The organism is Paenibacillus albicereus (assembly GCF_012676905.1).
GTDB classification, from domain to species: Bacteria; Bacillota; Bacilli; order Paenibacillales; family Paenibacillaceae; genus Paenibacillus_O; species Paenibacillus_O albicereus.
In genome coordinates, this window is record NZ_CP051428.1 from 3,156,237 (window position 1) to 3,213,907 (window position 57,671).

At 61.4% G+C, this 57,671-nt stretch carries 48 protein-coding genes (2 of these 48 cut by a window edge); 7 read left to right on the forward strand and 41 right to left on the reverse strand.

Annotation, left to right across the window (positions count from 1 at the left end; genetic code table 11):
- From HGI30_RS14055 to HGI30_RS14135, 17 genes are all read right to left on the reverse strand, one after another.
- Positions 1 to 2,770: the beginning of a polymorphic toxin-type HINT domain-containing protein gene (locus HGI30_RS14055; RefSeq protein WP_168908131.1), read on the reverse strand. 3,539 nt of this gene lie to the left of the window's left edge; 2,770 of the gene's 6,309 nt are visible here — the first part of the coding sequence; it begins with the start codon at positions 2,768 to 2,770; its stop codon lies off the left edge, out of view.
- A 78-nt stretch (positions 2,771 to 2,848) separates the two neighbouring features.
- Complete coding sequence (locus HGI30_RS14060) at positions 2,849 to 8,278, reverse strand: IPT/TIG domain-containing protein (RefSeq protein ID WP_168908132.1); 5,430 nt, start codon at positions 8,276 to 8,278, stop codon at positions 2,849 to 2,851.
- Positions 8,279 to 8,710: 432 nt separating this feature from the next.
- Positions 8,711 to 9,649, reverse strand: coding sequence for a ribokinase (gene rbsK, locus HGI30_RS14065; protein ID WP_168908133.1), 939 nt, complete (start codon positions 9,647 to 9,649; stop codon positions 8,711 to 8,713).
- On the reverse strand, positions 9,646 to 11,772 hold the full coding sequence (locus HGI30_RS14070; RefSeq protein WP_168908134.1) for an ADP-ribosylglycohydrolase family protein: 2,127 nt from the start codon (positions 11,770 to 11,772) through the stop codon (positions 9,646 to 9,648). The genes rbsK and HGI30_RS14070 overlap by 4 nt, the downstream gene beginning before the upstream one ends.
- Positions 11,769 to 12,953, reverse strand: a complete 1,185-nt coding sequence (locus HGI30_RS14075) for an ADP-ribosylglycohydrolase family protein (RefSeq protein WP_168908135.1) — start codon at positions 12,951 to 12,953, stop codon at positions 11,769 to 11,771. The genes HGI30_RS14070 and HGI30_RS14075 overlap by 4 nt, the downstream gene beginning before the upstream one ends.
- Positions 12,954 to 12,965: 12 nt before the next feature.
- Positions 12,966 to 14,459, reverse strand: a complete 1,494-nt coding sequence (locus tag HGI30_RS14080; protein WP_168908136.1) for an extracellular solute-binding protein — start codon at positions 14,457 to 14,459, stop codon at positions 12,966 to 12,968.
- Between the two features lie 76 nt (positions 14,460 to 14,535).
- Positions 14,536 to 15,408: a carbohydrate ABC transporter permease gene (locus HGI30_RS14085; RefSeq protein WP_168908137.1), complete on the reverse strand. Its 873-nt coding sequence runs from the start codon at positions 15,406 to 15,408 to the stop codon at positions 14,536 to 14,538.
- Between the two features lie 15 nt (positions 15,409 to 15,423).
- Complete coding sequence (locus tag HGI30_RS14090) at positions 15,424 to 16,317, reverse strand: ABC transporter permease (RefSeq protein ID WP_168908138.1); 894 nt, start codon at positions 16,315 to 16,317, stop codon at positions 15,424 to 15,426.
- Positions 16,318 to 16,320: 3 nt separating this feature from the next.
- Positions 16,321 to 16,647: a DUF4387 domain-containing protein gene (locus HGI30_RS14095; protein WP_168908139.1), complete on the reverse strand. Its 327-nt coding sequence runs from the start codon at positions 16,645 to 16,647 to the stop codon at positions 16,321 to 16,323.
- Entirely contained in the window at positions 16,644 to 18,011 is a 1,368-nt protein-coding gene (locus HGI30_RS14100; RefSeq protein ID WP_168908140.1) for an acyclic terpene utilization AtuA family protein, read from the reverse strand. Before HGI30_RS14100 ends, HGI30_RS14095 begins: the two co-directional genes overlap by 4 nt.
- 127 nt (positions 18,012 to 18,138) lie before the next feature.
- A complete protein-coding gene (locus tag HGI30_RS14105; RefSeq protein ID WP_168908141.1) occupies positions 18,139 to 18,834 on the reverse strand; it encodes a FadR/GntR family transcriptional regulator in 696 nt (231 codons plus the stop codon).
- Between the two features lie 216 nt (positions 18,835 to 19,050).
- On the reverse strand, positions 19,051 to 20,175 hold the full coding sequence (gene dnaJ / locus HGI30_RS14110; RefSeq protein WP_168908142.1) for a molecular chaperone DnaJ: 1,125 nt from the start codon (positions 20,173 to 20,175) through the stop codon (positions 19,051 to 19,053).
- 138 nt (positions 20,176 to 20,313) lie between these two features.
- On the reverse strand, positions 20,314 to 22,158 hold the full coding sequence (dnaK, locus tag HGI30_RS14115) for a molecular chaperone DnaK (protein ID WP_168908143.1): 1,845 nt from the start codon (positions 22,156 to 22,158) through the stop codon (positions 20,314 to 20,316).
- A 91-nt stretch (positions 22,159 to 22,249) separates the two neighbouring features.
- Positions 22,250 to 22,858 carry a nucleotide exchange factor GrpE gene (gene grpE, locus HGI30_RS14120; RefSeq protein ID WP_328805125.1) on the reverse strand — a complete coding sequence of 203 codons (609 nt, stop codon included), beginning with the start codon at positions 22,856 to 22,858 and terminating at the stop codon, positions 22,250 to 22,252.
- 98 nt (positions 22,859 to 22,956) lie between these two features.
- Positions 22,957 to 23,976, reverse strand: a complete 1,020-nt coding sequence (gene hrcA, locus HGI30_RS14125) for a heat-inducible transcriptional repressor HrcA (RefSeq protein ID WP_168908144.1) — start codon at positions 23,974 to 23,976, stop codon at positions 22,957 to 22,959.
- A gap of 207 nt (positions 23,977 to 24,183) precedes the next feature.
- Positions 24,184 to 25,455: an RICIN domain-containing protein gene (locus HGI30_RS14130; RefSeq protein WP_235680132.1), complete on the reverse strand. Its 1,272-nt coding sequence runs from the start codon at positions 25,453 to 25,455 to the stop codon at positions 24,184 to 24,186.
- 222 nt (positions 25,456 to 25,677) lie between these two features.
- A complete protein-coding gene (locus tag HGI30_RS14135; RefSeq protein WP_168908145.1) occupies positions 25,678 to 26,145 on the reverse strand; it encodes an N-acetyltransferase in 468 nt (155 codons plus the stop codon).
- 125 nt (positions 26,146 to 26,270) lie between these two features.
- Between HGI30_RS14135 and HGI30_RS14140 the strand changes: the two genes are divergently transcribed.
- Positions 26,271 to 26,846 (forward strand): DUF1572 family protein, encoded by a 576-nt coding sequence (locus HGI30_RS14140; protein ID WP_168908146.1) that lies wholly within the window; start codon positions 26,271 to 26,273, stop codon positions 26,844 to 26,846.
- On the forward strand, positions 26,821 to 27,138 hold the full coding sequence (locus tag HGI30_RS14145; RefSeq protein ID WP_168908147.1) for a hypothetical protein: 318 nt from the start codon (positions 26,821 to 26,823) through the stop codon (positions 27,136 to 27,138). The genes HGI30_RS14140 and HGI30_RS14145 overlap by 26 nt, the downstream gene beginning before the upstream one ends.
- A 90-nt stretch (positions 27,139 to 27,228) precedes the next feature.
- Here HGI30_RS14145 and HGI30_RS14150 read toward each other — a convergent pair whose 3' ends face one another.
- The 7 genes from HGI30_RS14150 to HGI30_RS14180 form a co-directional block, all read right to left on the reverse strand.
- Positions 27,229 to 27,834 (reverse strand): DUF4352 domain-containing protein, encoded by a 606-nt coding sequence (locus HGI30_RS14150; protein ID WP_168908148.1) that lies wholly within the window; start codon positions 27,832 to 27,834, stop codon positions 27,229 to 27,231.
- Between the two features lie 199 nt (positions 27,835 to 28,033).
- Entirely contained in the window at positions 28,034 to 28,507 is a 474-nt protein-coding gene (locus HGI30_RS14155) for a HEAT repeat domain-containing protein (protein WP_235680133.1), read from the reverse strand.
- A 21-nt stretch (positions 28,508 to 28,528) separates the two neighbouring features.
- The gene (gene hemW, locus HGI30_RS14160; protein WP_168908149.1) at positions 28,529 to 29,746 is read right to left on the reverse strand and encodes a radical SAM family heme chaperone HemW; all 1,218 of its coding nucleotides are present in this window, start codon (positions 29,744 to 29,746) and stop codon (positions 28,529 to 28,531) included.
- A gap of 128 nt (positions 29,747 to 29,874) precedes the next feature.
- Positions 29,875 to 31,692: a translation elongation factor 4 gene (lepA, locus tag HGI30_RS14165; RefSeq protein ID WP_168908150.1), complete on the reverse strand. Its 1,818-nt coding sequence runs from the start codon at positions 31,690 to 31,692 to the stop codon at positions 29,875 to 29,877.
- Between the two features lie 91 nt (positions 31,693 to 31,783).
- Positions 31,784 to 32,281, reverse strand: a complete 498-nt coding sequence (locus HGI30_RS14170; protein ID WP_168908151.1) for a hypothetical protein — start codon at positions 32,279 to 32,281, stop codon at positions 31,784 to 31,786.
- Between the two features lie 45 nt (positions 32,282 to 32,326).
- Entirely contained in the window at positions 32,327 to 33,547 is a 1,221-nt protein-coding gene (locus HGI30_RS14175; protein WP_168908152.1) for a stage II sporulation protein P, read from the reverse strand.
- A 183-nt stretch (positions 33,548 to 33,730) separates the two neighbouring features.
- The gene (locus tag HGI30_RS14180) at positions 33,731 to 34,495 is read right to left on the reverse strand and encodes an SDR family NAD(P)-dependent oxidoreductase (protein WP_168908153.1); all 765 of its coding nucleotides are present in this window, start codon (positions 34,493 to 34,495) and stop codon (positions 33,731 to 33,733) included.
- Between the two features lie 271 nt (positions 34,496 to 34,766).
- On the opposite strand from HGI30_RS14180, the gene HGI30_RS14185 reads away from it, so the two are divergent.
- Positions 34,767 to 35,369, forward strand: coding sequence for a TetR/AcrR family transcriptional regulator (locus tag HGI30_RS14185; RefSeq protein WP_168908154.1), 603 nt, complete (start codon positions 34,767 to 34,769; stop codon positions 35,367 to 35,369).
- A gap of 21 nt (positions 35,370 to 35,390) precedes the next feature.
- On the opposite strand, the gene gpr is transcribed toward HGI30_RS14185, so the two are convergent.
- The gene (gene gpr / locus HGI30_RS14190) at positions 35,391 to 36,395 is read right to left on the reverse strand and encodes a GPR endopeptidase (protein WP_168908155.1); all 1,005 of its coding nucleotides are present in this window, start codon (positions 36,393 to 36,395) and stop codon (positions 35,391 to 35,393) included.
- A gap of 174 nt (positions 36,396 to 36,569) precedes the next feature.
- On the opposite strand from gpr, the gene rpsT reads away from it, so the two are divergent.
- The gene (gene rpsT, locus HGI30_RS14195; protein ID WP_028597113.1) at positions 36,570 to 36,842 is read left to right on the forward strand and encodes a 30S ribosomal protein S20; all 273 of its coding nucleotides are present in this window, start codon (positions 36,570 to 36,572) and stop codon (positions 36,840 to 36,842) included.
- A gap of 97 nt (positions 36,843 to 36,939) precedes the next feature.
- Here rpsT and holA read toward each other — a convergent pair whose 3' ends face one another.
- From holA to HGI30_RS14230, 7 genes are all read right to left on the reverse strand, one after another.
- Positions 36,940 to 37,986, reverse strand: coding sequence for a DNA polymerase III subunit delta (gene holA / locus HGI30_RS14200; RefSeq protein ID WP_168908156.1), 1,047 nt, complete (start codon positions 37,984 to 37,986; stop codon positions 36,940 to 36,942).
- A 262-nt stretch (positions 37,987 to 38,248) separates the two neighbouring features.
- Entirely contained in the window at positions 38,249 to 39,328 is a 1,080-nt protein-coding gene (locus HGI30_RS14205; protein ID WP_328805127.1) for a zf-HC2 domain-containing protein, read from the reverse strand.
- The gene (locus HGI30_RS14210; protein ID WP_028597116.1) at positions 39,325 to 39,873 is read right to left on the reverse strand and encodes an RNA polymerase sigma factor; all 549 of its coding nucleotides are present in this window, start codon (positions 39,871 to 39,873) and stop codon (positions 39,325 to 39,327) included. The genes HGI30_RS14205 and HGI30_RS14210 overlap by 4 nt, the downstream gene beginning before the upstream one ends.
- Before the next feature lie 221 nt (positions 39,874 to 40,094).
- Positions 40,095 to 41,309, reverse strand: a complete 1,215-nt coding sequence (locus HGI30_RS14215; protein ID WP_168908158.1) for a response regulator transcription factor — start codon at positions 41,307 to 41,309, stop codon at positions 40,095 to 40,097.
- Positions 41,306 to 43,159: a sensor histidine kinase gene (locus HGI30_RS14220; protein WP_168908159.1), complete on the reverse strand. Its 1,854-nt coding sequence runs from the start codon at positions 43,157 to 43,159 to the stop codon at positions 41,306 to 41,308. Before HGI30_RS14220 ends, HGI30_RS14215 begins: the two co-directional genes overlap by 4 nt.
- On the reverse strand, positions 43,159 to 44,742 hold the full coding sequence (locus tag HGI30_RS14225) for an ABC transporter substrate-binding protein (protein WP_168908160.1): 1,584 nt from the start codon (positions 44,740 to 44,742) through the stop codon (positions 43,159 to 43,161). Before HGI30_RS14225 ends, HGI30_RS14220 begins: the two co-directional genes overlap by 1 nt.
- A gap of 328 nt (positions 44,743 to 45,070) precedes the next feature.
- Positions 45,071 to 45,907, reverse strand: coding sequence for an AraC family transcriptional regulator (locus HGI30_RS14230; protein WP_168908161.1), 837 nt, complete (start codon positions 45,905 to 45,907; stop codon positions 45,071 to 45,073).
- Positions 45,908 to 46,024: 117 nt separating this feature from the next.
- On the opposite strand from HGI30_RS14230, the gene HGI30_RS14235 reads away from it, so the two are divergent.
- From HGI30_RS14235 to HGI30_RS14245, 3 genes are all read left to right on the forward strand, one after another.
- Positions 46,025 to 47,146 carry a Gfo/Idh/MocA family protein gene (locus HGI30_RS14235; RefSeq protein ID WP_168908162.1) on the forward strand — a complete coding sequence of 374 codons (1,122 nt, stop codon included), beginning with the start codon at positions 46,025 to 46,027 and terminating at the stop codon, positions 47,144 to 47,146.
- The gene (locus HGI30_RS14240; RefSeq protein ID WP_168909892.1) at positions 47,146 to 48,084 is read left to right on the forward strand and encodes an aldo/keto reductase; all 939 of its coding nucleotides are present in this window, start codon (positions 47,146 to 47,148) and stop codon (positions 48,082 to 48,084) included. The genes HGI30_RS14235 and HGI30_RS14240 overlap by 1 nt, the downstream gene beginning before the upstream one ends.
- A 125-nt stretch (positions 48,085 to 48,209) precedes the next feature.
- On the forward strand, positions 48,210 to 48,893 hold the full coding sequence (locus HGI30_RS14245; RefSeq protein WP_168908163.1) for a hypothetical protein: 684 nt from the start codon (positions 48,210 to 48,212) through the stop codon (positions 48,891 to 48,893).
- 661 nt (positions 48,894 to 49,554) lie between these two features.
- Here HGI30_RS14245 and HGI30_RS14250 read toward each other — a convergent pair.
- From HGI30_RS14250 to HGI30_RS14290, 9 genes are all read right to left on the reverse strand, one after another.
- Positions 49,555 to 50,190: a VanZ family protein gene (locus HGI30_RS14250; protein WP_168908164.1), complete on the reverse strand. Its 636-nt coding sequence runs from the start codon at positions 50,188 to 50,190 to the stop codon at positions 49,555 to 49,557.
- Positions 50,187 to 51,197, reverse strand: a complete 1,011-nt coding sequence (locus HGI30_RS14255; RefSeq protein WP_168908165.1) for a M15 family metallopeptidase — start codon at positions 51,195 to 51,197, stop codon at positions 50,187 to 50,189. Before HGI30_RS14255 ends, HGI30_RS14250 begins: the two co-directional genes overlap by 4 nt.
- A gap of 74 nt (positions 51,198 to 51,271) precedes the next feature.
- Positions 51,272 to 52,399, reverse strand: coding sequence for a sensor histidine kinase (locus HGI30_RS14260; RefSeq protein ID WP_168908166.1), 1,128 nt, complete (start codon positions 52,397 to 52,399; stop codon positions 51,272 to 51,274).
- Positions 52,392 to 53,084 carry a response regulator transcription factor gene (locus HGI30_RS14265; RefSeq protein WP_168908167.1) on the reverse strand — a complete coding sequence of 231 codons (693 nt, stop codon included), beginning with the start codon at positions 53,082 to 53,084 and terminating at the stop codon, positions 52,392 to 52,394. The genes HGI30_RS14260 and HGI30_RS14265 overlap by 8 nt, the downstream gene beginning before the upstream one ends.
- A gap of 389 nt (positions 53,085 to 53,473) precedes the next feature.
- Positions 53,474 to 54,145, reverse strand: coding sequence for an N-acetylmannosamine-6-phosphate 2-epimerase (locus tag HGI30_RS14270; protein WP_168909893.1), 672 nt, complete (start codon positions 54,143 to 54,145; stop codon positions 53,474 to 53,476).
- Between the two features lie 79 nt (positions 54,146 to 54,224).
- Positions 54,225 to 55,157 carry a dihydrodipicolinate synthase family protein gene (locus tag HGI30_RS14275; protein WP_168908168.1) on the reverse strand — a complete coding sequence of 311 codons (933 nt, stop codon included), beginning with the start codon at positions 55,155 to 55,157 and terminating at the stop codon, positions 54,225 to 54,227.
- Complete coding sequence (locus HGI30_RS14280; protein ID WP_168908169.1) at positions 55,154 to 56,089, reverse strand: ROK family protein; 936 nt, start codon at positions 56,087 to 56,089, stop codon at positions 55,154 to 55,156. Before HGI30_RS14280 ends, HGI30_RS14275 begins: the two co-directional genes overlap by 4 nt.
- Entirely contained in the window at positions 56,086 to 56,928 is an 843-nt protein-coding gene (locus tag HGI30_RS14285; RefSeq protein WP_168908170.1) for a carbohydrate ABC transporter permease, read from the reverse strand. Before HGI30_RS14285 ends, HGI30_RS14280 begins: the two co-directional genes overlap by 4 nt.
- 9 nt (positions 56,929 to 56,937) lie before the next feature.
- On the reverse strand, positions 56,938 to 57,671 hold the 3' portion of the coding sequence (locus HGI30_RS14290; RefSeq protein ID WP_168908171.1) for a carbohydrate ABC transporter permease. 142 nt of this gene lie beyond the right edge of the window; 734 of the gene's 876 nt are visible here — the last part of the coding sequence; its start codon lies off the right edge, out of view — the gene reads right to left on this strand; the stop codon is at positions 56,938 to 56,940.

Sequence of the window (57,671 nt, forward strand, 5' to 3'; positions counted from 1 at the left end):
TACTTATTAAACCGTTCGGTTCCGTAACACTCTGTAAATGGCCAAGAGCATCATAATCAAATTCTCTAATATTCCCCAGTGCATCTTTGATGCTATTCACTTTATCAAATTCGTAAGTCATGGTTGTTTTTGCACCTGACGCATCTTCGTACTCAACAAGATTGCTGTCTTTATCATAAGAGTACGTTGTGGTATTGCCCAATTCATCTATAATTTTCTTAATTCGATCACGTGGATCATATTCAAATTTCTTTTTCAGATTTAGAGAGTCCATTTGTTCAACAACTCGGTGCAAGCCATCTCGAAGGATGGTTTGTCCAAAATTTCCCGCATCAGTCAAAACACTTACAAAACCGTACTCATCAAGAGTAAAGCTCGATTTTTCCCCTTCCGCGTTAATGATATCTGTAACAACACCCTCACTGTTGTAAATGAATTGCGTCTTTTCTCCGAGGGCATTTTTTGTAGAGGAAAGGTTGCCGTGAGAATCATAATTAAATTCGCTCACATAGCCTCTTGAATCTGTTATCGTAAGCGGCTGACGACGTTCGTTATACGTCATTTTAACCGAGTAGCCCAAAGGATCCGTTACCAGTGTCATGTTTCCTTCTGGATCATACCCGTACTTCCATTGCGCTCCATTTCGATCAGTCCATAAAGTCCGATTATCGTTGCTGTCAAAAACAAAACGCTCAAATGTTCCATCCGCATAATCAATTCCGGTCTGACGAAGCCTTGAATCATAATAAAACGTTTTTTTGTTTCCGAGAGGATCGGTAGCGATTGTTTTTCCGTTGGCTGGATCGTATTCAATCGTCCCTTTTCTACCGTTAAAGTCCGTCTGTTCTACGACTCGACCCTGACCATCATAGACGTTAACCAAGGTCGATGTCTTTTCTGGGTTGGTTATAGTAAGCATTCGATGATTAGAATCGTAAGTGAAGCTAATCGTAGCTCCATCCGCTAACTCCATCGATGTTAGGTCGTGGGTAAGCTCGTTATAGCGATACTTGACTTCACGTCCCGAATGATCGGAGACTGTAGAAATTTTTCCGCCCGAACCGTAAGAAAGTGTGAGCAACGCTCCTTTCGTTTCAATGCTTTTGAGAACCGATCCATAATAGCGAAGATAGACCGAAGATTTATTCGCGTCTCTAATTTCAACCAACTTTCCATCTTCACGGAATAAATAGACCCAGCTTTCTGGCGTCTCCATTTGATACATGCCGTTCGAAAGCTTTTCCAATGAATTATAGGTTCCAAGAGGAGCGATGAACCCCCCATCTGAACGGGGCTCGTACGGGTAAACTCCGCCATCTGGAGAAGTGACATGAATAATTCCCTTATCACGACGTTCCAATCTCCACTCCCAAGAATGGCGCCACCCTACACCAACAGCACCATCGTACGTATCTCGGCTATGATAAGAGAGTCCGAATTCAATGGGGAAAGCGGCTTGCAAAGATAAATTTGTGTGCTTAAAATCGAAATCACCTGTCGCCATATTAATCGGATCCCACCAAGACGGCTTAGGAAAATGTTCCCGATTGGCAATTTTCTCTGCAGTTAAATCTTCCAACTCTTCCGGCAAAATATTGCCTGCCAGCTGCAAATCACGGTTTCGGTCCTGTAGAATCAGGTTCCATCCCTTATCAATCAAACCCGCACAACGGTTTCCGTCGCTGCAAGTTTGTCCAGGTATTCCATTATCCGATGCAATAAGCTGCGCTTTTTCAGCCATCATTACAACGTCCGTTGCGCGATAGTAGTAACCGGCAAGCGCTTCCCAGTTTACATTCCAATCCGGAGCCGTATAGCGAAGGACTCGAACCATTTCAGAGTCCGGCGATTTGTTGTCGCTATCCTTTGAGTTGAAATAAGGATTGCTCCCTAAACGCTCAACCTTGGCCGTCATGTTAGCAATCTCATATTTGTTAAGCTCAACGGGCAACTGCCATTCCCGGACATACTTGGCAGGCTGGTTATCCGAACTGATTGGAAACTGCGAATCAAAGTAAGACGAATAGTTAAAGCCTTTCGCCCAAGTAAGGTGAGATCCGTCATTTTTCCCCGATTCGTCAAATGGAATGATGACTTCATATGTAACCGGAACGTCGCTTGTTACTTGTTCGTATCCGACACGCCTTTGATAATAAATTTCGAGTGTTACTTTTGTGCCCCGTTCTGCGATACCCCGCACGATGTGTTGGGAACTGTACAAATTAGGGAGAACCTGCATGTGCGCAGGTGCAGGCGGAGCTGGATTGGCAATAGAAAGTCCTTGATAGAAATTAAAGTATTGGGGAGCATCATCCGGTACGACACAAACCGTGTGGCTCCCTTCTTCGATAGCTTGACCACCGGAAGAAAGTCCGTTCCAAGCAAATGAAGCTTGTCCGGAACCTACGCTTGATATGGATTTTAGCGATGTTCGAGTATAGGGGGTAGGAGGTTCAAATACAGGAGCTCCAGGTTTAGGGGTGGGGGCTGGAGATGGCGGTGGTGTCGGAGGATTAAAGCGCACTGAACAGATTTCAAGCGATGTCGGATGCGGTCTATCCTGGTAATTCCAGCCGATCGTTGTTTTCCCGCCATATACAGGCACAAACGTCGATGGAGAAACACTCACATTTACTGTTGCAGCATCTGCTTTGGGGATGCTTCCCCCAGGCACCCAGGGAATGCCGGTTAGGGTGATACTAATTATAAGGATTAATAAACTAATCACTTTTAGTAATTTTATTTTTTTGTATTTTCCATTTGTATTCACTCAGTAGTTACTTCCCTTCGATTAATTAAAGTAGAATCAGGCACTACCTTTAAGAGGTAGTCCCTAATTCTTTATAATTTAAACATACGTATAAGATGAAATAAATACTACCTCTTGACCATCTGGATTCACAACCCTAATATCAACCTTCATAGCAGAATTTGACCTCGGAGCAGTAACTGTGATTGCATTTGCATTTAAGCCCACTACAGTCGCTTGGATATTGCCAAAGTAAACTTTAGCTCCAGCAAGGAAGTTTGCTCCATTCAGATTAAAGCTGTTACCACCAGCGACAGGACCGGATGTTGTTGTAATGCTGGTAAGGACCGGCCTTGGACTGGCTCCAGGGAATGAGTAAGTATATGCATTTACATAGACATACTCTTGCCCATCCGGATTAACAATTCGAACATCGACGTTTCCAGAATCTTGGGCTGCTGGAGCCATTACTCTGATGTATGCAGAATGGAATTCAACGATAGTGGCTTCCTTCGCTCCAAAATAAATTTTTGCGCCTTCCTTATGATTCGTTGCATAAACATGTACCGAATTGTTTCCTGAAATTGAACCGCTTGTAGCTCCTAAATAAGTAATATGTGGTCTGCTTAATTGAGGCAACGGCAAGTATTTGTACGCCAGAGGCAAAATAGCTTCTTGTCCACTAGCATTAATTACTCTTACATCTACCGAGCCTTCCAAGTTGGCAGGTACACTAACAGTAATTCTATTCCCGTGATTATAGTCCGTTACCTGGGCTAATTTTGTGCCAAAGTAAACCTTAAAATTAAGACCAAAGTTAGATCCATACAGATGAACTCCATTTCCACCAGTAACATATCCACTAGTGGTTTCAATAGAAGTTAGTACTGGTTGTGTTGGCGTAGGAACATCAGTATACTGGTATGATTTTGTCAACACATATTCTTGACCGTCTGGATTCACAAGCCTAATATCGACAAAGCCTTTTTCATGAGGCGGAGTCACAACTGCAAATTCCGTTCCATACTGTATATCGACCGGGGTTACTTGAATATTATCGATGTAGACTTTGAATCCTTGAGTATTCAGGTGGCGAGTGTAAATTCGGAATGCTTCCCCTCCCGTAACATATCCTTGATTTTTACTAATAGACGTAATAACAGGACGTTCAGTTAAATTCGGTTTTAAATAGTTATATGCAACAGGCAAAACAAATTGAGAACCATCTGGATTAATAATCTTTACGTCAGCTTTCCCCGCAAAATCAACCTTAGGCACAGTTACTGTAATTTGATTTGCAGAATGGAACGTTACTACAGTCGCTTTTGTTCCACCAAAGAAAACTTCCGCTCCAGTTACAAATTTAGATCCATTCAAAGTCGTATTGACTCCGCCAACTATTGAACTTGAGACAACTGAAAGCGAGGAAATCGTTGGTTGGTTTTTTTGTTTATCTACATAACCAGTCGCATAGCTTACCACATTTGATTGAGGGGAGGATACTTGAGCTTTATCCCACGTCTTTATTCCAAAGTAGTAGACGCTGTTTTCCGTCAACCCTGAAACCTCGTACGTTTCTTTTGTCCCGGCAGAGTTAGCTAGTGATAAGTAGACGTGTTGTGCTACCGTCCAGTTAGCTTCTGTAATCGGTGACGTGCTGTATCGGATCTCATATTTTTTCTCTGGCTTGCCTGGACGTACATCGATTGGCGCAGTCCAACTAAGCTTAATGGTAGATGCCGTAGCTGATGATGGAATCAAATCCGTAATCTTATCAATCGGGCTGATTTCCTCGAACATCTCCACGAAGCCTAATCCTGTCGAAAGCGGATGACCGTTGTTCGCCGTTACACTGATAGCGTACTTGTCAAATGCTCTTGGCGAAGATACGTAAAAATCTTTCTTAGAACCTAGTACCCAGCCGACAACATCTCGGTAGCTTTGTACCGTTACCCAATTCGCTCCATCCCAGCCCATAAGCTCAAAATGCTGCGGATTAGCTTCCAGAACTTCGGTCGGATATAGAGCAAACTTCTTCACTTTTTTCAAGGAATCAAATTCATACCAAACTCGCTGCGGCTCGAGATCAGTAGGTACATAATTTGAGATCCAGCTGTTTCCTTTTTCAGCTCCTGGCTCAAATGCTCGCCAGCCATCATAGTAAGAATTGACGCTGGTCGCTCCTGCTCTTCCAGAAGGAAATGCTACGCTCGTCATGGATGGAATAATAGAGCTGGAATACCGGGTCTCTCCATCCGATTGGTTAGGCAATGTTGAAGCATTTACAACATTGGAGAGCGAGGAGATATTCCCCGAATCATCCATCATTTTAATCGCAACGTAATAAAGCGTCCTTGTCTCTAATCCAATCAAATTAAAGGTTTGCAAAGTACCTGCAGGACCAGGGAACGGCTCACCAACAGCTTCGATGGCCAAATTCCAATTGGCTTCCGTTATAGGCGATTTGCTATAACGCACATCATAGAATTTGGCGGTTTTAATCGTTCCATCATCGCCAGGAGCCGACCAATTCAGTTGAATGCTCGTGTCTGTCGGCTGTTTAGGTATTAAGTTAGTGATGGAATAGATCTGATTTTTGATCTCAAACATCTCTACATACCCGATTCCTGCTGATTCAGAAGTTCCTACTGTCGCCGATATGCTGATGGCGTACTTTGAATAAGCGTTTAATGGTCCGTCTAGAGTAAACTCTTTTTTCGTTCCGACAACCCAACCTTTTAGTCCTGTAAAGGTTTTAATCGTGATCCAGTCCTCTCCGTTCCAGCCTTGAAGGGAGAAGTCTTTAGGGTTGGCATTTAGCTGCTCCGTCGGATAAAGAGCGATTTTGGCGACTTTTTTTGTATCTGTAAATTCATACCAAACCTTTTGCGGTTCTTCACTTGTCGGTGCATAGGCAGACAACCAGCTGTTGCCGCTCTGCGCAGAAGGCTCAAAAGCTCGCCAAGCACTGTAGTAACTTTTCACGCTTGTTGCATCCGCTTTGCCGCTAGGCAATGTCATGCTTGACATAACCGGGATGATGTTTGCCGTATAGCGAGTCAAGCCAGGATCCACAGGAACAGGGTTGGTGGAGCCAGTAGCGACATTAGACAGCAACGAAACATTTCCAGAATCATCATGTGTTTTCATTGCGAAATAATACATGGTGTCAGGCTCAAGTCCAGAAAGCACAAAAGACTCTTTTGTTCCTGCCGCATTCGGGAATGGCTCCCCTATTCCTGGCGATGAATCATCCCAGTTGCTTTCTGTAATCGGATTTTCACTGTAACGAACGTCATAATATTTCGCTGTTTTGATTGTTCCATCATCAGCGGGTGCTGTCCAACTGAGCTTAATCGAGGATTCCGAAGGTACAGAAGGCGTTAAGTCCCCGACGGTCTGGATCGCTTGCTTGAGCTCATACATTTCAATGTAGCCTATCCCGGTCTGACTCGTATTTCCATTTGTCTTTGTTATTGCAACAGCATACTTGGTGTAGGGTCTTGGAACGCTGACCGAAAACTCTTTTTTCGTCCCCAATACCCATCCCGTTACATTTGTAAAGCTTTGAACCGTTACCCACTTCACTCCATCCCAGCCTTGAAGGTCAAAATCACGAGGATTGGAAGTAAGCTCTTCTGTAGGATAAAGGGCAAACTTCGCTACTTTCTTTGTGGAGCTGAACTCGTACCAGACTCGCTGAGGTTCCGCTTCAGATGGTGCATACGCCGAAATCCAGCTGTTTCCGGATTGAACTTGCGGCTCAAACGCTTTCCAAGCAGCGTAATAAGTTTTCACACTCGTTGCATCTGCTTTACCGGATGGCAGCGTCATTGAAGTCATGGCGGGGATAACAGTTGACGTATACCGTTTAAGTCCAGGATCCTCTTTTAACGGTTCGGTTGATCCCGAAACAATATTGGAAATGGCTGATATGTTGCCGGATTCATCAAATGTTTTCGCAGCAAAATAATAAAATTTATTGGGCTGCAAACCTTCTACGACAAAGCTTTCCTGACTTCCCGCAGCAGCTAGGAAAGGTTCTCCGATAGCTTGAGCCGCACTCTGCCAGGTTGCTTCGGAAATCGGAGAAGTACTGTATCGAACATCATAAAACTTTTGCGTTTTAATCGTTCCATCATCGGCAGGAGTAGTCCACTTCAGTTTCATGGAGGTCGAACCTGGTTCTAGAGGAGTCAACGTCGTGATCGCGTTCAAAGCATTTTTTATTTCAAACATTTCAATGTATCCGATGCCGACGTAACTTGCGCTTCCGGCCGTAGCGGTAACATTAATTCCGTATTTAGAAAAGCTTTTTGGGAGTCCGTCAATGTTAAATTCTTTTTTTGAGCCGACGACCCAGTCGCTAACTCCAGAATAACTTTGAATGGTAATCCATTGGCTTCCATCCCATCCTTGAAGCTCAAAGTTCTTCGGACTTGAATCAATTGTTTCAGTTGGGTATATAGCGAATTTGGCTATTTTCTTGGCATCATTAAATTCATACCAGATCCGCTGAGGCTCAGCTATTGTAGGTCCATATTTAGACAACCAGCTGTTTCCGAGCTGAAGTTGAGGCTCGAATGCTTTCCAAGCGGCATAATAATCGCGCACGCTGGAAGCATCTGCTTTGCCAGCAGGTAGGGTCGCCCCCGTCATGAGTGGAATGACGGTCTCCGTATAGCGATTAACAAGAGGAGCGCTTTCAATGGTTGAAGCCTTGACAACATTGGAGAGTTTGGAACTGTTGTTGGCTTCATCATAGGCTTTAAGGCCAAAATAATAGGTTGTATTCGGAGTCAATTCTCGAACGCTATGAGTGTCCTGTATTCCCGAAGAGGATGGTATAGGTTCATCGGAGGTTTGGATGGCTTCGTTCCAATTGGCTTCGGTAATAACGGAAGTACTGTAGCGGATATCGTAAAACGCTGCTTTTCCCGCCATATCGTCATCACCAGGAGCTGTCCAGTTCAAACTGACAGCTGTTGTGGACGCTGAGCTCACCATCAGGTTTCCGACTTGAGAAGGAGGCACGACATCTGAAGGGGTTAAAACTGAACCGCTCCCCTGAGTTCCTCCAAATCGAATGGGATGGAGCCCATTAATCGTATCTACCCACCCAGAAGCCATAATGGAGCCTTTTGTAACAACAAGTTTACCTGAATAGATTCGGTCTTTACAGTTATTTAAATAACCTCCAAAAGACATGTGGTAGGTTTCAGTTGCACCAGGACTCATTGTAAATGGGACGCCCGGTGTAATTGTCGAATTCAGGCCGTCTACGCTTGTTCCTTGAATGCTTAAAAGACTGCCATCTGCCTTATAGAGAAGAAGCGTAGCCATGGATTGACTATCCCAGGCATTCGTAAATGTAAGCGATAAATCAATAAAGCTCGCCTTGCTGCAATAAGTATTGGAAGGTATTTGAAAGGTATTCGAAACGGTCGATGCTTGAATGGAACTCTGGTGAATGACGAGCAAATTCGCCATAATACATATGGAAATAAAGAGCTTTAATACGGTTCTCATATTCTGTCCTCCGTCATTTGGTTTAAAAGCAAATTAGCCCCGGCTCCCCCATTCCATCACAAAATTTACTGAAGAAATATTAATGCAGCGAAAAATCTACTGAACTTCATAAATATTCCTTCTTTTCGCGCCCAAGAAATTATACAGCATCATTATTCGATTCGCGCTTTTTTTTACAATTCGTTCATAATGACCAAGCTTTTTGTCGATATCAAAAAAAATATAATTCGTTAAACAAATACGGCATGCATATATATATTCCATTGTTAAATCACATAAATTTATTGAAATCTAAACCAAAGCAAAAACCCATACTCGTTTCTTGCGAGGCTTAAATCCATGAAGCTATTTATGTTGTGCAACCGTTTCTATCGCAATAAAAAAGCCAGCTCGCTGCAGAATGCAGCAAGCTGGCTTTTGGTTTGAAATTGATCATTCGCGCCCTGCCAAAAACGCCTCGATCTCGTCCCGGGACGGAATCGAGCCTTGCGCTCCCGACCGCGTGACGGCGATCGCCGCCGCTGCGGCGGCGAACCTCAGCGCCGACTCGGTATCCGTGCCGGCGGCGGAAGCGGCGGCGAACGCGCCGATGAACGTGTCCCCGGCGGCGGTCGTATCGACCGCCTCCACCGCGCAGGCCGGCACGCACAAGCGCAGGCCGGACGCATCCGCGCAGAAGCAGCCCTGCTCGCCGAGCGTGACGACGACGCGGCGAGCGCCGCGCGCCAGCAGCTCGTCAGCGGCGGCCCGGGCCGACTCCACACCGGACACCGGCAAGCCGCTGACGGCAGCCGCCTCCGTCTCGTTGACGATGAGCGTATCGAGCAGCGGCAGCAGCTCGGCCGGAACGTCGCGCGCCGGAGCCGGGTTCAGCCAGACGCGGACGCCCGCCTCGCTGGCCGCGCGGAGGAGCGCTTCGTTCGTCGCCCACGGGATTTCGTTCTGGAGCAGCACGGCATAGACGCCGCTCCAGTCCGCCTCGGCGAGCGCGTCTTCGGCCGACAGCCGGCCGTTCGCGCCTTCCGACAGGACGATATGGTTCTCTCCGGAGTCGCTCACCGTGATGATGGCGAGTCCCGACGTTCCGTCCTTGGTCAGCACCGACTGCACGCCGACGCCGGCGTCCTCCAGCGAGGCGACCAGCGCGTCGCCGAACGGATCGCTGCCGACCGCGCCGAGCATGGAGCAGGCGGCGCCGGCCCGCGCGGCGGCCGCGGCCTGATTGGCGCCTTTGCCGCCGGGATGATACGACGTGCCGCGTCCGGCCAGCGTCTCGCCCGGCACGGGAAAGCAGCCGACGCGGCTGACGATGTCCATGTTGATGCTGCCGGCGACAAGAATCCGGCCTCCGCCGGTAGCAGGCCGGCTCATGGCCGACCCTTGGCCGCTCCGGCGCGCACCGCTACGTGCCGGATCTCGCTCGCTCCGCCCTCCAGGCAGCCGAAGCCGAACATGCCGTGGCCGAACGAATCGTCCCGGCACTCCAGCACCGTCTGGCCATCGATCTGGAGCGCGAACGCATCGCCCTCGGCGATCAGCCGCATCCGATACTCGCGGCCGGGCTCCCACGCGTAAGCAGCCGTGATGAGCCGGGTCGCGCCGAAGTCCTGCTTGATGAACGAGACCGAGCCCGGACCGTCGAAGCCGGCCAGATACTGCCGCATGACGCCCTGAGCCCGGACGGCCAGCAGATGGCTCGTTCCTTCCAGCGGCCGTACGAACGCCTCGACTGCGACATCGCGTTCGTAGTAGTTGCCGGAGAGCGAGAGCGCATCCGACTCGGCCCGGTACGCCAAGGCATCTCCCTCCAGCTCCCAGCGGCCGCGATGATGCGCGAACGGCGTAACCGAGCCGAACTCCTTGGCCTGCTTGGCGAAGTCGATCGTGTAGGCCGCCGCTCCGGACACGCGGAACGACCCGAGGTACAGGCTGCCGATTGCCCGGTCCGTCAGCGGCGACGGGGACTCCAGCTTCCAGCCGATCTCGTCGATGAGCGCGCCGTCCGTGTCCGGAAGGACGAACGACAGCTCGTTCCACTCGCCGTTCTCCGGCGAGCACGGCTCCAGCAGCAGCTCCTCCTTCGTCGCCGAGTTGCGCGCATAAGGCGTAAGGACGATCGGCTCGCCTTCCCATTGATCGACATAAACGGAGGCGGACACCGTCTGCCCGCTGACGGCCAGCGGAGCGAACGTCGGCTTGTATTTCTCGTCGTTGAACTCCTCGCGGCGATAGAACGGCTTCCAATAGATGTTGCTGCTGTCTCCGGCCACAAGGCGATCGAAGACGACCTCGAGCGAGCCTCCCCCAGGCTGCAGAGCCCGGCGCGCGGAGTGGCGGACGACCGGCGTCTTGAACGGCTGGCTCGTGCGGAAGCCGTGCGTCGAGCCCGGCAGGCTGAAGTCGAACTCCACCTCGCCCGGCTTGAAGCTGTCGGCCAGTCCGGCCGGAGCCTCCTCCCCGTTCACGCGGTAGCCGAGCAGCGCGAGCTCCTTGGCGAACGTCGGGAAGTCGACGAGATTGAGGTAGCCCGACACGCTGGAGGCGACGATGAAGTCGTTGATCGGAGCGCGGTAATGCGCCGGGATGCCCTTCAGGCCGGCGAACACGCCGAGAATGGAGCCGACGTTGCCGGCGTTGCAGTCCGTGTCCCAGCCGCACATCGAGGCGATCTCCACCGTGCGCGCGAAGTCGCCGCCGCCGTAAAGCAGCGCCAGCGCGCAGACGCCGGCATTGGGGATGATATGGCAGACCCCGCCGTACTTGTCGTAGCCCCACTCGTCCTCCAGCAGCTGGCGGCAAGCCGCCCAGTCGTCCGGATGGTCGCGGTGGAACGTACGGACGGCGTTCACGACGGCGGCATACGTCGAGCTGTCCGGAATCTGGCGCAGGCCCTCGGAGACGATCTCCTCGATCGAGGAGGCCTCGAACGCCGCCGCGATGCAAGCGGCCATGAAACGGGCGCCATGCAGGCCGTTGCCGTCATGCGAGACGCTGGCGGCCTTCTCCGCCCAGTCGGCCGCTTTTTCCGGATCGCCGGGAAAGAGCAGGCCCCAGGAATCGATGAAGATCTGGCCGCCGATCTGCTCGGCCATCTCCAGCCCGTTCGTCTCGATGGAGCCGGACGCCGGCGCGGGGATGCCGTTGCGCAGGTTGACGTACGCCCGATGCTCGGTGCTGATGTCATCGCCGCCCCACCAGAACATCCCGACGCCTTCCCTCGCGTAATTGAGCCATGCCCGGCCGACGTCCTCGGCCGTCAGCTCGCGCCCGTTGGCATCGTCGTACAACGCCCGGATGAAGAATACCGGGCCGTTGGCGTCGTCGTCCGCCGCGAACGTGCGATAGGGCTTGACGTAGTCGCGGATATCGCCGTAGACGTCCCGGATGCGCTCGTACGTCCAGGCGACCGGCTCGATCGGCGCGCCGAGGCGGATGCCGACGTTCATCCCGATGAAGCTGGCATAGACCGTCTCCACATAGCGGTTCGGAATCATCGCTTCGCCTCCTCTTCCAGACAGCCGATGCCGGCGAGCATCTCCCGCCGGACCTGCGCCTCCTGCATATCCTGCCGGATGATGCGCTCGGCCGTCTCGGCGAACCGGTCGGCGATAGCGAGCAGGTCGAGCCGGTTGACCCGGTCGAGCTGCTCGATGTCGGCCGCTTCGATGACCTCCGCGCCGTGCATCGCGCCGAGGATGACGCCGGCCATGACGCCGATGGAGTCGGTATCCCGTCCTGAATTGATGCCGTCGCGGATCGTACGGTAATAGTCGCCGTCATTCAGCACGGCGTAGGCGAGGGCAAGCGGCAGCTCCTCGATCGAGCGCAGGCGGCTCGGCGTATAGTGGTCGCTCGGCACGCCGACCTTGTCGATATGCCGGCTGACGTCGTCGCCCATCGGCGAGTACTTGGCCAGGATGCGGTGGAACACGGCGACGACGGCATCGCGATCGTCCCGCTGCGCGCGCAGGCTGCGGGCCGCGGCCGTCAGCTCCTCGATCGCCGCTCTCGTGCCGTCCTTGGCTACCGACAGCGCCGTGTCGACGACGGCGTCCACCGTCGCTCCCGGCTCGAACGCCTTGGCGACGCAGGCGGCCAGCACGCCGGCCGCTTCCAGCCCGTAGCTGCTCTGATGCCCCGAGGCGAACCGGATCGCCTCGTCGTAAGCGCCCTTCGGGTTGCCGGCGTTGACGATGCCGATCGGGGCGATGTACATCGCCGCCCCGCAGTTCACCATGTTGCCGAGGCCGCCCTCGCGCGGCTCGCAGTTGGCCAGCACATGGCGCAGGAAGATCTGCTTTTCCGGGTAGAACAAGCGGTCCATGATGAACGCCTCGCGGTCCATCTCCGGCACGAACGTCTTGCGGAACGCGATCTCCTTGACGAACTCCCGGCCCATGTCATAGGCGTCGAGATGCCGCTCCTCGGCCTGATACGTCCGGATGAGCGCGATCGTCATCAGCGTATCGTCGGTGACGATGCCGTCGCCGCGCACCCGGCCGAGCCGGACGTCCTCCGGCAGATCCATCTTGTGCCATCGGGTCATCAACGACTCGACCCGGCCGTATCGGGCCTTGATCTCTCCGTACGTCAGCTTCTCGACCGGGGCTCCCATAGCGTCTCCGAGAGCGGTCGAGACGACCGCTCCCCTGACCCGGCTGCGAAATGAAGTCATGGCTGCCACTCCTTACTGGATGGTTTCGTTCGCATATGCGGTGATGTCGGCTCCGCCGGCGGCGTTCCAGGCGTCGACGAACGCGCCGAACTCGCTCAAATCCTTCTTACCGGTAATGAAGTCCGTCGAATATTCCTTGTACAGGTTGTTCATCGCATCCCAGTTGGCGACGAACTGCTCGGGAATGATAAAGGAATTGTCCTCGGTGTAGAACGTCGAAGCCAGCTCCAGCGACTTCGCTCCCGGCTCGCCGAGCAGCGGCGTCTGCAGCGGAATCTCCGACTTGATCTCGACCGGCTCCCAGAAGCGCGCGTACCAGTTGTTGTAATAGTTGTCGTTCAGCTCGATCTTGCCGTCGACGACCGCATAGTTCTCGCCCTCGTAGCCGAGGCGGTCCAGCATCTGCCCTTTCGGGCTCGCCAGGTAGTCGAACACTTGGAACGCCGCTTCTTTGTTCGCGGACTGCGAGGAGATCGCCAGGCCGCGGGATTCCTTGGTCACGTCCGTCGCGCCGAAGCCTTGGCTGACGCCCTTGGCCGGCGGCAGCACGACGAGCTTGGCGCTCTCGCCGCCGAGCTCCTGCATGCGGCCGTTGTACAGGTCGATGATCTTGCCCGCCGTACCGGTGATGACGCCTGCCTCGCCCTTGTAGAAGGCGTCCTCCTTCGTATCCCACTGCTTGGTGATGAACTGCGGATCGAGCAATCCTTCCTTGTAGAGCTTGTTGTAGAACGCCAGCTTCTCCTTCTCGCCTTCGGAGATCCGGGAGTACTCGAACGTGCCGTCGTCCTTCTTGATCCACGTCTGGTCGAGGCCGAACGCCGCGTTGAAGATCGTGTTGATCTCCGCGATGTCGCCTGCCGCCGTCAGCGCGTAGGAGGGCTTGCCCGAACCCGGCTTCTTCTCGGCCAGCTCCTTGAAGAAGGCGTAGTAGTTGTCTACGCTCGGATCCGCCGTCAGCGCCTTGGAGCTGTCCATCGCCTCGAACCAATCGGCCCGCACGACCGGCACCTTCGGCGCAAGCGGCTTGATCCACAGCAGGTACGGATAGCTGGCCATGCGCGTCTGGTTATGCGGCTCCAGGATCGTCTTCAGATGCTCGGATTTCTCGATATAAGGAGTCAGGTCCTCGAGCAGGCCTTGCTCCGCCATCTGCTGGTCCCCGCCCTGGAAGTAGATGATGTCCGGAATCGTGCCGCCGAGCAGCAGCAGGTTCAGGTTCTCCGCATAGCTGCCCTGCGCCAGGTCGACCAGCTCGAACTTGACGTCCAGCCCTTCGTCCTTGGCAAGCGCTTTCTCAAGTTCTTGGAAAAATTTGACGGATGCGGCGTTCGACGTTCCTTCGTCTTTGTATACGATCTTGAGCGTGACCGGCTGGCCGCTGCCGCCGCCGGGATCGGCCCCGGCTCCGCCTGCGTTGGCGGCGGGATTGCCGGCATTGGATGAGCAGGCGGTTACGGTTACGGCCAATGCGGCCGTGAATGCGATCGTGGTCCATTTTTTCATGTGCGTGATCTCCCCTTATGGATGATGGCGTGCAGTCATGAAGCGGCCCGGTGCGGGCGGCCGGAGCGCTCCGGCCTTAATCCTTCACGCCCCCTTCCAAAGCTCCCTTGGCGTAATACTTCAAAATGAACGGATAGAGCACGAGCAGCGGCACGATCGCGATGATGATGGTGCCCGCCTGCAGCGAAGCGAAGTCGAACGGAATCGAGCTGTCGAACAGGTTCTGGCTGCCGATCAGCGACGTGTTGTCCTTGCGCACGACGAACTGCCTCAGCACGACCTGCAGCGGCCACTTGGACGGCTCCGAGATGTAGAGCGTGGCGCGGAAGTACTCGTTCCAGTGGTAGACGCCGTAGAACAGGCCGAGCGTCGCCAGCCCCGGCTTGGACAGCGGCATCAAGATCCGCGTGTACATCCGGAAATGCCCCGCCCCGTCGATCCGCGCCGCCTCCAGGATTTCCTCCGGAATGTCCTGGAAAAAGCGCATCAGGATGAACAGGTAGTAGACGTTGACGGCCTTGTACAGGATCAGCGACGTCAGCGTGTTCATGAGGCCGATGTCCTTGACCAGCAGGTACTCGGGAATCATGCCCGGCTCGAACACCATGATGACGATGAGGAAGAACAGCACCGCCTTCTTGCCGATGAACTCGTTGCGGGCGAGCACGTAGGCCGCCATCGAGGTGAGCGCCAGATTGAGCGCCGTGCCGGCGACGGTGATCCAGACCGAGTTGAGGATGCCGCCGGTGATGAGAGGATTGGAGAAGAGCAGCTCGTAGTTGAGCGTGGAGAAGCCTTTCGGAATCAGGTCGAGGCCGCTCATCAGATAGGCCTTGCCCGGCGCCGTGAAGGATAGGGCAAGCAGGTTGAGCAGCGGCACGAGCACCGTCAAGGTGAAGGCGAACAGCAGCAGATAAATGGCGATTTTGGATCCTTCCAGTCGTCTCACGTGGTTCCCCCTCCTTTACCAGACGCCTTTGCCCGAGACGCGCTTCGAGATGAAGTGCGTGCCCAGAATGAGGACGATGCCGATGGCGCCTTTGAACAGGCTGGCCGCCGTCGCGTAGGCGAACTGGCCGCTGCCGATGCCGATCCGGTACACGTACGTATCCAGAATGTCCACGACGCTGATGACCGATGCGTTCATGAAGTTGAACACCTGGTCGAAGCCGGCGTTCATGAAAAAGCCGAGATTGAGGATGAAGACGGTTACAACCGTGCTGTAGAGATGGGGCAGCGTGATGAACCGCATCTGCTGCAGCCGCGTCGCCCCGTCGATCTTGGCCGCCTCGTACAGGCCGGGGCTGATCTTCATGATCGCGGCGAGATAGATGATGGAATCCCATCCTGCGCTGCGCCAGATCTCGGACAGGACGAGCACCCAGCGGATATGCTCCTTGCTCGTCATGTAGTCGATCGACGGCAGCTGGAAGAAGCCGGCGATCTGGTTGACGCCTCCCGTGGCCGGATCCAGCAGGCTGATCCAGACGCCCGCGATGACGACCCAGGACAGGAAATGCGGCAGATACAGTACGGACTGCACGTACTTCCGGTACCGAGAGCTGCGGACCTCGTTGATGAAGAGCGACAGCACGATCGGGATCGGAAAGACGAAGACGATCTTCATGACGCTGATGATGATCGTGTTCTGCAGCACGCTCGCGAAAGCGGGGGAGCTGAACAGCGTCTCGAAATGCTTCAGGCCGACCCAGACATGATCGCCGAGGATGCGGTAGTCCTGGAAGGCGAGCTTCATGCCGTAGAGCGGAATGAGATGAAAGACGAAGAAGTAGAGCAAAGGCAGGGCGAGCATGGCGTAAAGCACCCAGTCCTGCCGCAGCCGCTTCATGGCCCTCATGGCCTACACCTCCTGATGGCTGTCGATCTCAAGGCGCATGAGCGGGGCATGCTGCTGGGCGCCGTAGACGTCCCGATCGCCGGCGCTGCCGGAGGAGACGTCCCGGGCCATCGTGACCTTGAATCCGAGCGCCGGATCGAAAAAGACGAAATGATGGATCTGCTCCTCCGAGATTCCGTACGCCTCGCTGACGGTTTTCGGCGTGACAGCCCCGGAGCGCTTCACCCGCTCGTAGCTTTCCCTGGAGTCGAACAGGACGTCCAGCGTAATTTCGAACGGTCCTGAATTTTTGCTGCGCAGCACCTTGGCCAGATCGCCCAGCTTGGTCATCGCTTCATCCCTCCTCTTCGATGCTCGATCGCGAACGCGTCCGGAGACGATTCCATCAGATGGTACACGGAGAACGCGTAGACCGGCCCGAACTCGATGTCGCTCGGCGCGAACGGGAACGCCAGGTTGCCGGCGGTCGACTTGCGTCCCTCGTAGCCGTAGTGAAGGAAGGTCGATCGCACCGTAGCGCAGATGCTGCTGGCCAGCTCCTGGGTGCGGGCGACGACCTCGAACAGGACGCCGACCTCATGCCCGCGGAACGGCTCCGGCTCCTGGCCGCCCAGCACGCCGTTCATGCCGTAGTTGTAGAAGCGGATCGCATAGTCGGACTCCGGCACGTCCCGGTAGTACTCCCTGGCTTGCGCCCGCACCAGCTCCTCGACCTCCTCCAGCTTGCCGAGCAGGATCGGATCGCGGATGCCGGCGACGACGAACGTCCGATAGGCGGTCTGCATGGCTCCTTCCAGCTTGATGGCGTAGGTGTCGGACGGGATGAAGCGGCTGCCGCTGACGCGGACGACGCCCGGCTCCGCCTGCTCGAAGCGGCAGTGCTCCAGATCCAGCGTGAATCCCGGCCCATGCAGAAGATAAGGATGCTCCTTCTCGTAGAAGGTGTGGGCGGCGACGCTCGTCTCGCTGCACTGCCGCTGCGGATTGAGCGATTCCACCGTGAAGCTGCCGTCGCTGATCGTTCCCAGGATGCTGTCCTTGGTCGTGCCGGGCTCGGCGCACAACGCGCCGCATTCGAGAATCTTGCCCAGATGGTACGACAGCCCCGGGTCCTTGCCCTGGTGGATGCCGACGGCGGCGAACGGCGACGGGTCGTACGCCCGGCCGCAGACGATGATGTCCGCCCCCGATTCGAGCGCCGCGACGATCGGCTCATGGCCCATCTGGGCGACGATGCTGCGCGTGCCGGCGACGGCCTCCTCCGTCAGCGGAGGGATGTTCGAGCTGAGCGGAGAGGTCCGTCCCTCTCTGCGGGCGCGCTCGATCTCCTCCGGCTCGAAGTCCGCCCAGATGACCGCGAGCTTGGCCTGCTTGCCCATCTCCTGCAGCAGCTCGTCGATGATCTCGAGCGTCCAGTCGACGTGCTTCCTCGCGCCGGAGCCTCCGGCCGATCCGATCACGACCGGGATGCCCGCCTCCAGCCCGGCCGGAATCATCAGCCCGAGATCCTTCTTGACCGCCCGCTTGCTGACGATCGATACGCCGGCGCCCAGCTTATGCGGGCCGCCGTCCGTCGATCCGGCGTCGACGACGATCGCATGAGGCCGCCGTTCCATGCCGCTGCGGAACGACTCTTCCGGGAATCCGTATCCCAGCATTCCGCATGGGGACAGGATTCGAATATCTGTGCTCATTGCGTTCACTCCCTCATGGTGCGGATCGCGGCCGATGGAAATGAACCGCTTCCATATCTTGCTTCATTTGGATAAGTGGATAATTGGATCGTCCAATTTATGGCGAAAGAAAAAGGGGCTGCCCCCTTTAGACCTGAACGGCGTTTCGTTGAATGTTTTCCTTCACGTGGCTCAAGTGGTGCAGCAGCGCGAGGCGGGCCTTGACCGGATCCTTTTCCTTGATCGCCAGCAGGATGAGGCGATGCTCCTCGTACACCTCGCTCTTGCGTCCAGGGATGGCCGCCGTCTTGCGGAGCGTCCGCTGCAGCAGGTCCATGTGCAGCTCGATCAGGTTCACGAGCACGACGTTATGCGTCGCCTTGGCGATCGACAGGTGAAACGCCTGATCCGGCTTGGAGCTGTCGCCTTCCGGTCCGATGCCTCCCCAGGCCTCGAACGCCGCCTCGATCTCGGCGATGTCCTCCTCGGTCGCCCGCTTGGCGGCGAGCTCCACGATGCCCGTCTCGAACAGCTCCCTGGCCTCCAGCAGCTCGATAATCGTCGCCCGCTCGATGTTGTCGAGGATGCGGGTGCGGTCCTCGGCGATATCGAGCGCCTTGCTCAGGAATCGTCCTCCGCCCGGCCGGGCCTCGATCAGCCCCTCCCGCTCCAGGATGCGGAACGCCTCCCGCAGCGTGCCTCGGCTGATGCCGAACGACTGGGCCAGCTCGCGCTCGGTCGGCAGCACGTCTCCGGGCGCGAGGTTGCCTTCGAGGATCAGGTTTTTCAGCTGCTCGATGACATCCTCGTACACGCGATGGTATTTGATTTTTTTTATCGTCATGAGTCGGTTTCTTTCCTCTCTCATCGGTTCGTTCTCTCTGTCTTTACGATCAACCTGATAATTGGATCATCCAATTGACCACATCCCAAGGATACCTGTTCTTCTTCAGGTCTGTCAAGCGCTTTCATGGATTTTCGTGAAGCGTCCGAAAAAAAGAGGGATCTCCCCGATCGGGGAAATCCCTCTTGCTGGTCGCCGAACGAAGCGCGGAGCCGCCTAGTCGCCGCGGAAAGCCTTCTTCATCCGATCGAAGATGCTCTCATGATGCTCCTCGCCCCCTGCTGCCGCGCTGCCGCCGAAGCCGCCGAGCTGGCGCAGCAGGTCCTTTTGCTCGTCGGTGAGCGACGTCGGCGTGACGACGGTCACCTTGACGTGCTGGTCGCCGTTGCCGTAGCCCCGCAGCTTCGGCACGCCCTTGCCTTTGAGGCGGAAGTACGTGCCGGTCTGCGTGCCGGCCGGAATCTTGAGCTTGACCTTCTCCGTCAGCGTCGGGATCTCGATCTCGTCGCCGAGCGCCGCCTGCGCGAACGACAACGGCACCTCGCAGTAGATGTCGTCGTTCTCGCGGTCGAAGAACTCATGCGGCTTGACGCGCAGCACGATGTACAGGTCTCCGTTCGGGCCGCCGCGCGTGCCGCTCTCGCCCTCGCCGTTCAGGCGGATCTGCGCGCCCTCGTCTACGCCCGCCGGGATGCGGACGGTGATCTTGCGCTGCTTCTTCACCTTGCCCGCGCCGTGGCAGGTCGAGCACTTGTCCTTGATGATCTTGCCCGTGCCGCTGCAGTTCGTGCAGGCGCGGCGGTTGACCATGCGGCCGAAAGGCGTATTCTGCACGACTTCCTGCTGGCCGGTGCCGCGGCAGACGGAGCAGTTCTCCGGCTTCGTGCCCGGCTTGGCGCCGGAGCCGTGGCAGGTGTCGCAGTTCTCGGTGCGCGGGATCGTAATCTCGGTCTCCTTGCCGAACACCGCTTCCTTGAACTCGATCGTCATCGTGTATTGAAGGTCGTTGCCGCGCTGCGGCGCGTTCGGGTCGCGCCGTCCGCCTCCGCCGAAGAACATGTCGAAGATGTCGCCGAAGCCGCCTCCGCCGAAGTCCTGGCCGCCTCCGCCGAACTGGTTCGGATCGACATGCCCGTACTGGTCGTACACGGCGCGCTTCTGATCGTCGCTCAAGGTGTCGTAGGCTTCCTTGACTTCCTTGAACTTCGTCTCCGCATCGGCGCCCTTGTTGACGTCCGGATGGTACTGGCGCGCCAGCTTGCGGTAGGCTTTCTTGATCTCTTCCGCCGAGGCGTCCTTGCCGAGCTCCAGCACCTCGTAATAATCGCGCTTATCCGCCAATCCCTCTCACCCCCATGTAATGCCCGCTTGACATGCAACAACCGCCCTCTCCCTCCTGACGCCCCGGCGCTGGGGCCGGGACGCTGCTCGGAAAAAGGCGGAGCCGCTTGGTGACGCTATGAAGCTATCGTACCGTTTTTATTTCTTGTCGTCCACGACTTCGTAGTCGGCGTCGACGACGTTGTCGCGTCCTGCCGCGCCGCCTTGAGCCGCGCCGCCATCGGCGCCCGGAGCGCCTTGCTCCGCTTGCGCCGCCTGCTCATAGAGCTTGACGGACAGCTGCTGCACGATCTCGGTCAGCTCGTCGGTCGCTTTTTTGATCGCGTCCAGATCCTCGCCGCCGACGACTGCCTGTAGCGCTTCCTTGGCCTGGTTCGCCTTCTCGATCTCGCCGGCGTCGATCTTGTCGCCCAGATCCTTGACCGTCTTGTCGACGGAGTAGATCAGCTGGTCGGCGTTGTTCTTCGCCTCGACGAGCTCCTTGCGCTTGCGGTCTTCCTCGGCGTTGAGCTCGGCATCCTTCATCATGCGCTCGACTTCCTCGTCGCTCAGGCCGCTCGAAGACGTGATCGTGATCTTCTGGCTCTTGCCCGTGCCTTTGTCCAGCGCGCTGACGTTGACGATGCCGTTGGCGTCGATGTCGAACGTGACTTCGATCTGCGGCACGCCGCGCGGAGCCGGCGGGATGTCTCCCAGCATGAAGCGTCCGAGCGTCTTGTTGCCGGCGGCCATGGCGCGCTCGCCCTGCAGGACGTGGATCTCGACGCTCGTCTGGTTGTCCGCGTACGTGGAGTAGACTTGGGACTTGCTCGTCGGAATCGTCGTGTTGCGCTCGATCATCTTGGTGAACACGCCGCCCGCCGTCTCGATGCCGAGCGACAGCGGAGTGACGTCGAGCAGGACGACATCCTTCACGTCGCCGGTCAGGACGCCCGCTTGGACCGCCGCGCCGAGGGCGACGACTTCGTCCGGGTTCACGCCTTTATGCGGCTCTTTGCCGATCAGCTTCTTGATCGCTTCCTGCACGGCCGGGATGCGCGTGGAGCCGCCGACAAGGACGACCTTGTCGATCTCGCTGGCCGACAGGCCGGAGTCGCTCAGCGCCTGGCGCGTCGGCGCGAGCGTGCGCTCCACGAGCGGAGCGGCCAGCTCTTCGAACTTGGCGCGGGTCAGGTTCAGCTCCAAGTGCTGCGGCACGCCGTCGACCATCGTGATGAACGGCAGGCTGATCGTCGTCGTCAGGACGCCGGACAGCTCTTTCTTCGCCTTTTCGGCCGCATCCTTGAGACGCTGCACGGCCGCTTTGTCCTTGGACAGGTCGGAGCCATGCTCTTTCTTGAACTCCGCCACGATGTGGTCGATGATGACCTGGTCGAAGTCGTCCCCGCCGAGACGGTTGTCGCCGCTCGTCGCCTTGACTTCGAAGAAGCCGTCGCCGAGCTCGAGGATGGAGACGTCGAACGTGCCGCCGCCGAGGTCATACACGAGGATCGTCTGATCCTCGGACTTTTCCAGGCCATAAGCGAGGGCGGCCGCCGTCGGCTCGTTGACGATGCGGAGCACTTCGAGGCCCGCGATCTTGCCGGCGTCCTTGGTCGCCTGGCGCTGGGAGTCGTTGAAGTAGGCGGGAACGGTAATGACCGCTTGCGTCACCGTCTGGCCGAGGTAGGCTTCCGCATCGGATTTGAGCTTCTGCAGGATGATGGCGGAAATCTCTTGCGGCGTAAAGTCCTTGCCGTCGATCGTTTCTTTGTGGCTCGTGCCCATGTGGCGCTTGATCGAGATGATCGTGCGGTCCGGGTTCGTGATCGCCTGGCGCTTGGCCGTCTCGCCGACGATGCGCTCTCCGTCCTTCTTGAAGCCGACGACGGACGGCGTCGTGCGGTTGCCCTCCGGGTTCGGAATGACGACGGCCTCGCCGCCCTCCATGACTGCTACGCAGGAGTTGGTCGTTCCAAGGTCGATGCCGATTACTTTGCTCATCGCTGTAGTCCTCCCTTTCTTTCCATTGCTTCATTCGAATTGGTCGATCCAAGTATACCCGCTTTATCTTAAAGGCAGCTTAAAGGCCGCTCTAGCCGCTTACCTTGACCATGGCGGGACGGAGCACTTTGTCCTTGAGCATGAAGCCCTTTTGCAGCTCCTCCACGACGATGCCTTCCTCATGCTCGTCGGACTCCACGGTCATGACCGCTTGATGGAACTCCGGATTGAATGGCTGTCCGACCGCTTCCATCGCCTTCAGCCCTTCCTGCTCGAGCACGCCTTGCAGCTGCCGGAAGATCATGTCGACGCCCTTGGCCAGCGAGTCCGAGTCGCCCCCGCCGGCCGCGGCGGCGATCGCCCGGTCGAAGTTGTCGACGATCGGCAGCAGCTGCGTCAGCAGCTTCGCGGATGCGTATTGGCCGAGCTCTTCCTTTTCCTTTTGGGTGCGGCGGCGGAAGTTGTCGTAGTCCGCCTGGACGCGCAGCAGCCGCTGCTGGTGATCCTCCGCCTGGCGAGCCAGCTCCGCATAGCGGGCATCCTGCTCCGGCGCCTGCCTGTCCTCCTCCGCTGCCTGCGGCTCGGCCTCGATCGGCTCGCCGCCTGCGGCAGCGGCCGCCTGCTCCGCCGTCTCTTCGTCGGCGGTCAGGATTTCTTCCGCGCTTGTCTGTTCATCTATCGTATTCTTTTTGGATTCCAAGCATGCTCACCTCCCGTAAATGGTTCCTTGCTGCGGCCGAATCTATGTAGGGACGCTCGGTCCCGTCCCTTGGCCGCGTCCAGCCGAGGCGAAGCGCCTTAGCGCTCCGTCCCCAAGCCGCTCAGGCTGCGCCCGAACTCGCCGAGCAAGCTGATGACGCGCCCGTAATCCATCCTCGTCGGACCGAGGATGCCGATCGTGCCCATCTGCTCGCCTTCGATCGTGAACGTGGCGGTGATGAGGCTGCAGCTCGCGATAGCGGCATGGTCGTTCTCGGTCCCGATCCGCACCGACAAGCCCTGGGGCATGGAGGAGAACAGCCGCATCAGCGTCGGCGTCTCCTCGAGCAGCCCCAGGATGTTCTTGACCTTGTCGACGTCCTTGAACTCCGGCTGGGCGAGGATGCGGGTCGTGCCGGAGAGGAACAGGCGGCTGTCGTCCTCCGGGCGGACGGCCTGCTCGATCAGCTTGAGCAGCCCCTCGCACTGATCGGCATAGCGGCCCATCTCCTCGCCCGCCGCCGAGAAGAGGCGGGACTTGAGGCGGGTGAGCGGCGTCCCGCTCAGCCGCTCGTTGAGGAAGCGCACCGCCTGCTCGATGTCGTTCATGTCCAGGTCCGGCGGGATCGTCACCGTGCGGTTCTCGACGTGGCCGGTATTGGTCACGACGATCGCAACCGCCTTGTCGCCGCCGAGCGGCACGAGCTGGAACTGCTTGAGCGCCTGATTGACCGAGTCCGGCCCGAGCACGATCGACGTGTAGTTCGTCAGATTGGAAATAATCATCGCCGCCTGCTGGATGGCCTGCTCGGCCTCCGTCATGCGGCTGGCGACGAACGCGCGGATCGCCTGCAGCTCGCTCTTGGCGACCGCCTCATGTCTCATCAGATGATCCACATAGTAGCGGTAGCCTTGAATCGATGGAATGCGTCCAGCCGACGTATGCGGCTGCTCCAGGAATCCCAGCTCCTCCAAATCCGCCATTTCGTTGCGGATCGTCGCCGGGCTGAAGGCCACGTCGCCTCGCTTGGAAATGCTCCGGGAGCCTACAGGCTCGGCGGAACGGATATAATCGTCGATGATTACGCCTAGAATCAGCTGCTGCCTTTCCGTCAACATCCGTACCATCCTCCCTCTGCATGCCGCCGGCTCCACGATGTCCGGTGCGGACGAGTGATTAGCACTCCACTCTATCGAGTGCTAACATTCATAACCAAAATACCAAAACAGGCGGAGCGTTGTCAAGTAAGTCGGAAGCCGAAATAAAGGGAAAGGCGGCTCTCGGAAGAGCCGCCTTTCCCTTTTGCTTACGTCGCGAGTCGAGCTTTAAAGCTTGACCAGCCTCCACTTCTGGGCGCCGGTGCCGTTGTCCGTCCACAGCTGCACGTTCGTGCCGTCGGCCGTGCCGGAGCTGGCGACGTCCAGCGCTTTGCCGCTGTTCACGTTGACGAGCTTGAAGCTGCCGTCCGCATTCGCGGTTATTCGCCACTTCTGAGCCGCGGAGCCGTTCTGGTTGGCGATCTGCACGTTCGTCCCGTCCGCCGTCCCCGCTCCCGCGGCATCCAGCGCCTTGCCGCTCGCCGGATTGATCAGCGTGAAGCTGCCGTCGGCCTGGGCATAGGCCTGCCAGCGCTGCGCCCCGGTGCCGTTGTCCGTATAGATCTGCACGTTCGCTCCGTCCGCCGTGCTGGCCGCGTAGATGTCGAGCGCTTTGTTGCTGTTGACGTTGATCAGCTTGTAGATGGCGCCGCTTTCGACCGGCGCGGACGGCGACGTGCCTTGCGCGTATACCCGCACGTAGTCGACCGTCATCGTCTGCGGGAATACGGTCGAGGCGTTCGGATAGCCCGGCCAGTTGCCGCCGACGGCCAAGTTCAGGATCATGAAGAACGAGTGGTCGAATACCCACGTCTGTCCCGCCCCGAGCTGGCTTTTGTTGAAGGTGTGGAACAGGTTGCCGTCGACGTACCAGCGGATCTGGGACGGCTCCCACTCGACAGAGAAGATATGGAAGGAATCCGAGAAGGTGCCGCTCGGGAGCGTATACGACTTGCTGATGCCGCCCGCGCCCGAATAGCCCGGTCCGTGCACCGTGCCGTATACGGTTCTCGTATCGTGGCCGAGGTATTCCATGATGTCCAGCTCGCCTGCGCCGGGCCAGCCCGCCTGGTCGAGGTTGCTGCCGAGCATCCAGAACGCCGGCCAGATGCCTTGTCCGTAAGGCAGCTTGATGCGCGCTTCGAACTTGCCGTACGCCTGATTGAACTTGCCCTTGGTCAGCAGGCGCGCGGATGTGTACTCGCTTCCGTTGTAGGCCTCCTTGATCGCCTTGATGACAAGATTGCCGCCGCCGTCCAGATAGGAGTTGTTGCGGCGGTTCGTGTAGTTCTGGAGCTCGTTGTTGCCCCAGCCGCCCGCGCCGAGATCATAGCCCCATTTGCTGCCGTCCGGAGCGGAGCCGGAGGCGCCGTTGAATTCATCGCTCCAGGTCAGGTTCCATACCGGGGCGGCTTCGGCTTTCGGCATTCCGGCCGGCCGGCCGCCCGCCAGCAGCAGCAGGGTCGCCAGGGCGACTAGGACAAGCGTTCGCAATTTCACGTCAACATTCCTCCTTTAATAAATGAAGCGCTTCCATAACCATCGGCTTGTTTCCGCGGCTCCTCCTTTCGTTCCGGCATGATGAATCGGGGCGTGAAGCTTCCTTAGTATGCCTCCGTGCCAATATGAAGTAAATTCCCCTTTTTTTAGGTGAGGTTGCGTAATTTCAGGTCGACAAAAAAAGCCCGTCCTCGATCAGCGGACGGGCTGAGATTCAACGCTTCATATATAGCGGATGACCGCGATCTCGTCGCAGGCATGCTGCTTCGGGCAGTTGACGCAGTCGGTCCAGACCTTCTCGGGGAAGATTTCCTTGTCCACGACGGAAAAGCCGTTGCGTTCGAAAAAGCGGACCTCATAGGTGAGCGCCATGATCTTGGGAATGCCTTGAGCCTGGGCCTGCTCGATCAGCTTGGCGACGAGCTTGCTGCCGATGCCGGCTCCCTTGTGCCCTTCGCTGATGCCGAGCGAGCGGATCTCGACGAGATCCTGGCCGAGCCGGGTCAGCGATCCGCAGCCGACGACCCTGCCTGCGATCTCGGCGATGACGAACGTGCCGATCTGGCGGAGAAGCACGTCCTTGGACCGCGGCAGCATGATGCCCTTCTCCGCATAGCCTTGGATGAGCTCATAAAGCGTATCGACGTCCTCCGGCTTGGCGGCGCGGCATACGGCTTCTTGGACGAGCATCCTCTTCTCCTCCTTCCGGCATCCTCTTCGCAATATGAATAAATATACATGATAACGAATGAATGCTCAAGAGAAAAAAGAGGCCTGCCTGATGTATACTGGAAAAAAGAGGAGGTAGATGGCCCATGACTGAACCCCATGCCGTGCCCGCGAGCGAACTGGGCGCACGCATGCTCGAGGATGCCGGGAAGGTGTTCCGCAGCCAGAAGAAGCTGGGCGACCGGGCCCTCGAGCAGGCGGACGAAAAGGCGCTGTTCGCCGTTCCGGCGCCGGAGTCGAACTCGATCGCCGTCATCGTCCGGCATCTGTCCGGCAACATGAAGTCCCGCTTGACGGATTTCCTTTCGACCGACGGCGAGAAGTCCTGGCGCGACCGCGACGGAGAGTTCGAGATTCCGGCCGGCACGACTGCCGGCGAGGTGCTGCAGTGGTGGGAGGACGGCTGGGGCATCGTATTTGACACGTTGGACGGGCTGCAGCCGGAGGATCTCCTGCGCACGGTCACGATCCGCAGCGAGCCTCATCTCGTGCTGCAGACGATCCAGCGCCAGCTGTCCCATTATGGATACCATGTCGGGCAGATCGTGCAGCTGGCCAAAGCCTCGCGCGCGGAAAGCTGGCAGTCGCTGAGCATTCCGCGGAACGAGTCCCAGGCGTTCAACCGAAGGCTCGGACATGAGGGCGGCGATGCGGCGAAATAAACGGTTCTGGTCTTCCGCCTACCTGATCGGCAGCAGCAGCCTCTTGTTTTTCCTGATCCTTGCCTTCATCGACATGTGGATCGAGTACAACGTCCCGAAAACAGGACCGATCGGCAATGGTTCTCCCGAAGTGACCGCCATGGACTGGATGCTCATCCTCTCCAGATCGCTCGTCGTCATCGTCAATTTCCTGGTCTCGCTATGGCTGTACACCAAGACTGTCCGGGAGGAGTCAAGGGATGACTCCGGTACTCACCTTATCGATTCAAGCGAGGACGGAAAGTCACACTAAGAATGGCTTGGACAATTGGATTCCTTTCGATAAAAAGAAAAAGCGTTCCGCTCCTTGATTCAGGAGAGGGGACGCTTTTTTCCGTTTATTCTATTTGGCCAATTTAATTTGCCCCTGCTCCGTTCCCCAGAATCCGGTCTGAACGTTCAGAACGAAGTCTTTCAGCGTTTCGGGAATCTCGAAAGCCACATTGCCTGTTTGAGACAAGCCAGGGTTAATTCCGTCATACATGAAGAAGCCATCTGCGCCCAGAAGCGACGTAGGGGAATATTCAATTTCATCCTTGAGCAGCTTGAAGAAAGAAGAATCCGTCTGAATGGTTTCTTTCCCCTTGTTCGTAATGGTGACATTAACGACATAGTACGCGCTGCCTTCTGCATCAGGCTTGAAAACAAAGTACTCGCCATTCTTGATTTCCTTGGTCACCCGGGTCTTGTTGACTTTGAAGACGACGTCTCCGACCTGAAGTTCTTCGCCGATTTTAGCCATGACCGGCTCGGCAGGAGCTGCTTCTTCCTTTTTCGCCTCTTCCTTCTTGTCGGCTTCGCCGCCGGTATTCGCCGCCGTCTGAGCCGCCTCTCCGGATTGGTTCGCCGTGGTCGGACTGTCATCCTTGGAAGCCACCATTCCGATGATGATGATGATGACGAACAGACCTACAAACCCGAGGCAACCAAGCTTAAACACTTTTTTCATGAATCAAGACCCTCCCATATCGTACCGGGTAGGAAAATGGAATTAGGAATCAAGTCCTACCCTAGCTAGAAGTTACTATCGGAATGAAAATATGAAAAGTTTAGGGGGTTTTACCCAAAAAATGAAGAGGATCAAAAAAAAATCGTTCCTGCCTGATTTCGGCAAGAACGATTGATTGCGCACTTTCTCAGCTCTATTTCTACTTGCGCTCGAAGGAAGCCTTCCACTGCTCCTCGAGCCAGCCGTCGAACTCGGCCCCCTTGTCGCCTTCGAGCACGTCGTACACGTCGAGCCTCATCTTCCGCAGCTTCTCTTTGAAGTCGGAGAAGGCATGGCCTTCCGGCAGACTCTTGCGGACGCGCACGACAATCTTGTCCAGTCCCTTGACCGGGACGGAGCCTTTGCGGACCGGCGCCTGCGCCGGCTCGCCGAGCGAGACGAGGCCGCGGTAAGCCGCCTCGCGCACCGGATGCACCGGATCGTCCGCCAGCAGGCGGCGCAGGATCGCGGCGGATTGCGGCGCCTTGAGAGCGGCCAGCTCGGACGCCGCCTTTTGGCGGGCCCTCCAGTCGGAGGAGCGGCTCGCGGCCCGCTTCAGCTCGGCGACCGGATCGGCGGCTTCGGTCTCAAGCAGCTCGTCTTTGTTTAAGTTTGGTTTCGGTTTCGTTTCCAAGGAATTCAATCCCCTTCGCTTCTAAGAATGAATCGCATCGTCCAGGACGCCGATGAACGCCCCGAACACTTCGTTGCCGAGCAACACGCCCTGCGGCGACAGCCGGTAGCCCCGGCCCGGTCGCAACGGCGTCCCTCCCGGCAGGCTGCCGTGCTCCCCGTCCTCGAGGCGGAGCAGCAGCCCGTCCCGCAGCAGCGGCTCGAGCTGCGCTCCGAACACGTCCTCGATCGTCCGGCCGGGGAACTGCCGCTCGAAGTCGGCTCCGCGCACGCCGTCCAGCAGGCGCAGGCCGACCATCATGAAGTCCTCCATCGCTTCGCCCTCGGACACGGTCTCCCCCGACAGGCGGGGCAGGCGCTCCAGCGCGGCGTCGATGTACGGCTGCACGCCCTTGATGTTGACGTGGCGATGGCGTTCCAGATAGCCGTGCGCTCCGGCGCCGAGTCCGTAATACGGCTCGTTCCGCCAGTAGGTGGAGTTGTGCCGGGACTCGAAGCCCGGCTTGGCGAAGTTGCTGATCTCGTAATGCTCGTAGCCCGCCCCCTGGAGACGGCGGATGAGATGCAGGTACATCTCGAGATCCTCGTCCTCCGTCGGCAGCGGCAGCTGGTTCTTCTCATAGAGATGATGGAACAGCGTGTTCTCCTCGACCTTGAGGCTGTACAGCGAGTAATGCGGCAGGTCGAGCGCGAGCGCCTTGTCCACGCTGTCGGACAGCAGCTCCACCGTCTGGCCCGGCAAGCCGAACATGAGGTCGATCGACAGGTTGCGGAAGCCGGCCGCCCGCGCGTTGTCCAGGCTGCGGTACACGTCGTCCACGTCATGGATGCGTCCGATCCGCTGCAGCAGGCCGTTGTCGAACGACTGCACGCCGAAGCTCAGCCGGTTGACGCCGCCGGCGAACATGACCGCCAGCTTGTCCGGATCGGTCGTGCCGGGATTGGCCTCCATCGTGAATTCCGTGCCCTCGTGCAGCGGCCAGAGCCGGCGCACCGAAGCGAGGAAACGCTCCATCTGAGGCGGCGTCAGCACCGTCGGGGTGCCGCCTCCGACGAATACCGTGTCGATGCGTCCTGCCGGCGTCGCCGCGAGCGTCCGCTCCATCTCGCGCTCCAGCGCGGTCAGATAGTCGTCGACCGGCTGGCCTTTGAGGATGTAGGAGTTGAAGTCGCAGTAATGGCACTTGTTCGTGCAGAACGGGATATGGATGTAAAGCGCTCTAGGCGCGTGATGCAGCATAGGTGTTCCCTCCTCGGGGAGCGGGTGCGGACGAGCCGCGGTCGCCCCGTAAAACGGCGCAAGAGGAGAGCATGCGCTCTCCTCCGCCCGGTTCCGGACCTGCGCGGCCGCAAGGCCGCAGGTCCGGATCAGTCCTCGTCGATCTTGAGCACGGCCATGAACGCCTCTTGCGGAACTTCGACGTTGCCGACCTGCTTCATCCGCTTCTTGCCTTCCTTCTGCTTCTCGAGCAGCTTGCGCTTGCGGCTGATGTCGCCGCCGTAGCACTTGGCCAGGACGTTCTTGCGCATCGCCTTGACCGTCTCGCGGGCGATGACCTTCTGGCCGATCGACGCCTGCACCGGCACCTCGAACATCTGGCGCGGGATGAGCTCCTTGAGCTTCTCGCAGATGATCCGGCCGCGCTGGTAGGCGCGGTCGCGGTGCACGATGACCGACAGCGCGTCGACCGTCTCGCCGTTGAGCATGATGTCCATCTTGACGAGCTTGGACTGGCGGTAGCCGCTCAGCTCGTAGTCGAACGAGGCGTAGCCCTTGGTGCTCGACTTGAGCTGGTCGAAGAAGTCGTAGACGATCTCCGACAGCGGGATCTGGTACGTGATCGTGACGCGGTTCGTATCCAGGTACTCCATGTTGACGAACTCGCCGCGCTTGTTCTGGCACAGCTCCATGACCGTGCCGACGAAGTCGTTGGGCACGATGACGGCCGCCTTGACGTACGGCTCCTCGACATGCTCGATCTTGCCGACCTCCGGATAGTTGGACGGGTTGTCGATGTGGAGCACCTCGCCGCTCGTCAGCGTGACGTCGTAGATGACGCTCGGCGCCGTCGTGATGAGGTCGATGTTGAACTCGCGCTCGATCCGCTCCTGGATGACGTCCATGTGGAGCAGGCCCAGGAAGCCGCAGCGGAAGCCGAAGCCGAGCGCCGTCGACGACTCCGGCTCGAACGTCAGGGAAGCGTCGTTCAGCTGCAGCTTCTCGAGCGCCTCGCGCAGGTCGTTGTACTCCGTGTTGTCGATCGGATACAGGCCGCAGTACACCATCGGGTTGATCTTGCGGTAGCCCGGCAGCGGCTCCGCCGCCTGGCGCTTGGCCTCCGTGACGGTATCGCCGACGCGGGTGTCCTTGACGTTCTTGATGCCCGCGACGACGAAGCCGACGTCGCCGACGGCGAGCTCGTCCACGATCGTCATCCGCGGCTTGAACGCGCCGACCTCGATGACCTCGAACTCGGCGCCCGTCGCCATGAAGCGGATCTTCTTGCCGGCCTTGATGCTGCCGTCCACGACCCGCACGTAGACGATGACGCCTTTGTACGGATCGTAGTGGGAGTCGAAAATGAGCGCCTTGAGCGGCTCGTCCGGATCGCCGGCAGGCGCCGGCACCTTCAGCACGACCTGCTCGAGGATCTCCTTGATGCCGATGCCGGCCTTGGCCGACGCCAGCACGGCGTCGCTCGCGTCGAGGCCGATCACGTCCTCGACCTCCTGCTTGACGCGCTCCGGCTCCGCGCTCGGCAGGTCGATCTTGTTGATGACCGGCAGGATCTCGAGGTTGTTGTCCAGCGCGAGATAGACGTTGGCCAGCGTCTGCGCCTCGATGCCCTGAGCGGCGTCGACGACGAGCAGCGCGCCCTCGCAGGCCGCGAGGCTGCGCGACACCTCATAGGTGAAATCGACGTGCCCGGGCGTGTCGATGAGATTGAGGATATATTCCTCGCCGTCGTCGGCCTTGTAGGCGAGACGGACGGCTTGCAGCTTGATCGTGATGCCGCGCTCCCGCTCCAGCTCCATCTGATCGAGCACCTGGGACTGCATCTCCCGTGAAGTCAGCGCGCCGGTATACTCCAGGATCCGGTCAGCCAGCGTGGACTTTCCGTGGTCGATATGCGCGATAATGGAAAAGTTCCGTATCTTGTTTTGGCGGTCGCGTACGTCTGCCATGCTTTGTGATCCACACCCCTCAATAAATCTACCCTTCATTATACCGCTTAGGAGGATGAGGGGCAATGAAAACGGCGCATGCGCGCCGCAGCTACTGCGTCATCGAGTCGAACAGCGTCACGAGGAAGCGGATGCCCGAGCTCGATACGCTCTGCAGCATGCCGGCCGTGCCGTCGGCCAGCCGGTTGACGCCGGTCTCGCCCTGCGGATCGGCGATGCCGGGCAGTCGGGAGCCGGCCTCTCCTTCCAGCCGCCAGTCTTCCTTCTGCGCCTGGGCGAGCGCCGGCGCGGCCGCCGATTCCTCGTCGCCGAGAAATGCTCCCGCCTCCGGCATGGAGGCCGCGGCCTCGATGCCGTATTTTTTCTGCAGCCGCTTCAGATCGGCCTCGTACTCCAGCTGCTTCAGCTTGGCCTGCTGCAGCTCCAGCTCCCGGACCGCCTCCGCGTAGCGCCCGATCTCGGCCGGCTCGCTGCCCTCGACGGGGCCGTAGACGCGGCCGATGCCGGCCGACGTCATCTCCATGCCGAACATCAGCACCGCCGCGAGCGCGGCTCCGACGATCGTCCATTTCAGCGGTCCTTTCTTCATCCCAGGTTCCCTCCTCGTTCGATGGTCTGCCGCTTTCGTTTCCGTCTACGCCTTCTGGTCGTTGAAGTAGAGGTCGGCGATGACCTCCGCGAGCGCGTCCGCCGTCCGATAGCATTCCTCCAGCGTGTTGTCGACGCCGCCGATCTCGATCAGGATGCTCTGGCCCGAGAGCGACTGGTTGTACTCGCCGTTGCCCGATTTGCTCGTCTTGCCGAGGATGCCCCGCGACAAGCCGGCATATTCCTGCTCAAGCCGCTCGTGGATCGACTCGGCGAACGCCATGTTGCGCTTCCAGTCGGGGTTGCCTTTGCCGATGACGAAAAACACCTTGGCGTAATCCTGGCCGCCGATCGACTTCGTCGTGATCTTGCGCTTCTGCGAATCGCGGTGGATGTCGAAGAACAGCTTCAGCCGCCCGTTCTCGCTCATCGCCTGCTGCACCGTCTTCTTGGAGTACTTGTAGCTCAGCTCCCAGCGGTAGCCGGCGACGGCCGTCGGATAGTCCGTCGTGTCGTGCAGCGCGCCGATGCCGCGCTTCTCGAGCTGCTCCGCGAGCCGCGAGCCGACCTGGCCGACGTTGATCTGGTCCGACTGCGGATCGCTGCTGCCGCCGACGAGCTCCGGCGCGTACGATTCGCGGGCATGCGTGTGGTAAATGAACACCATGTTCTTGCCGGATGCCGCTTCGCCCGCTGACGGCGGCTCCTGCGCTCCGCCGCCCGGCGGAGACGGCTCGGCGGCGGCCCCGGGCATCTCCCCGACCGGACCGACGCCCGGCTCGTCCGCTTCGTCCAGCACGCCGGGATCATGAGCGTCCAGATTGTCGGCCTCGTCCCCGGCCGGCTCGTCCGCTTCTCCGCCCGCGCCGGGAGCCGCGCCGTCGGGCGACGGAGCCGGGCTCGCCGGCGGCGGCTCCAGGCCGGGCAGGCCGGCGGCCAGCAGGCTGCGCGGATCGGCCGGATTGACCTCCGTCAGCGTCTCGGCCGCCGCTTGCGCCAGCTGCCGGTCGGAGAAGCTGCCCTGGGCCGGACTGTGGTAGACGGGAATCTCCATTCCCAGCATGTCCGCAAAAAAGGCGGTTGAAACCGTGGACGCAAGTCCCTGAAGCGAGGAGCCTCCCCGCTCCTCCCGCACCATCGCGAGCGCTCCGATCAGCATGAACGCGACCATCGAGCTTAGGCTGATCGCCACGAACGTCCTGCCCGCGGTCAGCAGCCTCCGCAGCCGCAGGCTTCCTTCATTCCTTCCTGTTCCCATCCGTATCATGCGCTTGTCCCCCCTGATGCCGTCATGGCCTTTCCCTCTTGCGCCTCGCCGAATCTATCACCTGCTATCTACTCTATGAGCGGCCGCAAGAAGGTAGAACCTGTAGAAGAATCCGAATCGAGGAACAGAGGGGAGCGCGCAAAAAGGCCCGCCTCGGAACGAGGCGGGCCGGCAAGCGGACCGTTACTGGGCGACCATGCCGCCGTCGACGGTATAGAGCGAAGCGGTGACGAACGAAGCTTCGTCCGAGAGCAGGAAGTTCATGACGGCTGCGACCTCCTGCGGCTCGCCGTAGCGGCCGAGCGGCGTGGAGGCTTCGTTGGCCGTCTTGAACGCATCCGCCATGCCCGAGTTGGCTTCGATCTTGCGCATCATGGCCGTGTTGATCGTGCCCGGGAGGACGGCGTTCACCCGAACGCCGCTCGGAGCGGCCTCGTTGGCCGCGACGCGGGTCAGGCCGATGACGGCATGCTTGGACATGATGTACGGAGACATGCCCGGCGCTCCCATCAGGCCCGCGAGCGAGGACGTATTGAGGATCGCGCCCGACTGCTGGCGCTTCATGACCGGCAGCACGTGCTGGAGGCCGAGGAAGACGCCGCGCACGTTCACCCGGTAGACGAGGTCGAGCGCGTCGACGCTTTGCTCCTCGATCAGCCCCATCGGACCTTCGATGCCGGCGTTGTTGGCGAAGTAGTCGATGCGGCCGAACTTGTCCAGGGCGGCCTGCACGTAGCCCTTGACCTCGCTCTCGACGGATACGTCGGCCGCGACGGCCAGCGAGTTCGTCTCGTTCAGCCCGAGCTCCTCGGCGACGGCGAGCACCGCCTCGCGCTTCAGATCGACGAGCACCAGATCGACGCCACGCTCGGCCATCCGGCGGGCGAGTTCCTTGCCGATGCCTCCGGCGGCTCCGGTAATGATGGCGGCTTTGCGTTCAGTTGTCATAAGGGATTGCACTCCTTTATTCTAGGTATGGATTCGATTCCGGACGGCGGCCGCAACGTCTGGAAGCGCTTTAGAGTGGGAAGACATCCTCAGTGTACGCCCGCTCGATCGGGTCCGCAATAAGCAGCGAAGAGCGATTCGTCGCCTACCCGGCAGTCGGACGCAGACTGTCGGCCGCAGCCGCGAAGTGGGACATAATCGCGGAGAATGTCGACGAACGATTGAAACGTCCGGGATGCACGCACACTAGATGGAAGGAGGAATGCCGCTCATGGAAACACCCCTCGACCGCCGGGCCCGGAGGACCCGGGAAGCGCTCCAGCAGGCTTATATCCGTCTCATGCTCGAAAAGAAAGCGGCGACTGCGACGATCCAGGAGATCGCCGAAGCCGCCGACTACAATCGCGGAACGTTCTACAACCACTACGCCGGCAAAGAAGAGCTCCTGGAGGAAATCCGCAGCGAGTTCCTGCGCCGCTTCTCCGAGCTGCTGCTCGCGCCCTATCCGGGCCGCAGCGGCGTAGGCGCGGAGGAAATCTATCCGTCCAGCCTCATGCTGTTCGAGCATGTCGAGCGCAGCCGCGAGACGTTCCTTGCCCTGCTCGCCACCGATGCCGGCTTGGCCGGGGCGATGTCCCGCGTGCTCCGCGAAGCGATGAAGCGCGATCTGCGGCTGTCGCTGGAGGGAGAGCATCTGGAGGTCGACCACGACTTCATGCTTCACTATCGGGCTTCCGCCACGATCGGAACGCTGCTGTACTGGGCCGAGACGGACTTCAAGTATTCGGCCTCCTACATGGCGCGGCAGCTCATGCTGCAGCTCAACCATCGCCTCGACTACATCGCCTTCAACCCGACGTCGGAGCCCCGCTGAGCTGCCACGGACCTCGCCTTGTCAATGCGTGTAGGCCGCCACGTTGGACGAGTCGACCGCCTCGTGCAGCGCGGCGTTCAGGCCGCTCGCGATGACGTTGGCGATGTCTTCGATGAACTGGTCGATTTCCTTGGGCGTCACGAGCAGGTCATGCTTGAGCGGGGACAGCACTTCCTTGACGAGCGCGAGCCGCTCCTGCTCGGCGAGCTGGTCGATCAGGCCCATGAGCTGGCTCGTATCGCCTTGCTCCTTGCGGAAATGCTCCTTCATCATGTCGAAGGCGCTGTTGACCAGCGTGGACGCGTACACGACCGTCGGAACGCCGATCGCGACGACCGGCACGCCGAGGATGTCCTTGGTCAGTCCCTTGCGCTTGTTGCCGATGCCCGATCCGGGATGGATGCCCGTGTCCGCGATCTGGATCGTCGTGTTCACCCGCTCGAGCGAGCGCGAGGCGAGCGCATCGATGGCGATGACGACATCCGGCTTCGTCTTCTCGATGATGCCCTGCACGATCTCGCTCGACTCGATGCCGGTAATGCCGAGCACGCCCGGCGCGACCGCGCTGACGGCGCGGTAGCCCGGCGCCACCTGATCGGGCATCAGCTCGAAGAACTGCCGCGTCACCATCGTGTTCTCGACGACGAGCGGGCCGAGCGCGTCCGGCGTCACGTTCCAGTTGCCGAGACCGACGATGAGCACGCTGGCGTTCGCCGGCACCGAGAGCTGCTGCAGGAAGCGCTCGAACTCCTGCGCGAAGCGCGTCGCCACCTTGTCGCCGAGCTCCGAATCATGCGTGCGCAGCTCCGGCACCTCGAACGTGACGTACTTGCCGATTACTTTGCCGATCGCCTGCGAGCCGGCCTCGTTCTGCACCTCCAGGCGCGTGACCTTGATGCCGTCCGCTTCCGACGTCTCCGTCAGCACGCCGGGAATCGGGTTCCCCGCTTCCTCCGCCATTTCCTTCGCTTCCAGCGCCAGATCCGTATGGACGGCATACCGGCCCAAATCGACATCATGAGTCATGCGAACAGCTCCTCTGCCCGTTTTGACCCTAGTGTGCGAAAAGGCCTCCGATCTTATGCGGAAGCGGTTCCCTTATCCTTCCGTTATGGTTGCAATTTGGGCAGGCCCATGATAAGATATTTTAAGTTGTGTTGCAGTATGGGGCCTGTACCCCTTGTAGGAGGTGAATCACAAGTGCCAAACATCAAATCCGCCATCAAACGCGTGAAAACGAGCGAGAAACGCCGCGCTCTGAACGCTTCCCAAAAATCCGCGCTCCGCACGGCTGTCAAGTCTGCTGATGTCGCTATCGCCGGTACCGATGCAGAAGCAGCGAAGGCTGCCCTGATCGTGGCTTCCAAGAAGCTGGACAAAGCCGTCACCAAAGGCCTGATCCATAAAAACGCCGCAGCCCGTAAAAAATCCCGCCTGGCCAAGAAGCTGAACGCCCTTACGGCCCAAGCTTAATTGCCGCCACAGCGGAAAGCCCCGCTCCTTCCGGAGCGGGGCTTTTTTGGTTGCCCGCTTCAAGCGGGGAAGCGGGAACTGCGTTCAGGAGCGGACTCTAAGCCAGCGGCGCGGCGGCCGGCTGAGCTCCTATCGACAGGAAGAACAGCTGCAGGCCGAGCTCCTTGTCCACCTGGCCGGTCTTCATCCGGTAGTCCAGCTCCGCGAGCGCAGCCAGATGACGGCCGAGCACGGCCGTATCGTAGCGGCGCGCCTTTTCGGCCGCGAGCTTGACGGCGTACGGATGCAGGCCGAGCTGCCCGGCCATCTGCTGCGGCGAGTAGCGGTGACGCTCCAGCTCCTTGATCTGCAGCATGATGCGCAGCTGGCGGGCAACAAGCGCCGCGATGCGGATCGGCTCCTCCTTGCGCAGCAGCAGCTCGCGGTAGAGCGCGAGCGTGCGGTCCATGCGCCGCTCCAGCGCCGCGTCGACGAGCGCGAACGCATCCTCCTCGACCGTTGCCGCCGTCAGGCGGGCGACGTCGTCCTGGGTCACCGTGCCGCCCTCGCCCGCGTACAGGCACAGCTTGTCGACCTCCTGCGCCAGCGCCTGCATGCCGGTCCCGAGGCGCGCGACGAGCAGCTGAGCCGCATCCTCCCCGAGCACGCGCTTCTGGTCGGCGGCGCGCCGGACCGCCCAGGTCGCCAGCTCTCCCTCGCTCAGCTCGGGAAAAGCGACGATCAGGTTGCGCTCCTTGAGCAGCTTCACGATCTTGCGGCGCTCGTCGAGCTTGTCCGCCTGCACGAGGAACAGGATGACGCTCGTCTCCGACGGCTGCTCCATATAGGACAAGAACCGCTCGGCCTTGTGCTCCAGCTTGCCGTTCTCCTTGGCAGCCGCGCACAGCACGGCTCCGTCCCGCACGACGATCAGCTTGCGCGGCACGAAAAAGGGCGGCGTCTGGGCCTCCGCCACGATCTCCTCCAGCGCCGTCTCCGCCGTATCGAAGCGGACCATGCCGAGCTCCCTTTCGTCCGGCGCGAGCAGCTTGTCCGCAAGCATGGAAGCGAACTGCCCCATGCGGTACCGGTCCTTGCCGAACGCCGCGTAGACCGGCGCGATGCGCCCCGCCTTGATATCCTTCCCCACGTCCTTCGCGTGCATCGATCGTCTCCTCCTCGTCTGTCGTCCCATCATAGGACAGATCGCGGCGCCCGGCAAGCGGCCGGACAGCAAAAGGCGCTGCCTGCATGTCGCAAACAGCGCCTCGTACCGCACGATCGGACCATCTATATAAACATCGATCCTAAGGCTCCCAGGCGCCTCGGCCGATGGTCATACGATGCCAGGGGCTGCGTCCTCCCCGCTGACTGGCTGATGAAGCATCATACGCAGATGCCCCCGATTCGGTGCTTGGCCCGCCCGCCTATTCGACAAGCGCGCCGTCCTGCACGTCGATCCGGTACGGCTTGGAGGTGCCGTCCTTGTCCGTGACGGTCACGCTCAGGTACCGGCTGTCCTCGCTCCAGGCGGGATCGGACACGGCGCCGTCGAACGTGTGATCGAACACCTTGCCCCCGTCGGCTTTGGTAATGACGATCCAGCCATGGCTGATCGAGTAGCTGAACTGCTGATTCGGAGAGTACGTCACCTCCGGCACCGCCGCGATGCCCATGTCGGTATCTCCCATGATGCCCGAGACGACGCCCGGCGAAGGTCCGGCGAAATTCAGGCTTGCTTTCGGCGGAGCCGATTGGGCGCTTTCGCGGTCGGCATCCGCCCCAGGCGACGGATAGACCGTCGAGCCCTGCCCTCCGCCCGCGGAGACGGACGGGGATTCGGCTGGCGGCTCCTGCCGCAAGCCCGCGCGAGGCTCCGCCGACCCGCTTTCGGGAGGAGTCGTCGCGGTCGGCACCGTCTGGCCGTCCACGATCTGCTGCTTGGCGCTCGGAGAACCTTCATTCTTCTGCGACTGCATCGAGTCCAAGCCGCTGGCGGGCGCGGCGGCATCGCCCGCGCTGAACGTGCTGGCTTCCTGTCCGCCGGTATCGGCCGCGTTGTTGATTTCGGCCGTCAGCGGAGAATCGGGCCCCGTGCCCCATGGGGCCAGGACGAGAATGAGCGCCGCCGCCGCGGCGGCCGCCACGGAGCCCGTCCAAACGCGGGCGCGCCGGTTGAAGCGGCTCGCTGCCGGCCGGCGGGCCGGCTGTCCGCCGGCCTCGCTCGCTCTCGCAGACGTCGCTTCGGCCGCCTGGCTGGCGGACGCCTTGGCGTCGCGGTGGGCGTCGATCTCCTCCAGCTGCGGCAGGATCGAATCGACGAGGCTGAACGGCGGGGTGATTTTGGGAAGCTCCTCGAGCTCTCCGGACAGCCGTTGCAGCCGCTCGAACAGCTCCTGGTCGTCCGGACAATGGCGGAGATGATCCATCAGCTCCTGGCGTTCCAGCTCGTCAAGATCTCCGTCCAAATATCGGTTCATGTATTCTACCACCTCTTGACAAGTCATCCTCGGACACCGCCTTTCTGATAGTCATGGAGCAGTGTCTGCAGCTGCTGGCGGGCCCGGAACAAGTAAGACTTCACCGTGTTGAGCGGAAGGTCGAGCGAATCCGCGATCTCGTTGTAGGAAAAGTCCTGCAGGTACCGAAGCACGACAACCGCTCTGTGGTGATCCGGCAGCTTGTCGATTGCCTCTCGAATATCTTTGGCCGCGTAAGCGGACAGCACTTCCTCCTCCACGTCCTGCTTCTCCCGGAACACCATGTCATGTTCCTCGATGGAGACGACGGGCTTCGTGCGGCGGAATTTATCGATGCATATATTCGTGACGATCCGCTGGATCCAGGTTTTGAACTGCGCTTTCTCTTCGTAGGAATTGATCTTGGTGTAGATGCGGATCAACGCCTCCTGCGAAGCGTCCAGCGCGTCCTGCTCGTTGCCCAGAATGTAATAGGCGGTCCGGTAAACGTGATTCTCTATGTCTCGCAATAGGGACACGAGAGCGTCGCGATCGCCCTGTTGAGCGGCTCGTATGAGACCAGGCTCTACCACGAAGGTTCCCCCTCTCTTGCACCGTCACAGACGCAGGCAGGCTGCAGAAGGTTGCGGCGCGTTCATAATAAATATAAAAAAGTGAGTAATGGAAAAATTTTTCACGAGGAAGCGGGACGAGAGAAAATTTCTCCGTCCTTCGAGCACTCCCCTACCTTAGCAAAAAAAGCTCCCGGCGTATAGACGCCGGGAGCGGGATAAACTGGAAATCGAGCCGCGAGCTAGCCTCCCTGCTTGCGATATTCCTGCGGATTCACCCCGTATACTTTGCGGAACAGCCGCGCGAAGTAGGAGAAATTGCCGTAGCCGAGCCCCGCGGCGATCTCGCTGACGCTCTCGTCCGTGCCGAGTAGGCGGGAGGCGGCGGCATTCATCTTCTCCTGCAGGATGTAATCGGTCAGCACTTTGCCCGTCTCCTTGCGGAACAGCCGCGACAGATAGGCCGGGTTGAGGTGAACCTGCTCGGCCAGCTCCTCGCGCGACAGCTCGCGGTCGAGATGCTCGGCGATGTAGGACTGGACCTGGCGCAGCATCGGACTTCTCGCCCGCCGCGCCTGCTCCAGCACGCCGCGGCATTCGTCGCGCAGCTCCGCGACCGGGACGGAGCCGCCGATGCGGACGGACATCCGGCAGTAGAAATAATCCCGGCACGTCCGGCGGTAGCGGTCGCACAGCCGCATCAGCTCCTCCTCGGGGAGCCCGCCCTTTCCTTCGAACAGCAGGACCCAGCCGTTGCCTCGGCCGTCCTCGGCGACCGCGCCGGGCTGCGCCGCGAGCAGCAGCTCCTCGGCCGCCTTGCGCAGGGCGAACTCCATCACCTGCTCGTCGCGCTCGCTGAACGGCTTTTCCCACTGGTCCACAGCGATGAGGAGCGGGCGCACCCGGCTCAGCTCCAGCGGATCGGCGTCGGCGGCGCCGGCGGCCAGCTCCAGCCAGCGCCCGTCCGCCTTGGCGCGGCCGGCGAGCAGATCGTTCCAGCGGCGCTCGGCGACGAGCGGCTTCTGCATCCGCCACTGCTCCGCCATCTGCTGCTGGCGTTCCGACTCCTCGCCGCCTCGCCGCCGCTCGCCGATGCGCCGCCCGAGGCCGCGCAGCACCTCCTCCAGCTCGGCGTAGATGACCGGCTTCAGGATGTAGTCGCTGCTGCCGAGCTGCAGCGCCTTTTGCGCGAAGCGGAATTCGGAGTGGCAGGTGAGGAACACCGTCTCGAGGCGCAGTCCTTCCGCGCGCGTCCATTCGACCAGCTCGAGACCCGTCTGCTCGGGCATCTCGATGTCGCAGATGAGGATGTCCACGTCCCGTTCGAGCAGCAGCCGGCGCGCCTCTTCCGCGCCGTAAGCCTCGTACACCTCCGAGATGCCGGCCTCCGCCCAGTTCACGCCCGCCCGAAGGCCTTTGACGGCATAGATTTCATCGTCCACGATCAGCGCGTTCATGCCATCCGCTCCTTTCCTGCCGCCGGAGCTTCGGGCTCCGGGGACCGAGGCAGCTCCAGCGCCGCCCTCAGTCCGCCGTCCTCCCCGTTCTCCAGCTCGATCCGCACCGGCGCGCCGTAATACAGGCGGCAGCGCCGGACGACGTTCCACAAGCCGACGTGGCGCTCGCCCGGCTCGGCCGCGTGAATCCGCTCCAGCAGCGGTCCGAGCGCATCCTCTGCGATGCCCTTGCCGTTGTCCTTGACCTCGATGCGGACCGCCGCTCCGCCGGACGCCGTCCTTGATTGTGCCGCGTCGACCCGCCGGACCGTCACGTCGATGCGGAACGGACCGCCTCCGCTGGATTTGAAGCCGTGCACCATCGCGTTCTCGACGAGCGGCTGCACCGACAGGGGCGGCAGCTGGAACGCCTCCAGACCAGGCTCGACCTCGAAGCCGAATTCCAGCGACTGCGGAAAGCGGTGCTTCTGGATCGTCAGGTAGTCGCGGATATGCTCCAGCTCGTCGCGCACCGCCACCGACGCCGCGCCGGTATTGATCGTGAAGCGGAAATACCGCACCAGATGCAGCGCGATGCTTTGGATGATGTCGTAGCTGCGGATTTGCGCGAGCTGATAGACGATGTTGAGCGAGTTCATGAAGAAATGAGGCTGGATCTGCGCCTGAAGATGCTTGAGCTCGGCTTTTTGCGTGCGGATCTTCTCCTCGTAGATGTCGATTTTCAGATGCTGGATCTGCGCCGCCATGCCGTTGAACGTCTCGTTGATCGTATCGAACTCCGGAAGCCGGCTGTCCGGCAGCCTCGCGCTCAGATCGCCGGCGCGGATCTTGCGCATGCCGCGGATGAGCCGGTACATCGGCATGACGACGGCCCGCTGGAGGACGTACAGGTACACGCCGAGCAGCACCGCCGCCAGCACCGGAACCGCATAGGTCAGGTAGCGGAAATACGGCAGTCCCTCCAGCAGCGACTTCTCGGGCATGAGCAGCAGCAGCCGCATGTCCGCCATGCGCGAATCCTTGGCGACAAGCAGATGGGGCTGCGGCACGTCCGCGATCGCGTAGCCGTCCAGCGCCTCGGCCAGCGCTCCCGGCGTGCCCGCGTCGAGGCCGCGCCGCAGCTCGGGGGCGAGCTCGGTCAGCGGCTCGCCGGCTCCGCTTGTCAGCACGGCGAAGCCTTTGCCTCCCGTGCCGAGCTCGTGCAGCGGCGCCATCAGCCGGCCGAGATCGACCCAGGCGCCGACCGCCGAGCCGTAGCCGTTGTCGACGACGCGCAGCAGCGCATGGGAGCCGTCCAGCTCCTCCAGCGTCCAGCCCGTATAGGGCGTATCCGCTCCAGGGCCGGCGCGCAGCACGTCCCGCAGCCGCGAGACGATGCGCTCCTTGCGCTCGAACGTGACGTTCTGCTGCTGGGCGAGGAACAGGTCCTCGTAGCGGGAGCTGTAGGCGAACAGCACGTCGGCCGCTTCGTAGTAGTTCGTGTTCGCGCCGAGATCGGACGCCGCCTGCGTCTTGGCCCGGTAGTAGTCCCAGCCGCCCCGCTCGTTCTGCGAGAGCGTCATCAGGTCGCGGTTCTGCTCGGCCGTCTTGAACAGGTAGTTCTGGACTTCCTCCAGCACCTTGTCCATATCGCTCAGGTACATCGTCAGCAGGCTGCGGTTGGACTGGGCGACCTGGGAGCGGACGACCGACGTCGAGTACAGGTTGTTCCACAGCAGCAGCAGCACGAGCGGCGCCGTCACGCCGACGAAGCCGATGATGAGGCGGGTCCGGAGCGTCTTGGCCTGCTTCGGGCGGGCCGAGCCGAGCCCGCTGCGGCGCAGGCGGTTGGACAGCCATGAGGCCGGCATCAGGACTCCCCCTCTCCCGCAGAAGCTCCGCCCGCGGCGAGCCAGGCGTCGAGCTGCCGCTGCTTCTCCGCGATGACCTTGTCCGCGCCGGCGGCCTTCAGCCGCTCCAGATACATTGGTATGACGGCGTCCGGATCGAGCTCGCCGGTGATGAGCGCGGGCGAGAATTCCTCGTCGACGCGGCTGCAGGCGGCGATCTCGTTGCTGACCGGCGCCGGGTCGAACACGAAGCCGAGCGCCTTGGACGGCTCCGCCTGCTCGTTGAAGCGGCGGTAGTTGTCCCATTGCTGCGGATCCTCGTTGTCCCACAAGTAGGAATTGAGCTGGTTGCCGAACATCCAGGGCAGGTTGAAATTGTAGCGGACCGAACGCGCGTCCACTCCCGGCGGATAGGCGATGCGCCCGTCCGGCCGCACGACGTAATGCTTGCCCTCGATGCCCCAGTCCAGCAGATTGAGCAGATCGCGGTCCGTATAAAGGAGCTCCAGCAGCCGCATCGCCTTCTCCGGGTGACGGGACGTTCGCGGGATGGCGAACATCGCGCTCGTCACGTCCGCCGTCGTCGTATACGGCTTGGTCAGCTCGACGGCGACCATCGGCATGCCAGTGTTGCGCGACGCCTGGATCTCGAAGCCCGGCTTCATCGACTCCGCGAAGGCGAAGGCGGCTCCGGCCTTCACCGCCTCGTACTCGCTGTCGCGGGAGGTGACCGCGTCGGCGTTCAGGTAGCCCTTGAGCTTCCACTCCTGCATGAGCCGCGCGTAGTCCCGATAGGTCTCCGTCGCGGCAAGGTTCACCACCCGCAGGCTGCCGCCCGCGCGCTCGAGCACGCCAGGGCCGTCGCCGAGCATGTCGAACAGGCCGTATTGGAGCAGGAACGTCAGCGGACTGCGGTCGGCGCGGACCTGCAGCGGCGTCAGAGCCGGCTCCCCCCGCTTGATCGTCTCCAGGACCGGCCCGAGATCGGCGAGCGTGCGGACAGTGTCCAGGCGGATGCCGTATTTCTCCACGAGGTCGGCGCGCAGGACGATGCCCTTGCTCGCGGCGAACTCCTTGTTCGTCGGGATGCCGTACAGCTTGCCGCCGATGCGGCTCGCGCGCAGGATCTCCGGATCGAGCACGCGGCTGATGCCCGCGCCCGCGCGCTGCAGCAGCTCGTCGAGCGGCAGGAAGCGGCCGCGCGACACCTCGTCGCCGAAGCGCATCCAGCCGGCGGTGAACATGAGGTCCACCTGGCTGCCTGAGGCGTAGACGAGTCCCGTCCGGTCCCACCAGCTGCTCATGTCGACCGGCTTGATCTCGACGGATGCGTCCAGCTTGCCGAGCAGGTAGCGGTTCATCTCCGCCTGCACGAGCGGCAGGTCCGGCGGCGTGACGCTCGCCGGGAACATGAGCACGAGGCGGTCGGCCGCCCGGACGGCCGGAACGGCGGCGCCGGACGGCTCTTCGTCCCGGGAGCGCCCGGCGCTCCCGGCCAGCCACGCCGCCAGGGCGGCGAGCAGCAGCGCCAGCGCGCCGGCGGCAGCCAGCAGGCGAAGGCGGCGGGCGCGCTGCGCGCTCCGTTCGAGGTTGATGTCGGTCATGATGCGGCAATCCCCTTTTCGTTCGATGAGCCGGACCGGATCGGTCCGGAAGCGATTTCAATTATACGCCGAACCGGGCCGCGCCACTACCTCGAATCGGACCTCGAATGCCACGATTGTGACCTCGGAGCAAGTCCGGCAGACGGCGGCCCGGCGAAGGGCCCTTGGGAGCTGCGGAGCAAGTCCGGCAGATGGCGGCCCGGCGAAGCACGTATGGGAGCTGCGGCGCAAGTCCAGCAGATGGCGGCCCGGCGAGCGCGCTTGGGAGCTGCGGAGCAAGTCCGACAGATGGCGGCCCGGCGAAGCGCGCTTGGGAGCTGCGGCGCCGTCAGCCGCGGAACAGCTTGCGGTACTCGGTCGGCGTCATGCCTTCATGCTCCTGGAACCGCTTGTTGAAATAGCTCGCGCTCGGATACCCCGCCTCCTCCGCGATCTCGCCGATGTTGGCCTCGCGACGCTCCAGCAGCCACTGCTTGGCCCGCTGCAGGCGGGCCCGCGTGACGAACCCGCTCGGCGTCATGTCCAGCGCACCCTTGAACAGCCGGCAGAAATAATGGGGGCTGACGCCGGCCCGCTCCGCCCATTCCTGCAGAACAAACGGCTTGGCCGCCTCCTCTTCGAGCAGGGGCAGCAGGGAAAGGATGCGCTCCTCCGCCGGGCTGGCGGAAGGGGAGCCAAGCGGGACCGCCTGCTGCACGAATTCGGCCAGCACGCCGTAGGCGAGCGTCGACAGCAGCGCGGGCCTCGTCATGCTGCTCGTCTCCGCTTCCTCGAGCAGCGCTTGGTGCGCCTCGATCCAGGCGAGCGGCTGGCGCAGCTTCCAAAGCAGGTTCTGATGAAACCCCCGCTCGATCATGTAGTCCCGCAGCCGCCCTCCGTAGAAGTGGATCCAGCGCACCTCCCACGGATCGTCCTTGCTGCTGCCGTATTGCTGGGCCGAATGCGGAAAATACAGCACCGCCTGCCCTTGCGTCAGCTCCTGCAGGCCCGCCTCCGTCCGTACGTACCCTTTGCCGGAGACGACAAAGTGGATGTTGAAATTGTTGAGCGCCCCGCTCTCGCGCACCACCTCATGCTCCGGGTAGTCGCGGTAGGCGCCGACCGATTCCGGCAGGATGAAATAAGGCTGCTCCGGGAGCGTGAGCAGATGCGCTTGTCGCTGCATGCTTGAACCTCCATCCCAATATCGTGTTAACTCGTATCATATATTTTCATTTTTCAAAAGTAAATCCTGATGTACAATCGCAATATCGTACTAGATCCCATGAAGGAGGCGTACACAATGACCACTCCAGCCAAGCTGCGCTGGGGCGTGCTCGGAGCGGCGGGCATCGCCCGCCGCTCCGTCATCCCCGGCCTGCAGCGCTCGCAGCACAATGAAGTGAAAGCCCTTGCAAGCCGAGACGGGGAAAAAGCCCGGCAGACGGCCGACGAATTCGGCATCGAAGCGGCGTACGGCAGCTACGAGGAGCTGCTGTCCGACCCGGCGATCGAGGCGGTCTACATCCCGCTGCCGAACCATCTGCACCGCGAATGGACGATCCGCGCCCTGGAGGCCGGCAAGCATGTGCTCTGCGAGAAGCCGCTCGCGCTCACCGCCGCCGAGGCGGAGGAGATGGCGCTCGCCGCGCAGAAGGCCGGCCGCCAGCTGGCCGAGGCGTTCATGTACCGGCATCACCCGCGCTACGCGATGATCCGCGAGGTCGTCGCCTCCGGCGAGCTCGGCGAGCTCCGCAGCCTGCACGCGACGTTCACCTTCAACAGCGCGGGCAGCTCCGGCAACGTGCGCTTCGTCAAGGAATGGGGCGGAGGCGGGCTCTACGATGTCGGCTGCTACCCGATCACCGCCGCGCGCCTGCTGCTCGGCGCCGAGCCGGAGGCGGTCACGGCGCGCGCGCTGTTCTCCCCGGAGCACGGCGGCGTCGACATGATGGCGAGCGGGCTGCTGGAGTTCCCCGGCGGCATCGCCGCGACGTTCGACTGCGGCATGTGGGGCGCGTACCGCAATACGCTCGAGCTGCTGGGCACGGAGGGCTTTTTGGAGGTGCCGAGCGCGTTCGTCGCCGGGACCGAAGGCGAGACCGGCTTTTACGTGACGACGGGCAGCGGCCGCCGCTACGTCGAGGTGCCGCAGGTCGACCACTTCTCGCTGGAGGCCGACGACTTCGCCCGCACCGTGCGTCTGGGCGAGCCGCAGCGCTTCCCGCCGCAGGATGCCGTGGCGAACATGCGCGTGCTGGAAGCATGCCTGCGCTCCGCCGAGCAGCGCGTACGCGTCGAGCTGCAGCCGGTATCGGCCGGCTCGGCCGAGGCTGCCGCGGCTGTCGAAGCCATGGATTCCGCCGATGGCGCGGGCTCAGTCCCTGCGTCCGATTCTTTCCAATCGAAAGGAGACCCCTCATGATGAAGACGATCGCTGTCCCTGGAGTCGCCAAGCCGATCAGCGCGCTGATGAAGGGCTCGGATTACTTTACGAACGACGGGTACGAGCACGCGGCGGCCAACCTCGACGCCTTCCTCGCCGCCGGCGGCAACGCCGTCGATACGGCGCATATCTATAGCGGCGGGCAGAGCGAGGCCGTCATCGGCCGCTACATGGAGGAGCGCGGCAACCGCTCCGAGCTCGTCATCCTGACGAAAGGCTCCCATCACGACGAGACCGGTCCGCGCGTGAACGCCGAAGCGATCCGCAGCGACCTGATGACGAGCCTCGAGCGGCTGCGCACCGATCATGTCGAGCTGTACGCGCTGCACCGCGACGACCCGTCCGTGCCGGTCGGCGCCATCGTCGAAGCGCTCCACGAGCATGTCGAAGCCGGCCGCATCGGCGCGATCGGCGGCTCCAACTGGACGTGGCAGCGGCTGCAGGAGGCGAATGCCTACGCCGCCGCCCATGGCTTGACGGGGTTCACGTTCAGCAGCCCCAACCTGAGCCTCGCCAAGGCGAAGGAGCCGTTTTGGGCCGGCTGCGTCTCCGCCGACGAAGAGACGCTGCGCTGGCATGAGCGCGAGCAGCTGCCGCTGTTCTCGTGGTCGTCGCAGGCTCGCGGCTTCTTCACCGGCCGCTTCGGGCCGGAGGACCGCAGCAACGCCGATCTCGTGCGCGTGTTCTACAGCGACGCCAACTGGGAGCGGCTGCGCCGCGCGGGCGAGCTGGCTGCGGAGAAAGGCGTCAGCACGATCCAGATCGCGCTCGCCTACGTGCTGAACCAGCCGTTCCCGACCTGCGCGCTGATCGGCGCGCAGAACCCGGGCGAGCTGCGCTCCTGCCGCGACGGCGTCGAGATCGCGCTCTCCCCCGCCGAGCTGGCATGGCTCGACCTGCAGGCGGAGACGCGCTAGCGAGACGGACCCAGATGCGGCGGCTCCGTATTTTGGCAACGTCGGCGCTCGACGAAGGCGCTTGAGGCTCCTTCGTGGAGCCGACGCGCGGGGGTTTCGCGAATCAAGGCGCTCACGGCTCCTTCATGGAGCCGACGGACCGGGTTTCCGCAACCCAGGGCGCTCTCGACTCCTTCGACGAGCCGATGCGCGGGGGTTTCGCGAATCAAAGCGCTCACGGCTCCTTCATGGAGCCGACGGACCGGGTTTCCGCAACCCAAGGTACTTTCGACTCCTTCGACGAGCCGATGCGCGGGGGTTTCGCGAATCAAGGCGCTCTCGGCTCCTTCATGGAGCCGACGGACCGGGTTTCCGCAACCCAAGGTACTTTCGACTCCTTCGACGAGCCGATGCGCGGGGGTTTCGTAAACCAATGTACTCTCGACTACTTGACCAAGCCGATGGATCGGGTTTCCGCAACCCAGGGCGCTCTCGACTCCTTCGACGAGCCGATGCGCCGCCTTTCCGCAGGCCAAGGCGCTCTCGGTTTTCTGACGATTCCCGTCCTGGCGAGCCGATGGAGCATCGTGCCGTTGTCGTTCTCGGCGTCCTACTGCTTTTCAGCAACCAAAAACGTCCAGCCCAGCGCGAGCGCGCCGAGCTGGACGTTTTTGGTTTACTATTTTCGATACCATCTCTGCCCCAAGTCGAGTCATGCAAGGCGTTCAAAGCGGCGGTGCAGTCACTCTAACGAAACTCAGAGACGCTATTCCCGCAAAAAGCGGCTCTCCCCATTTCTAACGAAACTAGGAGAGCTTATGGCTGCCTAAATGAGCCCAATGTACGCCAAAAAGCTCGATTAGCGCTCCTGAGTTTCGTTAGAATTGCAAAACATCCCTCTGCGGCGAAATAAGGCTTCCTAGTTTCGTTAGCGAAGCCGGCAGCGGCGATGGCAGGCAGCGGCGGCTGCGAGCAGGACACCCGGGGATGACAACGTGGCAACCGCGACAACAACCGCGATGACTGGCGCCGCGACGAGAAATGCGATGAGAGCAAGCAGCGTTAGCGGTGTCGCAGCCGTAACGTGATCCGGCGATCACAGGCAGCGGAGGCTGCGAGCAGGACACCCGAGTATGAAAATGGGCAACCGCGACAACAACCGCGTTGACTGGCGCCGCGACGAGAAATGCGATGAGAGCAGGCAGCGTTAGCGGTGTCGCAGCCGTAACGTGATCCGGCGATGACTGGCAGCGGCGACTGCGAGCACGACACCCGTTATAACAACGTGGGCACCCGCGACAACAACCGCGTTGACTGGCGCCGCGACGAGAAACGTGATGAGAGCAGGCAGCGTTAGCGGTGTCGGCACGGTGACGTCAACCGGCAAACCGTGCGGCGGCGACAAAAGGAAGCGGGCGCAGCCCGCCGGTCCATCCGTTCCGCCATCCCTCCCAACTGCCGCCTCTCTTTTCTTGCCGGGATGCCTCCGTCCTACGCGCCTCTGCCCCGCTTCCGCAGGAGACGCGGCAGGAGCAGCGCCGCTCCCGCAGCCATCGCCCCGAACAGCCCGCCTGCCGTATTGAGGATCAAGTCGTCCACGTCGAACGTACCGATGCCGAACAGCGCCTGGGAGCACTCCAGCGCGAGGCTGGCCGCGAAGCTGACGGCAGCCGCTCCGAGCAGGCGAAGGGCCTTGCGACGCAGCGCGATCCGCAGCAGCATCCCGAACGGGATGAAGATGAGGAGGTTGCCGAACAGGTTGAGCCGTCCGATCGAGCTGCCTCCGTCCCAGTCGCTGCGGATCTGGCTGAACGGCTCCAGATTGCCGCGGCGGACCCGCTCCAGCACGAGTCCCGGCTCGCTCATGGAATGCCTCAGCTGATCCGCGAGGAAGCCGATGTCGCCCGTGCCGAGCTTGAGCAGGATGACCTTGATGAGGATCCATCCGTACGCCACAAGCAGGACGGATACCGCCATCGTGAACAGGCGGTCGAAGACCGAACGTCGCCGTGACGGGCCGGCCTCATGCTTCTTCCATTCTTTCTTCCGCTTCGCCGTTGCGTTCATTCGGCCCGTCGCCCTCAGCGTGCCGCTTCCGGGCATCGTCCTCTCTCCTCGCATGCTCATCCCGCTCCCTCCTCCCGCCGCGACGTCACGATGACGCCGCCGGCATTGTCTCCCGAGCGCGCCGCTGCGCTCCCTTTGGCCACGGACACCGCTCCGCCGGGTCTCGCTTCTTGCCAGAGAATCGAGTAGGTCTCGCCGAGCGATTCCACGCGAAGCTCCTTCTCCTCCCGGAGCAGCTCGATGTATTCCTCCAGCGCGAGGCCGCGCTCCTGGATGATCTCGCTATGCGGCAAGCCGACGTAGCGGAAATGCCACGGCTCGTACTGGATGCCGGTCACCTCGGTCTTGTCTTCGGGATAGCGCAGGATGAAGCCGTGCTGCCAGGCATGCTCCCGCATCCAGCGCCCCTCCTCGGCGGACTCCATCCGGCCGTATACGGAGCCGACGTCGAGCGCCAGGCCGGTATTGTGCTCGCTATGCCCTGCAGGCAGCGCATAGTCCGGTCCTTGCTCGCGGTACAGCCGTTCCTGCTCTTGGACGGAGCGGTAAGCGCTGTTGACGACGAGCCCGTCGACGCCGTCCTCGCGAGCCGCCGCGACCAGCTCCGCGAAGCGGTCCGCCGCCTCGCGCGACAGCTTGGCATCCTGTGCCCCTTCCGCCAGCCGCAGATCGCCCGGCTGCTTGGACAGGCGGACGAGATCAAGCTCGCCGGCCTCCGGCTGCATGCCGTGGTCGCGGTTGACGAGCACCAACGTGCCGGTTGAAGCCTCGTCCGGTCCCGCCGCCAGCCGCTTGCCGGCCTCTGCGCCGCCGCTGTCCGCGCCAGCCGCGCCGGCCGCTCCGTTCGCCTTGCTTGAACCGTCCTTGCGGCTCGCGTCATCCCCCATGCCCGTGCCGGCCGCGCCGCCAGGCGCCTGCGCCGTGTCCGTCCCCGCGCCTGCCTGCTCTTCCCCTGCGCCGATGCCGGCGGCCAGCCGCTCCGCCAGGCCGCAGCCGTGCAGGCTGCCCGCCAGCGCGACCGCAAGTCCGGCTGCGACCCCGATCGTACGCCATCGCGTCTTCTGCATGCCACTCTCCGCCTTCCTTTTATCCGATAGGCTCTATCCTAGAGAAAGAACCTAAAGACAAGGGGCGGACAAACCTAAACTTTTTCTAAAACTTGCGCCTTCGGCGTCCCGGTTCCCGGCAGCCTCACCTCGAAGATCGTCCGCACGATGTCGCTGCGGGCAGAGATCGTCCCGCCGTGGCGCTCGACGATGTTGCGGGCGATGAACAGGCCGATGCCGGTTCCCCCGGAGCTGCTTTGCCTCGACTTGTCCCCGGTGTAGAACATCTCGAACAGATGCGGCAGCTCCTCCGGCTCGATCCGGCTGCCGTAGTTGACGATCTGCGCGACCGCCTCGTCTCCCTCCGCGAAGCAGCGGAAGTCCACGTAGCGTCCATCCCCGCCGTAGCGCGCCGCGTTGACGGCGAGGTTCTCGAAGACGCGCGCGAGCAGGTCGCCGTCCGCCTGCACGGGCAGCGGCTGCGCCAGCTCCAGCCGGGCCTCGAGGCCGTTTTTTTCGAACAGCGGCTGCATTTCCTCGCTGAGCTGCGACAGCAGCTCCGCCAAATCCAGCTCCGCGCGCTCCAGCGGAAGCTGCCCGTGCTGCAGGCGAGTCACCTCGAACAGCTCGTCGATGAGCCGTTCGAGCCGCTGCGCCTTGTTCGCCGCGATGCCGAGGTAATGGCGCTTCTGCTCCGGCGTCAAGCCGTCGTCCTTGAGCACGTAATCGAGGTAGCCGACAACCGAGGTGAGCGGCGTGCGCAGGTCATGCGCGAGATTGAGCACGAGCTGGTCCTTGCTGCTCTCGGCGAAGTCTCCCCTCTGCACCGCCTGGCGGAGCTTTTCCCCTGCCTGTCCCAGGTCCTCGGCGATCGACTGGAACTCGTCGCCGGAGCGGATCTCGATCCGGCGCTCGAAGTCGCCCTCCGCGAGCGCGCGGATGCCGCCCGATATCTGCTTGAAATAGCGGGCGTACGGCGAGGAAAGCGCGTAGAAGAACAGCACGGCGAGCGGGATGAAGAGGAACAGGAAGAAGTTGAAGTCGCCGACATACCGGATGAACTGCCTCAGGCGGACGACCGACTCGTCCTCAAGCCGCACGGAGGAGGTGTAGTATGCTTGCAGCAGCTTGTACGCGACGTACGTCGCCAGTCCGGCTAGCCCCATGCTGAGCGCGAGCAGCACGATCATGCGAAAGCGGAAGCTGCGGGTCGCCCTAGGCATGGAACTTGTACCCCACTCCCCATACGGTCTTGATCCACTTGTCCTTGTCCGCCCCGAGCTTGCGCCGCAGCGAGCGGATATGGACCATCACCGTGTTCGTGCCTTCGTAGTAGCCTTCCTTCCACACCTGCCGGAAAAGCTGCTCGCCGCTGAACACCTGCCCCGGATGGCGCGCCAAAACGTGGAGCAGATCGAATTCCTTCGGCGTCAGCTCCAGCTCCCGGCCGTACAGCTGAACGCTGCGGCCAGCCGGGTCGAGGACGAGGCCGGCCGCCTCGATGCGCCCGCTGTCCTCCGCCTTCGGCTGGGCGAGCAGCGCGCTGCGGCGCAGCTGGGCCTTGACGCGCGCGACCAGCTCCAGCGGATTGAACGGCTTCGTCATGTAGTCGTCCGCGCCGATGACGAGCCCCGAGATTTTGTCGAAGTCCGACGTGCGCGCGCTCAGCATCAGGATCGGCAGCGCATGCGCCGAGCGGATGCGGCGCGTCGCCTCCAGCCCGTCGATGCCGGGCATCATGAGGTCCATCACCGCCAGGTCGATGCCGCCGCCCTCGACCGCTTCGAGCGCCTCGAGCCCGTCCTTCGCCTTCACGATGCGGAAGCCTTCTTTTTGCAGGTGAAGCTCGATCAGCTCCGCGATCTCGGACTCGTCCTCTGCGATCAGGATCGTCGCTTGATTGTCCATCGTCGTCACCGCCTTTCCTACTGTTCTACCAGAAATGAGCGCGAAAGAAAAATAAAGCCCCCGTGCGGGCAAGCCTGAGGCTTGCCCGCACGGGGGCTTAGAGCGCGGCGGAGCTGGAGGGAGCGCCCCCTGCACCGCAGCGAGGACAAGGGAACTGCTTCCCTTGTTCCCGCAAAATCCAGGGGCCGCTGCTCCTGCAGGGAGCTTCTCCCCTTGCCCCGGCGGAATCCGGAGCCGCTGCTCCGACAACGGAACTGATTTCCCTTGCGGCGAAATCCGCGGGCCGACGCGCCGGGCGCCTTGCGGCGTCGGCATGCCGCCGTTCGGGTTCGGCGTCTCGCCGCCGGAGCCGTCGTCCGGCTTCGGATCCGAGAAGAAAACGAACGCCGTCACGCCTGCAAAAACCGCTCCACGATGAGCTGCGGCCGGGTGATCGCGCCGCCGACGACGACCGCATGCGCCCCGGCCGCGAGGCAGCGCCGGTACATATCCGGCGTCAGCACGTTGCCCTCGGCGACGACCGGAATGCCGCACTGCGCCACGAGACGCCGCAGGAACCCGAAGTCGTCGTCGTACAGATGGCGGCCGCGCGTCGCCGGCGTGTAGCCGTACAGCGTAGCCGAGACGCAGTCGAAGCCGAGACGTTCGGCCTCCGCCGCCTCCTCCAGCGAGGACACGTCGGCCATCAGCTGCACGCCGGGGCTGCGCCGCCGGCAATAGGCGACGAGCGCCTCCAGCGTCTCGCCTCCGGGACGCGGCCGGTCGGTCGCATCCAGGGCGATCATCTCGCAGCCGGTCGTCAGCAGCTCCTCCAGCTCGCGCCGCGTCGCCGTGATGAACACCTCGCTGCCGGGATAGTCGCGCTTGACGATGCCGACGACCGGCAGCGCCGTCGCGCCGCGGATCGCCAGGATGTCCTCGCGGGAGTTGGCGCGGATGCCCGCCGCTCCTCCGCGCTCGGCGGCGGCCGCCATCCTCGACATGATGTAGGGGCTGTGCAGCGGCTCGTCCTCCAGCGCCTGGCAGGAGACGACGAGACCGCCGCGAATCCGCTCCAGCATGCCTCCTGCACCGCCTCCGCTGGACATCCGCTCCAGCTTGCCTCCTGCGCCGCCTCCGCCGGAAATCGGCTCCCGCATGCTACACCGCCTCCGCCGCGGCCGTCCATTCGCGGACCGCGTCCAGGATGTCGGCGTTCAGCGCCTGCAGCGAGTCCGCGTCGGAGGGACGGACCGGGAGCAGCGGCAGCCTCGGCGCGCCGGTCTCGATGCCGCGCAGCGACAGGATCGCCTTGCAGGCGCCGTACAGCGACGGATAGCCGAGCAGCTGCACGATGATGCCGTTGATGCGCCGCTGCAGCGCCTGCGCCTCCGCGAGGCGGCCGGCTCCCGCCAGCCGGTCGAGCGCGGCGAACAGCTCCGGCATGACGCCGTACGTGCCGCCGATGCCGCCGTCCGCGCCGATCGCCTTGCCGGCCACGTACTGCTCGTCGGGTCCGTTGAACACGACGAAGTCCTCGCCTCCGGCCGCCTTGAGCTGCTGCAGCTCGAACGCGCTTTCGCCCGACATCTTGACGCCCGCCACCTTCGGCTGGCGAGCCAGCCGCGCGCACAGCGCCGCGGACAGCGTGAAGCCGGTCGTCTGCGGGATGTTGTAGATGAAGAAAGGCAGCGAGGAGGCGTCGATCATCTGCTGCCAGTGGTTCTCCACGGCCGCTTCGCCGAGCCGGTAGTAGATGGACGGCACGGCCGAGATGGCGTCGGCGCCGACGGCTTCGGCGTGGCGGGACAGCTCGACGCTGTCGGCGGTGGCGTTCGCCCCGACATGGACGATGACGGTCAGCTCGCCCTTCACCTCGTCCAGCACCGCCTCCAGCATCGCCTTGCGCTCCTCGACCGACTGCAGCATGCCCTCGCCGGAGCTGCCCCCGACGTAGAGGCCGCGCAGGCCCTTGCCGACGTAATAACGGGCCAGCCGGGCCGCGCGCTGCCGGTCGACCCGGCCTTCCTCGTCATAAGCGGAATACAAGGCGGCGTACATGCCGCCGAACGTTTCGACATGGCTTGCTTTCATCGCGGTTCGCTCCTCTGAGGTTCAAGTCGTGCTTGCAAGGGGGTCGATCTGTGCTCGTAAAAGGATGCCGCGGCGCCGTACAGCGCCGCGTCGTTGCCGAGCTGCGCCGCCGCCAGCGGCGGCGGCGTCCAGCCGGGCGGCAGCCAGCGGCGGACGGCGGAATCGAGCCGGCCGGTCAGCTGCTCCTGCTGGGCGGAGACCGCCCCGCCGATGACGATCGCTTCCGGATCGAACAGGAGCATGACCTGCGCCAGTCCTTGCGCCACGTCGTCCGCCCAGTCGCCCAGCAGCGCCGCGCAGGCGGCATCGCCGGAGCTCGCCGCCGCGAACAGCTCGCGCCCTCCGCCGGCGAAGCCGGGCAGCTCGGCCGCCGCCCGCCGCAGCAGCGCGGCGGTCGAAGCCCGCTGCTCGTAGGTCGTGCCGCTGCCGGGGTCGTAGAGCGAATGTCCGATCTCCCCCGCGCGCTGACCCGCGCCCTCCACCAGCTTGCCGCCCGTCACGAGCGCCCCGCCGATGCCGGTACCGAGCGCGACGCAGGCATAATGCGAGCGGCCGCGCGCCGCTCCGCGCCAGCCTTCGCCGAGCGCGGCGGCGTTGACGTCGTTGAGCACGGCCGCTGGCAGGCCGAAGCGGCCTTCCAGCGCGGCCTTGAGGTTCGCGCCTCTGTAGCCGGCCATCGTCGGCCCGGCGTAGAGAATCTCGCCGCTCGCCGGGTCGACGACGCCGGCCGTGCTGACGCCGAAGCCGCCGATGCCGGCGTGGCGCTCCAGCAGCCCGGCCGCGATCAGAGCCGCCGCCTCCGGCACGGTCCGGCCGCAGTCGCCGGGCGGCGTCGGCCGCGAGCCGCGCTCGACGATCCGGGCTTCGCCGTCCAGCACGGCGTACTTGATGTCCGTCCCTCCGATGTCGAGGGCGGCGACGGACGCGCTCATTCCTTGACCGCGCCGATCGAGATGCCGCGCGTGAAGTAGCCCTGGAAGAGCACGAAGATGAGCAGCATCGGGATCGCGGCGACGGTGGCGCCGGCCATCTTGTAGGCGAAGTTCGGATTCAGGTCCTGCATCAGCGTGGCGATGCCGACCATGAGCGTCTTGCTGTTCTTTTCCTGGCCGATGACGAGCTGCCACAGATAGTCGTTCCATACCTGCACGAAGTTCAGGATGAACAGCGCTCCGATGCCCGGACGGACGATCGGCAGCATGATCTGCAGGAACGTGCGGACCTCGCCGGCCCCGTCGATGCGCGCCGCCTCCCGCAGCGCGTCCGGAGCGGAGTCGAAGAAGCCCTTGAGCAGGAACACGCCGAAGGCGGTGGCGACGTTGGGCCAGATCATGCCGTACGCGCTGTTGACGAGGCCGAAGTCCTGCGCGATGCGGAACAGCGGCACGATCATCACTTCCTTCGGAATCATCAGGCTGGAGACGAAGACGATGAAGAAGACGCTGCGGCCCTTGAAGCGCAGCTTGGAGAACGCGTAGGCGGCCATGGAGCTCGTGACGATCAGGAGCGCCGTCGACAGGCCGGCCACGTACAGGCTGTTGAGCGTCCAGCGCAGCGCGGGCTGGCTGGAGAAGACGTCGGCGTAGTTGGACCAGGTGAACGAACGCGGCCACCAGTCCGGCGGCATCTTGATGACGTCGGAGCTGTTCTTGAGCGAGCTGGTGAACAGCCAGTAGAGCGGGAACAGGTTCAGCACCGCGAAGACGAGCACGACGGCGTTGCTGATCCGATCGAAGGCTTCGGGTCTTTTCTTGGTCGTTTCATGACGCATGGCGAACCCTCACTTGTCGTTGAACATGGCTTTGAGCTGCGGGACGGACAGGAGCAGCGTCAGCAGGAACATGATGACGCCGACCGCGGACGCGACGCCGAGCTGGTTGTACTTGAAGGCGTTGTTGTACAGGTAGTACATCATCGTCACGGAGGCGTTGTTCGGTCCGCCTCCGGTCAGCAGCTGGATGACGACGAAGATTTTCAGCACGGCGATGATGTTGATGATCGTGATGTAGATCGTCGTCGGCTTGACGAGCGGCAGCAGGATATGGAGGATGACGTGGAGCCGGCTCGCTCCGTCCACCTCGGCCGCCTCGAACAGGTCCTTGGACACGCCGATCATGGCGGCGATGTAGAGGATGATCGCCTGGCCGACGTTCGTGGCGAAGGTGACGAAGATGACGACCGGCAGGACGGTCTGCTTGCTGCCGAGCAGGTTGACGGTCGGCAGCTCCGTCTCGCGGGCGAGATAGGAGATGAGGCCGTTGGCCGGACTGAGCAGGAAGCTCCACACCATGCTCATGACGACCATCGAGACCATGACGGGAATATAATAGCTGCCTCGGATGAACGAGACGTACTTGGCCTTCTTGTCGAACACGGCGGAACCGACGAAAAACGAGAACGCGACCGTCAGCAGCACGATGGCGACGACGAACACGACGGTGTTCCAGACGGACTTGTAGAACACGGGATCGGAGAACAGGAGCCGGTAGTTGTCCAGCCCGACGAACATCTCGG

What these genes read in the sequence shown, in the direction of transcription:
- HGI30_RS14185 (WP_168908154.1), top strand. Translation starts at nt 34,767, where the DNA reads ATGGAAACACCCCTCGACCGCCGGGCCCGGAGGACCCGGGAAGCGCTC.
- HGI30_RS14150 (WP_168908148.1), bottom strand. Translation starts at nt 27,834, where the DNA reads ATGAAAAAAGTGTTTAAGCTTGGTTGCCTCGGGTTTGTAGGTCTGTTC.
- HGI30_RS14240 (WP_168909892.1), top strand. Translation starts at nt 47,146, where the DNA reads ATGAAGACGATCGCTGTCCCTGGAGTCGCCAAGCCGATCAGCGCGCTG.
- HGI30_RS14230 (WP_168908161.1), bottom strand. Translation starts at nt 45,907, where the DNA reads ATGCAGCGACAAGCGCATCTGCTCACGCTCCCGGAGCAGCCTTATTTC.
- holA (WP_168908156.1), bottom strand. Translation starts at nt 37,986, where the DNA reads ATGCACGCGAAGGACGTGGGGAAGGATATCAAGGCGGGGCGCATCGCG.
- HGI30_RS14135 (WP_168908145.1), bottom strand. Translation starts at nt 26,145, where the DNA reads ATGCTCGTCCAAGAAGCCGTATGCCGCGCCGCCAAGCCGGAGGACGTC.
- HGI30_RS14215 (WP_168908158.1), bottom strand. Translation starts at nt 41,309, where the DNA reads ATGAACGCGCTGATCGTGGACGATGAAATCTATGCCGTCAAAGGCCTT.
- HGI30_RS14265 (WP_168908167.1), bottom strand. Translation starts at nt 53,084, where the DNA reads ATGGACAATCAAGCGACGATCCTGATCGCAGAGGACGAGTCCGAGATC.
- HGI30_RS14285 (WP_168908170.1), bottom strand. Translation starts at nt 56,928, where the DNA reads ATGCGTCATGAAACGACCAAGAAAAGACCCGAAGCCTTCGATCGGATC.
- hemW (WP_168908149.1), bottom strand. Translation starts at nt 29,746, where the DNA reads ATGCTGCATCACGCGCCTAGAGCGCTTTACATCCATATCCCGTTCTGC.
- HGI30_RS14095 (WP_168908139.1), bottom strand. Translation starts at nt 16,647, where the DNA reads ATGACCAAGCTGGGCGATCTGGCCAAGGTGCTGCGCAGCAAAAATTCA.
- lepA (WP_168908150.1), bottom strand. Translation starts at nt 31,692, where the DNA reads ATGGCAGACGTACGCGACCGCCAAAACAAGATACGGAACTTTTCCATT.
- HGI30_RS14260 (WP_168908166.1), bottom strand. Translation starts at nt 52,399, where the DNA reads ATGCCTAGGGCGACCCGCAGCTTCCGCTTTCGCATGATCGTGCTGCTC.
- gpr (WP_168908155.1), bottom strand. Translation starts at nt 36,395, where the DNA reads ATGACTCATGATGTCGATTTGGGCCGGTATGCCGTCCATACGGATCTG.
- HGI30_RS14075 (WP_168908135.1), bottom strand. Translation starts at nt 12,953, where the DNA reads ATGACTTCATTTCGCAGCCGGGTCAGGGGAGCGGTCGTCTCGACCGCT.
- rbsK (WP_168908133.1), bottom strand. Translation starts at nt 9,649, where the DNA reads ATGAGCCGGCCTGCTACCGGCGGAGGCCGGATTCTTGTCGCCGGCAGC.
- HGI30_RS14250 (WP_168908164.1), bottom strand. Translation starts at nt 50,190, where the DNA reads ATGAGCATGCGAGGAGAGAGGACGATGCCCGGAAGCGGCACGCTGAGG.
- HGI30_RS14270 (WP_168909893.1), bottom strand. Translation starts at nt 54,145, where the DNA reads ATGCTGGAGCGGATTCGCGGCGGTCTCGTCGTCTCCTGCCAGGCGCTG.
- HGI30_RS14225 (WP_168908160.1), bottom strand. Translation starts at nt 44,742, where the DNA reads ATGACCGACATCAACCTCGAACGGAGCGCGCAGCGCGCCCGCCGCCTT.
- HGI30_RS14060 (WP_168908132.1), bottom strand. Translation starts at nt 8,278, where the DNA reads ATGAGAACCGTATTAAAGCTCTTTATTTCCATATGTATTATGGCGAAT.
- dnaK (WP_168908143.1), bottom strand. Translation starts at nt 22,158, where the DNA reads ATGAGCAAAGTAATCGGCATCGACCTTGGAACGACCAACTCCTGCGTA.
- HGI30_RS14205 (WP_328805127.1), bottom strand. Translation starts at nt 39,328, where the DNA reads ATGACTTGTCAAGAGGTGGTAGAATACATGAACCGATATTTGGACGGA.
- HGI30_RS14140 (WP_168908146.1), top strand. Translation starts at nt 26,271, where the DNA reads ATGACTGAACCCCATGCCGTGCCCGCGAGCGAACTGGGCGCACGCATG.
- HGI30_RS14220 (WP_168908159.1), bottom strand. Translation starts at nt 43,159, where the DNA reads ATGCCGGCCTCATGGCTGTCCAACCGCCTGCGCCGCAGCGGGCTCGGC.
- HGI30_RS14255 (WP_168908165.1), bottom strand. Translation starts at nt 51,197, where the DNA reads ATGCAGAAGACGCGATGGCGTACGATCGGGGTCGCAGCCGGACTTGCG.
- hrcA (WP_168908144.1), bottom strand. Translation starts at nt 23,976, where the DNA reads ATGTTGACGGAAAGGCAGCAGCTGATTCTAGGCGTAATCATCGACGAT.
- HGI30_RS14275 (WP_168908168.1), bottom strand. Translation starts at nt 55,157, where the DNA reads ATGAAAGCAAGCCATGTCGAAACGTTCGGCGGCATGTACGCCGCCTTG.
- HGI30_RS14180 (WP_168908153.1), bottom strand. Translation starts at nt 34,495, where the DNA reads ATGACAACTGAACGCAAAGCCGCCATCATTACCGGAGCCGCCGGAGGC.
- HGI30_RS14090 (WP_168908138.1), bottom strand. Translation starts at nt 16,317, where the DNA reads ATGAGGGCCATGAAGCGGCTGCGGCAGGACTGGGTGCTTTACGCCATG.
- HGI30_RS14100 (WP_168908140.1), bottom strand. Translation starts at nt 18,011, where the DNA reads ATGAGCACAGATATTCGAATCCTGTCCCCATGCGGAATGCTGGGATAC.
- HGI30_RS14280 (WP_168908169.1), bottom strand. Translation starts at nt 56,089, where the DNA reads ATGAGCGCGTCCGTCGCCGCCCTCGACATCGGAGGGACGGACATCAAG.
- HGI30_RS14170 (WP_168908151.1), bottom strand. Translation starts at nt 32,281, where the DNA reads ATGAAGAAAGGACCGCTGAAATGGACGATCGTCGGAGCCGCGCTCGCG.
- HGI30_RS14175 (WP_168908152.1), bottom strand. Translation starts at nt 33,547, where the DNA reads ATGATACGGATGGGAACAGGAAGGAATGAAGGAAGCCTGCGGCTGCGG.
- HGI30_RS14245 (WP_168908163.1), top strand. Translation starts at nt 48,210, where the DNA reads ATGGAGCCGACGGACCGGGTTTCCGCAACCCAGGGCGCTCTCGACTCC.
- HGI30_RS14070 (WP_168908134.1), bottom strand. Translation starts at nt 11,772, where the DNA reads ATGATTCCGAACCGCTATGTGGAGACGGTCTATGCCAGCTTCATCGGG.
- HGI30_RS14235 (WP_168908162.1), top strand. Translation starts at nt 46,025, where the DNA reads ATGACCACTCCAGCCAAGCTGCGCTGGGGCGTGCTCGGAGCGGCGGGC.
- HGI30_RS14105 (WP_168908141.1), bottom strand. Translation starts at nt 18,834, where the DNA reads ATGACGATAAAAAAAATCAAATACCATCGCGTGTACGAGGATGTCATC.
- HGI30_RS14080 (WP_168908136.1), bottom strand. Translation starts at nt 14,459, where the DNA reads ATGAAAAAATGGACCACGATCGCATTCACGGCCGCATTGGCCGTAACC.
- HGI30_RS14145 (WP_168908147.1), top strand. Translation starts at nt 26,821, where the DNA reads ATGAGGGCGGCGATGCGGCGAAATAAACGGTTCTGGTCTTCCGCCTAC.